This is a genomic window from Pseudomonas sp. P7759 (assembly GCF_013386445.1).
Taxonomy (GTDB): domain Bacteria; phylum Pseudomonadota; class Gammaproteobacteria; order Pseudomonadales; family Pseudomonadaceae; genus Aquipseudomonas; species Aquipseudomonas azotoformans_A.
In genome coordinates this window covers 170595-228265 of record NZ_JACART010000021.1, presented here as the reverse complement: position 1 = coordinate 228265, position 57671 = coordinate 170595, and the positions used below count along the sequence as shown (strand labels likewise).

Here is a 57671-nt window from a genome sequence, read left to right as displayed (position 1 = left end):
AGCATTCTAGCCCCCTGCGCCTGCGCAGCGCAGAGGACTTTGTCGGCGGATTATTTCTTTTTGATCAGGCCGTAGATCACCAGCAGGATGATCGCGCCAACCAGGGCACCGATGAAGCCTGCACCTTGGCCTGCCTGGTAGATACCCAACGCCTGACCACCGTAGGTCGCGGCCAGGGAGCCGGCGATACCCAGCAGGATGGTCATGATCCAACCCATGCTGTCGTCGCCTGGTTTCAGGAAACGCGCCAGCAGGCCGACGATCAAGCCGATAAAGATGGTTCCGATGATACCCATGGCATTTCCCTCTGATTGAAGTGAGCTATGCCAAAGCCTAGTCAGGCTTTGGCATCCTGCAATCAGAGAGACGACGGTGACCAATGGTTCCCGTCGCACTTGCCTTATTGCTCGGCGATCAGCGCTTCAACCTTGAGGATCTGCGCTTCCAATGTCGCGCGGTCCTTGCAGCGCAGGTTGGCGTGGCCGACCTTGCGCCCAGCCTTGAAGGCCTTGCCGTAGTGGTGCAGGTGGCAGTCGTCGATGGCGATGACTTTTTCCACCGCCGGCACCGTGCCGATGAAGTTGAGCATGGCGCTCTCGCCGACCTTGGCGGTGGAGCCCAATGGCAAGCCCGCGACCGCCCGCAGGTGGTTTTCGAACTGGCTGCACTCGGCGCCTTCGGTGGTCCAGTGCCCGGAGTTGTGTACGCGCGGGGCGATTTCGTTGGCCTTGAGGCCGCCGTCGACTTCAAAGAACTCGAATGCCATCACGCCGACGTAATCCAGCTGCTTGAGCACACGGCTGGAATAATCTTCCGCCAGGGCCTGCAACGGGTGGTCGGTGCTGGCCACGGACAGCTTGAGGATGCCGCTGTCATGGGTGTTGTGCACTAACGGGTAGAAGCGGGTTTCGCCATCACGGGCACGCACGGCGATCAGCGAGACTTCGCCGGTGAACGGCACAAAGCCTTCCAGCAGGCAGGCGACACTGCCCAGCTCGGCGAAGGTACCGACCACATCAGCGGCAGTGCGCAGGACTTTCTGGCCCTTGCCGTCGTAACCCAGGGTGCGGGTTTTCAGCACGGCCGGCAGGCCGATGCTGGCGACAGCGGCGTCCAGGTCCGCCTGGGACTGGATGTCGGCGAAGGCCGGGGTGGGAATGCCCAGGTCCTTGAACATGCTTTTCTCGAACCAGCGGTCACGGGCGATGCGCAAGGCTTCGGCGCTCGGGTACACCGGCACGAACTGCGACAGGAAGGCCACGGTTTCGGCCGGGACGCTTTCGAATTCGAAGGTCACCAGGTCGACTTCGTCGGCCAGTTGGCGCAGGTGGTCCGGGTCGCTGTAGTCAGCGCGCAGGTGTTCACCCAACGCGGCCGCGCAGGCGTCCGGCGCCGGGTCCAGGAAAGCGAAGTTCATCCCCAGCGGGGTTCCCGCCAGGGCCAGCATGCGACCCAGTTGGCCGCCACCGATTACACCGATTTTCATCGTCAACAACCTCAGGCAATGCGTGGGTCTGGATTGTCCAGCACGCTGTCTGTCTGCTCAGCACGGAATTTTTTCAGCACCGCGTGGAACTGCGGGTGCTTGGCGCCCAGGATGCTGGCGGAAAGCAGGGCCGCGTTGATCGCGCCGGCCTTGCCGATCGCCAGGGTCGCCACCGGAATGCCAGCCGGCATCTGCACGATGGACAACAGCGAATCCACGCCCGAGAGCATTGCCGACTGCACCGGCACGCCAAGCACCGGCAGGTGGGTCTTGGCCGCACACATGCCTGGCAGGTGCGCTGCACCGCCGGCACCGGCGATGATCACCTCGATGCCACGGGATTCTGCTTCATCGGCATACTGGAACAGCAAATCCGGGGTGCGGTGGGCAGAGACCACTTTCACTTCATACGGAATGCCGAGTTTTTCCAGCATATCGGCGGTGTGGCTAAGGGTGGACCAATCGGACTTGGAGCCCATGATCACGCCAACCAATGCACTCATCGTCGTGCCTCTTCTCTCTGGGCGCCCGCAGGCGCGTCAAAAAACAACAAGCCACGCGGGAAATCCGGCGTGGCTTGTTGTACGAATTAAGGCCGGTTGGACCGGCCGAAGGCCGCGCAGTATACCGTAATAATCGAGATAAACAGCCCCTTGGATGACCATCTGTCTAGCGGGGCAAACCGGCGGTTTTATTGACTCTGAGGTCAGCGATCCCCCGCCGGATTCTGCGCTGCTCCACCTTCCAGTTTTCGCCACAGCAACCGCACATTCGCCTTACGGACCAAGGCGCAGCGATACAGGCGGATTTCCAGCGGCACATGCCATTGCGGCCCGCCGCACACCACCAACTCACCTCGGGCCAACTCCGCCCGCACGCTCAGTTGCGGCACCCAGGCGATACCCAAGCCTTCCAGAGCCATGCTCTTGAGGCTGTCAGCCATGGCGGTTTCATACACCGTGGTAAAGCGCAGTGCACGTTGACGCAACAGCAAGTGCACGGAGCGGCCGAGAAAAGCACCCGCGCTGTAGGCCAAAAGCGGCACACTGCCCTCGCCTTCCAGGTCGAACAGCGGCTTGCCATCGGCATCGGCGGCGCACACCGGGAGCATTTCGGTGTTGCCCAAGTGCAGGGAGGGGAAGATTTCCGCGTCCATCTGCATCGCCGCGTCCGGGTCGTAGAATGCCAGCATCAAGTCGCAACCGCCCTCGCGCAGGGCATGCACCGCGTCGCCGACGTTGGTGGCGACCAGCCGCGTGGCGATGTTCAGGCCTTCGTTGCGCAACTGTGCGATCCAGCGCGGGAAGAAGCCCAGCGCCAGTGAATGCGCCGCAGCCACTTGCATGACCTCGCCCTGCCCGCCTTCCAGGTGATGCAAATGGCGCAGCACTTCACCGAGCTGTTCGACCACCGTGCGCGCAGTCACCAGGAACAACTGCCCCGCCGCCGTCAACTCCACCGGCGTGCGCGAGCGGTTGACCAGGGTCAGGCCCAACGCCGCTTCCAGGCTGCGGATCCGTCGGCTGAACGCCGGCTGGGTCACAAAACGTCGCTCCGCCGCCTGGGAAAAGCTGCGGGTGGCCGCCAGCGCGCTGAAGTCTTCCAGCCATTTGCTCTCAAGGTTCATCACTTCCTCCCACGGGTACGCACCATTTTGGCACACACGCCCGTCATCATAGCCGGGTCACACCTTCATTATGCCGTTTGTGCATAGGCCAGTGTTTAACAGCATTGGCCCAAAAACTTCCACAAGCCTAGCATTCGCAGCGTTCCGGCCAGTTCCGGGTCCCTATCGAGATGATTTCCGTCATGTCCTCTGCTGCATCATTCCGTACCGAAAAAGACCTGCTTGGCGTACTTGAAGTACCGGCTCAAGCGTATTACGGCATCCAGACCCTGCGAGCGGTGAACAACTTCCGTCTCTCGGGCGTTCCGATTTCGCATTACCCGAAATTGGTGGTCGGTCTGGCAATGGTCAAGCAAGCGGCGGCTGACGCCAACCGCGAGCTGGGTCAGCTCAGCGAAGCCAAGCACGCTGCCATCAGCGAAGCCTGTGCCCGTCTGATCCGCGGCGATTTCCACGAAGAGTTCGTGGTGGACATGATTCAAGGCGGCGCTGGCACTTCAACCAACATGAATGCCAACGAAGTCATCGCCAACATCGCGTTGGAGGCCATGGGCCACAACAAGGGCGAGTACCAGTACCTGCACCCGAACAACGACGTGAACATGGCGCAGTCGACCAACGACGCCTACCCGACCGCGATCCGCCTGGGTCTGCTGCTGGGCCATGACGCGCTGCTGGCCAGCCTCGACAGCCTGATCCAGGCCTTCGCCGCCAAAGGCGTCGAGTTCGGCCACGTGCTGAAAATGGGCCGCACCCAATTGCAAGACGCCGTGCCGATGACCCTCGGCCAGGAATTCCGCGCCTTCGCCACCACCCTGAGCGAAGACCTGGCCCGCCTGAAAACCCTGGCGCCAGAGCTGTTGACCGAAGTGAACCTGGGCGGCACCGCCATCGGCACCGGCATCAACGCCGATCCGCGCTACCAGGCCCTGGCCGTGCAACGCCTGGCCACTATCAGCGGTCAGCCGCTGGTGCCAGCAGCCGACCTGATCGAAGCCACCTCCGACATGGGCGCTTTCGTGCTGTTCTCCGGCATGCTCAAGCGTACCGCCGTGAAGCTGTCGAAGATCTGCAATGACCTGCGCCTGCTGTCCAGCGGCCCACGTACCGGGATCAACGAGATCAACCTGCCAGCGCGTCAGCCAGGCAGCTCGATCATGCCTGGCAAGGTCAACCCGGTAATCCCGGAAGCCGTGAACCAGGTGGCATTCCAGGTGATCGGCAACGACCTGGCCCTGACCATGGCAGCCGAAGGCGGCCAACTGCAGCTGAACGTGATGGAGCCGCTGATCGCCTTCAAGATCTTCGACTCGATCCGCTTGTTGCAACGCGCCATGGACATGCTGCGCGAGCACTGCATCGTAGGCATCACCGCCAACGAAGCGCGCTGCCGCGAACTGGTCGAGCACTCCATCGGCCTGGTCACCGCGTTGAACCCGTACATCGGCTATGAAAACGCCACCCGCATCGCGCGTATCGCCCTTGAAAGCGGCCGTGGCGTGCTGGAACTGGTGCGCGAAGAAGGCTTGCTCGACGACGCCATGCTCGACGACATCCTGCGCCCCGAAAACATGATCGCTCCACGCTTGGTCCCGCTGAAGGCCTAAGCGTTTGCTGCACCGCTCACCAGGTTGAGGGACTAGACACCTCTCACCTTTTGAGGGCCTGAAGGCTCGTTCTTCAGGCCCTTTTTTTTGCCTCAAGGTTGTGAAATGACGCCCATAAAAAATCCAATATCGCCCTGCATGCCCACCTCCGTGCTGAAACCTTTAATCGCCTCGGGCAGACGGATCATGTTCGCCTAGGTATAGTGCCGCCCCTCTTCGCGTCAGAGATCGTCGGTAACGAGGTCCTGGACAGCGCGAAACCGCATGAATAACAACCCGCAAAAGGATTGGGGTCGAACTGCCGCGCACTGCCTGGTGCCATGCGGCGTGGTCGGACCGTCCTGCGTTTGCCATTAGAAAAATCAGCGAGGAACACTCCATGCTCGAAGTCATCAACGACTTCCTCTCAGGGAAAGTACTGATCGTGCTCATTGTCGGGCTCGGCGGTTATTTCACGATTCGCTCGCGTTTCGTTCAACTGCGTCACTTTTTCCACATGTTCTCGGTGTTCAAAGACAGCCTGAAGAGCAGCTCCGACCAACTCAGCTCGTTCCAGGCGCTGATGCTCAGCCTGGCTGGCCGCGTGGGTGCCGGTAACATCGCCGGCGTCGGTATTGCCGTGACCCTGGGTGGCCCCGGTGCCGTGTTCTGGATGTGGGTCACCGCGTTGGTGGGCATGTCGTCGAGCTTCATCGAATGCTCCCTCGGCCAGCTGTACAAACGCACTGACGCCGAAGGCACCTACCGCGGTGGCCCGGCCTACTACATCCAGCACGGCCTGCAGAAGCGCTGGCTGGGTATGGTCATGGCGTTCCTGCTGCTGGTGACCTTCGGCTTCGCCTTCAACGGCCTGCAAGCCCACGCCGTGACCCACTCGCTGAACAACGCGTTTGGCCTGGACACCACTTACACCGGCCTTGCACTGGCTGTATTGCTGGGCCTGGTGTTCATCGGTGGGATCAAGCGTATTGCCTCGATTGCCGACCTGCTGGTGCCGGTCAAGACCCTGGTCTACATCGCCGTGACCCTGTACGTGATCGTGCTGCAATTCGACCACGTGCCCGCCATGCTCGCGACCATCGTCAAGAGCGCCTTCGGCCTCGACCAAGCCTTCGGTGGCCTGGTGGGCAGTGCGATCATCATGGGCGTGAAGCGCGGCGTGTTCGCCAACGAAGCAGGTTTAGGCAGTGCGCCTAACGTGGCGGCGGTGGCTTCTGTAGAGCACCCGATTGCCCAGGGCGTGGTCCAGGCGTTCAGCGTGTTCCTCGACACCTTCGTGATCTGCACCTGCACCGCGCTGCTGATCCTGCTCTCCGGCTTCTACACCCCAGGCTTTGAAGGCGACGGCATTGCCCTGACCCAGAACTCCCTGGCGGCCGTGGTCGGCGACTGGGGCCGCATGTTCATCTCCGTGGCCCTGGCGTTGTTCGTGTTCACCTCGATCATGTACAACTACTACCTCGGCGAGAGCAACCTGCGCTTCCTGGTGGGCAACAACCGCAAGGTGCTGATGGGCTACCGCGCGCTGGTACTGGTGTTGATTTTCTGGGGTTCCATCGAGAACCTGAGCACCGTGTTCGCCTTCGCCGACATCACCATGACCATGCTCGCGTTCGTCAACCTGTTCGCCCTGGCGTTCCTGTTCAAGATCGCCATGCGCATCCTGAATGACTACGACAACCAGCGCGCGGCGGGCATCAAGACGCCGGTGTTCGACTCCAGCCAGTTCCCTGACCTGGACCTGGATCGCAACGCCTGGCCAGCCAACCCGGTAAAACCGGAAACGGCGCCATCGGCAGAGCTGAACGCTCAAACGCAACGCTGAAACGCTAAGCAGTGACACGCCGCCCGGCCTTGGGCATGCTCTGGGCCCGGCGGCGTTTTTCGTTCAGGAGAATCTCAATGTCAGCATCCAACAACGTCATGGTGCTCTACACCGGCGGCACCATCGGCATGCAGGCCAGCGCCAATGGCCTGGCCCCTGCGTCCGGCTTTGAAGCCCGCATGCGTGACCAGCTTGCCGGTCAGCCCTTGCCCACCTGGCGCTTCCAGGAAATGGCTCCGCTGATCGACAGCGCCAACATGACCCCTGCGTACTGGCAACGCCTGCACGCGGCGGTGATCGACGCCGTGGACCACGGCTGCGATGGCGTGCTGATCCTGCACGGCACCGACACCCTGGCCTACAGCGCGGCGGCCATGAGCTTCCAACTGTTGGGCCTGCCGGCGCCGGTGGTGTTCACCGGCTCCATGTTGCCGGCCGGCGTGCCGGACAGCGATGCGTGGGAAAACGTCAGTGGCGCGTTGCAGGCGTTGGGTGCAGGTCTGGCACCGGGCGTGCACCTGCACTTCCACGGCGCAATGATGGCACCCACCCGCTGCGCGAAGATCCGCAGCTTCGGCCGCAACCCGTTCGCCGCGCTGAACCGCCAGGGCGGCGCTGACCCTGTCGATGCCATTCCACTCGCCCTGGATTACCGCCAGCCCAAAGCCCTGGCCAACGTCGGCGTACTGCCATTGGTGCCGGGCATCGGCGCGGCCCAACTGGACGCGGTGATCGGCAGCGGCATCCAGGCCCTGATCCTCGAATGCTTCGGCAGCGGCACCGGGCCAAGCGACAACCCGCCATTCCTCGCCAGCCTGCAACAGGCGCATGACAACGGAATTGTGGTCGTGGCCATCACCCAATGCCATGAAGGCGGCGTGGAACTGGATGTCTACGAAGCTGGCAGCCGCCTGCGCGGCGTCGGCGTGTTGTCCGGTGGCGGCATGACCCGCGAAGCGGCGTTCGGCAAGCTCAACGCACTGCTCGGTGCCGGGCTCGACAACAAGGAAGTGCGCCGCCTGGTGGAGCTCGACCTGTGCGGCGAACTGCACTGAACACCCACCTTACATAAGCACCACCGCGCCTGAACCAAGGCTTCCTAGCATGGCAACACCCCAGGTTTCCCCTGAGGTCGTTGCCATTCTTTTGCCTGCCAGGACGCGCCATGCCCCTCCCTCCGTCAACCTATTCCCATCAAAACCTCACCGATACGCTCATCACGCAAATGTCCACCGGGCCTGCGTTCCGCGAAGTCGCCGCCACGCTGCTGCGTGAACAGTTACAAGAGCTATACCCGGCCCTGGACATCGACCCGAACGTGACCATGGTGGGCACTCCGATCTGGGATATTGACGATGGCCACGTCGTGCCCGTCGGCCGCCATTACCAGGCACTCACCGACATCCTCGCCGTCCAGGCCGTGCTGGCGGTGCCGGTGCTGTATATCGAAGGTGAACACTTTCTGACCCAACTGCCGATCGTTGAGCCCGCCGTACACTTGCCGGTGCGCATCCTCGACATCGCCCGCCTGCTCAATGCGCTGGCACCGGTGATGTTGCGCGGTTATCAACAGGCTCAAATGGAGTACTGGAACGCTTCGGAGGCTGACAGCGGCCCGCGCTGGCACGCGCTGGCCAGGACGCTGCGCGACTTCTGGAACCTCGACCAGGCGCCCGGCTTGACCGACGACGATTGCCAGCTGGCACGCCAGCTATATCGCACGCCGGACTTCGCCCTGCGCGGCGTCAATGATCCCCAGGCCGTCAGGGCCTATGTGATTGATATCGACCAGGTCGACGACAAGGGCAAGACCACCCACCTGGATGAGCACCTGATCAGTGTCTTGACCGGTCAACAAAAGGGTCACGAGGTGGTTCTCACCCACACCCTGCTCGGCGGATTCAAGAAATACACCAGCCTGGAACAACTGGGAGAGGATCTGCCGCAGTTGCTGGGCACCGAACTGGGGCCCATAAAAGTGCAGTGGCGCCTGGTGGAGCCCAATGGCGATTTTTTCGACTACCTGGCCTGCGCCTTTATCAGCCTCCAGATCATGGCCATCGGCAGCATCAATTTTTCCAGTTTGCGCGAGCCGGGCGCCTCCCAGCGAAGCCTTATACAACCGCCGGCGCCGCAAGCAACACCCAGTGGCCCGGACTTGCAGCAGTACGTGCAAGCCCTGCCCGACTGGCTGACCGCCGCCTCGGCCTCAGACCAGGACGCCTTCTCGCGCCACCTCAAAGACCTCGCGACCCTGCACAGCTTGAATCGTGGCCGGACTTATCTAGAGGGCATAAGCCCGATCCAGCAATAAGCTCTCGACCAGCTAAACGCCGAGATGCTCAGGGACCACCCCACGGCCTCCACAGGGTGGTTGGGCAACCTCGAGATTGTGGTGCGCAGCCCCGTGATCTGGGGCTTATTCCCGGTACCCGGGCAGTTCGACACGTCTATATTCAGTCTGACCGAGCTGGCCCTGCAGAACCTGATCGCCCTGCCTCTGGGCGTCAAGACGCTGCGCCAGCGCAAGCAGGAACAGTTGCCTGACTGGCTGACCCTTGACTACCTGGAAGACTTGATCAGCCGTGTGGACATCGGCAACACCTACCCGACCCTGGTCAAGGAAACACTGCTGGACGATCCCCTGGAGGCCGCGCGCCGCCAGTTGCTCTACACCCAGCACTTGCGCATCCAACTGCCGATGCTGGCACTGCAATGCAAAATCCGCGACGAGGGTGGAATCAATGAACAGGGCTATCGGTATATCACCGCGTTGATGCAGGCTGCCCCCGCCGACCGCCAGGTGGAGGGCCAGATGATTGTCATCCGCCCGCTGGCCTTTGTGCCGAGCCTGCGGCTGGATACGACCCCGGACGTGGTCGCCAATATGTTCGTGATCGGCCCTCAGGACATGGACGCCGGCCCGTGCTTGCTCTACCGTCCGCTGCTCGATAAACCGCTGTCGCAATTTCCGTCGCCGAACAATCTGCTCTATGCCCTGCAACAGTCAGCGAGCCTACGCGACTCGGTACTGGCCTGGCTGCCCGATGCCAACCGCGATGACTACGCCCAGTTCGTGTTCCCGGGTGATCTGCCTTCGCCCTGGGCGGTGCTCGAATTCGTGGTGGACGCACCCAATGCCTGGGCAATGAGCGGGCCGGTGAAGTTGAGCCAGAACACCGTGGACGGCGATCTGTTCGCCACGTTGTATAACGCCAATGCCAACGCCCTGGTGACACTGGCTGACCGGCAATCGGTGTCCAATGCCGAGGCACGCTGGGCCACCTTCAAGCGCGTCGGCTGGGCAGCCTTCAACGCCGTCCTGCCGTTTCTCGGGCGCACCGTGGGCACGGCGGCCTGGATCTGGCAGATCATGGATCAACTGCAAAACGTGGTCGACGCCCAGTCCCACCCCGAACAGGAGTCGCCCTGGGCCGCCCTCGCGGACCTGCTGCTGAATATCGGCATGGCCATCACCTTGCATTGTGTCACCCACCGTTCGCCAGGCCAGGCACAAAGAGGCAAGGCTTTACCGTTACCGCCCCCCCAACCGCCCACCCAACTGAAACCGGAGATCGTCAGTAAACTCGCGACGATCAGCTCCGACACGCTGGGCTCTCACGAGCGCCCCTTGCATATCAGCGGCGCGGTCAACCGCACGCCAGTGCGCCTGGCCACCGTGCTGGACAGTTTCAAAGTGACCAAACCCAGCGAGCTCGGTGAGATCAACGGCAGGGCAGGACCCCATCAGCATCTGTATCGCGGCGGCGAGCACTGGTACGCCCCCGTGGGCGAGCGCTGGTTTCAGGTGCTGGTGGATGAAAACGACACCGTGTTGATCGTCGACCCCGCTCGCCCCGAGCGCACCGGCCCACCCTTGATCCACAGCCGTAAGGGCGAATGGTTTGTGGATACGCGCCTGCGTCTACGAGGGGGCGGCCCCAAGATCATGAACGGTAAAGCACGCGCGCTTGCGAAAAAGAGGGCTGATGAGCTGCGCAAGGAACTTGATCAATTTGAGAGCGGCAAAGCCACCGCGCAAAAGGCGCTGCAACGTGCTCGCCGTGGATACGACGAAGCCCCTCCTGAAAAGATCGAAGCCTCCCGGAAAATCTACCTCAAGGCCTTGGAGGACCAGTGCAAAGACTACGAGTCGGCGCTACAAAAGCTCAAAGAGTTGAACGTTCACGAACCCAGCACGGGCTACGCGCCAAAGGCCCTCAGCTACATCAAGGCCCAGACCAAACTGACTCAAGAGGCAATGCGCGACATCCTCACCCGCTTCACCCCCAACAGGCAAACCGTACTGGAACAACTGGAACGCCAGACCGAGTCGCCGCAAGAGCGTGATATCAAGGCGTTTCGTGAGACACACGAGTTGACCAACAACTTGCTCACTCAAACTCAATACATGAATGGCCGCTTCGAGGAACTCAAACGCCTGGGTAAAACCGGTTCGCTGCAGCTGGCTGACCAGCAGGCAAAGATGCCCGTCTACTCCATCGACACCCTCAAGGCGTTTCGCGTGACACTCAGCCGCAACCTGTGCCTGCTTGAAGATACCCTCAGCACGGCGCCGGGTGCCTGGACGCAGATTGACGAGATCGTCAACACTGCCGACATCGCGATCCGGTGCCTGTACGACACGCTGGAAGAGATCAGCCAACGGCGCCTGGATGAACGCATTGATAGCCTGAGCAGCCTGATCGAGCAGTTTCAGATACTGGATGAACGCTTGCAGGATTTTCCCGTCGAGTTCCCCACACAAGCCATCACCGAGCCGTTGCTTGAGTTGCGCAAGGAACTCACCGAATTCCAGCAGCGCGCCGCCAGCAACCTCGGTCATCTGAGCCAAGAAAGAACGAACCTGAGAAGCCGCCCCACCCCACCGTCATCCCCGCTGCGTCCCCAAAAGCAATTTATCTACACGCGTTTCAGCGGCCTGTTGATCGGCAAGCCGCGCCTATCCGATGTCGGCCTGGAGACCGGCCTGGTGGATATTCTCTCGCCGCTGACCAATCAAGTCCTCGCGACCTACCATGAGAAAACTGACGGCGTCTGGGTCCGGCGCGAAAAAACCCCGCCCCCCTCGACCGAGTCCATTGCGTTGGACGTACAAACCAGTATCAATCAGGGCCAGGCCTTGCTCGATGAGTTGCCGTTGTTTCTCGCAAAGGCCCGTTCCCATGCCCTGTTCTCCGAACGCGCGCCGTTCGGCATCGAGTACTTGTATCACCAGCATGCTCAGCAACTGGAACACGCCAGCAGCACGATCGAACACGCCCTGACACAACACAACATCACCGAAAGCGATGGGCTGTCCGTCTCCGCCAGTACTGTGACCAAAGACCTCGATACGGCCCTCAAAGACCTCTACCAACAGAGCAATCAGTTGGTACAGCGCAGGCTCAAGCTGCATCCGCCGACCGTGTCCGGCGTCCAATGGCTTGAGCGGCATAAGGTCATCAGCATTAAAAAAGAAACCGTGAAACGTCGCAGGATCTCAAGGGACCCGAACGACTTCCTGGATGAGTACAGCATCACTGACCGCACCAACGGGACCGTATTGTGGTACGCACACTTCCATTACAGCGCCGACTGGACATCGGACAATGCTTATCAATCTGCTCGCCTGATAACCCCGGCAGAACGGTCGGCGGGAAACACAGCCAATCTACCCGCAGAGTTGACCCGCGCGGAAACCGTCGCGTTCTACCGCAGTGAGATCAGCGTGATGCAGGCCGAAAAACTGTTTTTCAATACATCGAAAACCAAATCCGACGATTGATTAATGTCACGGGGCGGCATGCAACTTGCTGCCCCTCTGCCACACCCTGGCGCCGGTTCCCCCATGCTGCATTCACACCTGACCACCCTGAACGCCGTATCCCTGGTCCTGGCCACCTTCAAGGACCAGGGCCTGGCGAGCGATGTATTGCTGGCCGGCAGCGGCATTGGCGTGGCCGATCTGCACCATGCTGACACGCGTATCACCACCTGCCAGGAAATGCGCGTGTGCGCCAATGCCGTGGCCCTGCGCCAAGACATCGGCCTGGAACTGGGCCAGCGCATGCATGTGTCCAGCTACGGTCTGCTCGGTTATGCGCTGCTCACCAGTGCCACCTTAGGTGACGCTTTGCGCCTGGCGCTGCGCTATCCGGCGCTGTTGGGAACACTTTTCGAGCTGAGCCTGGTGGAAGATGGCGATCAGGTCTGGCTGACCGCCGGCGACTATCGGGAAGACCCGGCGCTGGCGGCGTTCAATGTGGAGTTTTGCCTGGTGTCGCTGAAGGTGATCTGCGATGACTTGCTCGGCTGCGCATTACCCCTGCGTGAGGCACGCTTCGACTACTCGGCGCCGGTTTATCACGCCCGTTACGCCGAGCGCTTCGACTGTCCGTTGCGTTTCGACGCCCCGGCCAATGGCTTTGCCTTCGATCAGGAGTGGCTTGCACGCCCCCTGCCCCTGGCCGACGCCATCACCCATCGGGCCATGGCCGAACGCTGCCGCAAACAAAACTCCGAGTTCACCGGACGTCAGGCCTGGCTCAATCGCGTACGCCAATTGCTGGCCGACCAACTGCACGCCGCACCGGGCCTTGATGGCTTGGCGGCGCAGATGAACTGTTCGGCGCGTACATTACGTCGACACTTACAGGCTTTGGGTTGCAGCTATCAGCAATTGCTCGATGAGCTGCGCTTTGAGCAAGCCAAGCTGTGGCTGGCGCAAAACCAGATGCCGATCCATCAGATCGCCGAACAACTGGGCTTCAGCGAAACCGCCAGTTTTCGCCACGCGTTCGTGCGCTGGAGTGGGGTGGCGCCCAGCCTTATGCGCCATTAACGGGCGATTTCCGGTCAAAGCCATTGGCCACATTTATCCCCTTCTGGCCGCTCCTGCCGTTCTCATGAACGCTGCGTGACGCAACACTGCAAGCACAACAACAAGCCTGCGGGAAGTACCCATGCTGACGATCTACTCCGACGATCACCACTTGCACCACGGACGCTGCGAACTGATGGACGGGCAGCTGATGCCCTGCTTCGAAATGCCGTCCCGTGCCGATCATGTACTGCAACGGGTCAAGGACCGCGCTCTCGGCCCGGTGCAAGCGCCGCAGGACTTTGGCCTGGCCCCCTTGCAACGCATCCACAGCCGCGACTATCTCGACTTCTTCAAAGGTGCGTGGGACCGCTGGACCGAGTTCGGCCAGGACGGTGACCTGCTGCCCTACACCTGGCCCGCCCGCACCCTGCGCCGCGTCTTGCCGACCAGCCTTCACGGCCAACTCGGTTACTACAGCTTCGACGGCGGCGCGCCGATCACCGCCGGCACCTGGCAAGCGGCATACAGCGCGGCGCAAGTGGCACTGACCGCACAGCAGGCGATCCTACAAGGCGCCCACAGTGCCTTCGCGTTATGCCGCCCGCCGGGACATCACGCCGCCAGCGACTTGATGGGCGGCTATTGCTACCTCAACAACGCAGCCATCGCAGCTCAGGCGTTTCTCGACCAGGGCCACAAAAAGGTCGCAATCATCGACGTGGATTACCACCACGGCAACGGCACCCAGTCGATTTTCTATGAGCGCAGTGACGTCTTGTTCACATCGATCCATGGCCATCCGGAAGCGGAGTTTCCGTTCTTCCTCGGTTATGCCGATGAGCACGGTGAAGGGGCAGGCGAAGGTTTTAACTTCAACTATCCACTACCCGCCGGATCCGGTTGGGAGCAGTGGAGCGCAGCCCTTGAAGAAGCCTGCCGAGAGACCGAATGCTACGACGCAGACATCATCGTGGTGTCCCTGGGCGTGGACACGTTCAAGGACGACCCTATCTCGCAGTTCAAGCTCGACAGCCCGGACTACCTGGCCATGGGCCGACGCCTCGCGCGCCTGGGCAAGCCAACGCTGTTCGTGATGGAAGGCGGCTACGCCGTCGAAGAAATCGGCATCAACGCCGTCAATGTGCTCGAAGGTTTCGAACAACAAGGAGCGACCCGATGAAGCTGCTCACTACCCTCGCCCTGTGCGCCACCGTCTTGAGCGGTGCCGTCCAGGCTGAAGAAAAAACCCTCAAGGTCTACAACTGGTTCGACTACATCACGCCCAAGGCGCTGGAAGATTTCAAGGCGCAGAACCCGAAGATCAAGCTGGTCTACGACATCTTCGACACCAACGAAGCCCTGGAAGCCAAGCTGCTCACCGGCAACTCCGGCTACGACGTGGTGGTGCCGTCCAACGTGTTCCTCGCCAAGCAGATCGAAGCCGGTGTGTTCCAGCCCCTGGACCGCAGCCAGTTGCCCAACTGGAACCACCTCGACCCCAAGCTGATGAAGTTGATCGAGGCGAACGATCCCGGCAACAAATTCGCTGTGCCCTACATGTACGGCACCATCCTGATCGGCTTCAACCCGGACAAGGTCAAGGCGGTGCTGGGACCAAACGCGCCGGTGGACAGCTGGGACCTGATCTTCAAGGAAGAAAACATCAGCAAGCTCAAGCAATGCGGCGTGGCCTTGCTCGATTCGCCGTCGGAGATCCTGCCGCTGGCCCTGCAGCACCTGGGCCTGGACCCCAACAGCAGCAACCCCAAGGACTACGTCAAGGCTGAAGCCCTGCTGATGAAGATCCGCCCCTACATCACTTACTTCCACTCCTCCAAATACATGGCCGATATCGCCAACGGCGACATCTGCGTGGCCGTGGGGTATTCCGGCAGCTTTTCCCAGGCAGCCAACCGCGCCAAGGACGCCAAGAACGGCGTGACCGTCGACATGCGCCTGCCCAAGGAAGGCGCGCCGATCTGGTTCGACATGCTCGCCATCCCCAAGGGCGCGCAAAACCCGCAAGACGCCTACACCTTTATCAACTACCTGCTGCAACCCCAGGTGATTGCGCCCATCAGCGATTTTGTCGGTTATCCGAACCCAAACAAGGATGCGACCGAGCAAGTCGACCCGTCGATTCGCAACAACCCGAACCTGTACCCGACCGAGGCGGCGATGGCCACGCTGTACACCTTGAAGCCGCTGGGGCGTGACGCAGAGCGGGCCCGGACGCGCGCTTGGACCAAGATCAAATCGGGCACCTGATCAGCATTGCCAGGCCTGGCGCAGCCGCGCCAGCGCCGCAGCAATACCGGCTTCGGGCACGGCGGCAAAGCCCAGTACCAGGCCGGCGCGCTGATCCATCGGCGTGGTGGATTGCGTCAACCAGTAGCCGCTCAAGCCGTTGATCTCGACGTCGGCCGCATGGGCCTGGGCCAGTAGTTGTTGCTCGCGGGCCAGGCTGTCCACACGAACAGTCACATGCAGCCCGGCTGCGACATTGGGCAGCTCGCCAACCCCCTCCAGCCCGCTTGGCCAGCCGGCCAACAACGTATTGCGCCGACTCAGGGCAGCACGGCGCATGCGTCGGATGTGGCGTTGGAAGTGCCCGGCAGCCATGAACTCAGCCATCACCGCCTGGGTGCTGACCTCGGAGTGGCGCATGTCCACCGCGCGACGCCGGGCGAAGGCGTCTACCAGGCCCGGTGGCAATACCAGGTAACCCAGGCGCAATGCCGGAAACGCCACCTTGCCGAAAGTGCCCACATACAGCACTCGACCACTGCGATCCAAGGCTGCCAGCGGCGACAGCGGCGCACCGGTGTAGCGGTACTCGCCGTCGTAATCGTCCTCGATGATCCAGCCCTCCGTGCGTTCGGCCCAGGCCAGCAATTCCAGGCGCCGCGCCAGGCTCATCACCACGCCCATCGGGTACTGGTGCGAAGGCGTGACGTACGCCACGCGACAATCCTGCAAGCGGTTGAGTACCTGGCAATCAATGCCTTCGCCGTCCACCGGCACACCGTGCAATTGCCCGCCAGCCAGGGCGAACGCATGCCCTGCGGCGCGATAGCCGGGGTTTTCCACCGCCACCCCATCGCCGGGCTCCACCAGCAGCTGTGCACAAAGGCTGATCGCTTGCTGTGCGCCACTGGTGATCACTATTTGTTCAGCGGTGCATTGCATGCCCCGTGAGCTACGCAGGTAAGCGGCAATTAATCCGCGTAGGCGGCTGTCACCCGCCGGGTCGCCGTAGCACAGTTGCTCCAGGTCCGGCTTACGCCAGAAAGTCCCGTTCAGCTTGGCCCAGACTTCAAAGGGAAACAGATCGAACGCGGGTACGCCAACCCGGAAGGCCCTCGGAGGCCCCGAGGGCGGCATTGACAAGTGGTTGGTTTTTATCCGTGCCAAACCTGCACTGTGGATAACTTCGTCGTCCAAATCTTCAGGTAAATTTGCCAGCTTTGTGGATAAGGCTGGGGATAAGCCTGTTGAAAACCCTGTGGATACTTTTGTGGATAGTTTTTTGGTACTGGGTAATTGAGCGACATAAGTGCCGTCCCCTACCCGGCTCTCGATAAACCCTTCCGCGTACAGCTGATCGTAGGCACGCACCACACTGTTACGCGAGATCGACAGGGCCGACGCCAGATCGCGGCTGGCGGGCAGGCGCGTCCCACTGACCAATCGCCCATCCAGCACACGCTGGCGTAACGCTTCATACAGCTGGCGCGTCAGCCCCTGACGGCGATCCAGCTCGATACCGGCGGGATTGAACGACAACGGCGGCGTGATGGGCGACATATTGGACCTATGAAATTGGCGTTAGATGGCTCTTACAACAGACCATTAGCCTGCCTAGGATGCAGGCATTCGCCAAGGAATATTTCCATGTACACACCCCGCGCCTTTGCCCTTGAAGATTTGCCCGAATTACAGCAACTGATCCAGCACACCCGCCTGGCGCAGCTGGTGACGGTGGGTGAGCAAGGCCTGCTGGCCAGCCACTTGCCGCTGCTGCTCAATCCCGATGAAGGCGCCCACGGCACGCTCTACGGGCACCTGGCCAAGGCCAATCCACAGTGGAAGGACCTGCAAAACGGCGGCGAAGCCCTGGTGATCTTTGCCGGTGCCGAGGCTTACATCAGCCCGGCGTTTTACCCGGCCAAGGCCGAACACGGCAAAGTCGTGCCCACCTGGAACTACATCGCCGTGCATGCCTACGGCAAGGCAGAGGTGTTCAGCGATGCCGAGCGCCTGCTGGGCGTGGTCACCGCACTGACCGACCGCCATGAAGGCGGGCGTGACCAGCCTTGGAAAGTCAGCGACGCGCCGGCCGACTACATTGACGGCATGCTCAAGGCGATTGTCGGGTTTGCCCTGCCGATCGAGCGCCTGATCGGCAAACGCAAACTCAGCCAGAACCGCAGCCCGGCCGACATGGCCGGTGTCCGCGAAGGATTGGCTGCCAGCCAGGACGTACGCGACCAGACCCTCGCCCGCTTTATTCCCCAAGGAGTCCCAGAATGAGCCCGATCGATATCCGCCAGGTCACCGCCGACGACCACGCCGCGTGGTTGCCGCTGTGGCAGGCGTACCTTAAGTTCTACAACACCGAGCTGCCGGACGCGGTCAGCCAAAGCACCTGGCAGCGCCTGATTGACGCCCATGAGCCGACCCATTCGGCGCTGGCGTGGCAGGATGGCAAGGCGGTGGGCATGGTCAACTTCATCTACCACCGCTCCAACTGGAGCATCGAAAATTCCTGCTACCTGCAGGATCTGCTGGTAGACCCGAGCCAACGCGGCACTGGCGTGGGCCGCAAGCTGATCGAGTTCGTCTACGCCACTGCCAAGGCCGACGGTTGCTGCAAGGTCCACTGGCTGACCCACGAGACCAACGCCACTGCGATCCAGCTGTACGAACGCATCGCCGAACGCCCGGGCTTCATCCAATTTCGCAAAGGTCTTTAAGGAGCACAGCATGTCCACTTCCCTCGCCGACTGGAAAGGCGTCCCGGCGCCGACCGTGCAACTGCTTGAAGGGCGCTTTATCCGCCTGGAAAAACTCGACCCGACGCGCCATGCTGATGACCTGTTCCAGGCTCTCCAGGGCCCCGGCGCCGACCCCAAGCTGTGGGACTACTTGCCTTACGGCCCCTTCCCCGAGCGCCGCGCGTTCAATGACTGGCTGAACAACCACGCAACCCACAGTGACCCGTACTTTTTCAGCGTGATCGACCGCGCGACCGGCCAGGCCCAAGGCATCCTCAGCCTGATGTCTGTCGTTCCCGCCCAGGGCCGTATCGAAATCGGCCACGTCACCTTCGGCGCACCGATGCAACGCTCACCGAAAAGCACCGAGGCAGTGTACTTGCTGGCCAAGCATGCGTTCGACCAGGGTTATCGTCGCCTGGAGTGGAAGTGCAACAACGGCAACGCTCGCTCCAAGTACGCGGCCGAGCGCCTGGGGTTCAGTTTCGAGGGTGTGTTCCGCCAGCACATGGTGGTGAAGGGCAAGAACCGGGACACGGCGTGGTATTCGATCATCGACTCGGAATGGCCACCAATTGGGGCAGGATTTGAAGCCTGGTTGTTGCCAGACAACCTGAACGGTGATCGCCAGTTGAAGACGCTGCTGGAGTGTCGCACCGCGCCTATCTAACTACCACCGGCCCTACACAGGCTTTGCCTTAGGTTCTCCATGCAACGGCGCCTCGCACCGTCCTGACCATGGAGAAACGCATGAATGCCAAAACCTCTGCAGCGCCCTCGCTGCCAAGCCCAAAGCCGCTGTTGGAAAAAGCCCTGCTCACCCGCCTGACCGAGGATGGGCCGACCAGCAATGAAGTGGCCTCCCTCCTGCTGCGCAGCGAACTGAGCATCCTCTACCCCGACCTGAACCCAGACCTCGACCGAACCGTGGTGGGCACCCCCATCTGGACATTCGTCGACAACGAACTGACATGTGTCGATATCCATTACACGCCCCTGACCCACGTCCTGGTGCGGCTGGCCCTGGAAAACACCAAGGCCAACTATTTACAGGGCGAGCACTTCCTCACTCAACAGCCCTCAGCGTCCGAGCCGATTCAATTGCCGGTGGACATCGAGCAGATCGCCACACTGCTCAATGAGTTGGCGTCGGTGTTTTTTGTCGCCTTCAAAGAGCAGCAATTGGCGTTCTGGAACGCCACAGGGGCTGGCCTGCCACGCTGGCAAGAACTGGCTGACGGGCTCGCCGCCGCGCTGAATATCCAGGAGGTCGAGGGCTGGAATGCCGATCACTGCGACATCGCGCGGGGGATCTCGATGTACCCCGACAAGCAGCAACGATTTAGACACCGGCCCGACCTGACGAACATCCAGGTGTGTTTGCTCGACATTGACAGCCCCAACGATAAAAACCTGAAACATCTCATGCTGGCGGGCACAGCCATCGTGCAAGGCACCTTCAAACACACCGACATCCTGATGATGTACACCCTCGAATACGGTTATGAAACCTTCCCCTCTTTTCAAGACTTGGCGACCGCTGCGCAGTCCAGGCTCAGCGCTGCAATGAGCGCCCTGCCCTTGACCATGCGCCTGGTCGAACCTGAGGGTCATTTTTTCGATCACATGGCCTGGGCCCTCATCGCCACCCAGCTCACCGCGATCGACACCGATAGTTTCAACAACCTGGTGAGCACTGCGCCTCAACCGCAGCCACCCTCCAATACCACAGAGCCTTTGGAGCTCAACCCGGATGCAAAACGCCTGAACATGCTAGACGGTGCAATCCCCCACTGGCTGCTCAATGCCTCACCGCACGATTTGAGCGACTACAGCCAGCACATGCTGGACCTGAGCACGCTGTACAACGACGTGCCCGCCGACCTGTTCCAGCTGCAACCCATCAAAGCCTTCGCTCAGGAGAAAATGCGCAACGCCATCCTTGCCGACAACCACCCTGGCGTCGACACACTGCCACTCGATGAGATACAGATCATCCGCACGGAAAGTCTCGCGGTGGGGCCTTTCACCCTGGCTAATCCACTGGAAAGCTACCCGCAGACCCTGGGCGAGTATGCCCTCAGCAACACGCCGCCGTACCTCGCAACCGTGAGCTTCAAAAGCGGGCGAACTGTGCCTGACTGGCTCACGGACAACTACTTGACGAAAATTTCAGAACAGGTCGACATCGGCCAGGTGTATCCAAAACTCATTCAAGACAAACTGATTGACGACCCACTCGAAGCCCCACGGCAACAACGGTTTTACATCCAGCAATTGCGATCGCTGCTGCCACTGCTGGCGCTGGAATGCAAACTCACCCACACCGGCAATGTCGACGAGCAGGGCTGTCGCTTCATCAATGAGCTGGTCACCCCAACGCCCAACACGCCAGACCCTATCGTTATCTGCCCCTTGTCGATACGCCCCAGCCTTCGCATCAGCCAGACTTTCGATGAGGTCCTCAACATCTACATTATCGGCCCCCGCTCGCTACAACACGGCCCGTGCCTGTTGTATCGCCCGTTGCTCGAAAACCCATTGATACAGTTCCCTTCCCTGCAAAACCTCAAGTATGAGTTGCACCAGCCCGGCGAGATCAGAGACTCCATTCTGGCGTGGCTGCCGAACCGGAGTTTGAGCTTCAACTACGCCCATTACGTGTTCCCAACCGGTCTGACCTCAGCCTTCCTGATTTCACAACTGGCGAATACACCGTTGAAGCTATTTGAATGGGGTGGCACCCCTGTGTTTTCCAAAACTGAGCTGACCGGGGATATTTTTGCCGCGTTGTTTGCGGCCAACGCGAAGGCCATGGCGCAGCTGGCGGATCGTGAGTCGCTGTCCAACGCAGAGCGGCGCTGGGCATTGCTGGAAGACAGCGCGTGGGCCATCTTCAATGCCGCTTCAAGCTTCCTGAATGGCTACGTCGCCACGGCGGTGTGGGTCTGGCAAATCTTCAATCAACTCCAGCAAGTGCTCGATACGCCGGCGCAAAGCAATGGTTTGATCAAATGGCAGCGCTTGGGCGACGTGCTGATGGCATTGGCCATCGTGATCACCCACAAGGCCGGGCCACTGCGCAGGGGCAAAGCCCAATCTGCAGGCCTTCGTGGTTCCAGCCCCCCTTTGCCTGCGCCGCCGCAGCTACGTGCCCTTGCTTCAGACAGCCGCGCGTTGCCCCACCACCAGTTCTCGATATTGGCGGTCGAAGGCACCGTGCCGCGCCGCACGCCGACGCAGTGGGGTAGCTACCTGGACGCGTTCAAGGTCGAGGCCCCCGACCTGCGCGACTATGCCCAGCCCCAACAACGCCCGCCGCTCTACGACGTGGGGCAAAACACCTTTGCCCAAGTGGATCAGCGCTGGTTCCAGGTGGTGGGTGATGAAGCTGCCAATATTCACATTCTCGACCCGCACAACCCTGCGCTTACCGGTCCCTGCCTGGCCAAGACGTCGATGGGAACCTGGCGCATCAACACCGACCTGCGCCTGCTGCGCAGCAACGAGAGCTTGAAAAGCAAGTTGAAGGCCTCGCGGATGCTCAGGGCGCAAAAACTCCTGCCACTGGAGCAACAACGGGAAGCGCTGGAGCAACATGAAAAAGTCCTGAAAGGCGAGATGCATACGCTGCTCAAGTCCCCTACCACGCAGACCCTGTTGGAACAGAGTTTGTCCAAGGCCCAGGAGCTGATCGACAATCGCGAGGCGTCGTTGAAGCTGCTCGATCAGTGGAGGAGTGCAGGCGGCACCCTCGGGTATGAAGACAAGCTGCTCCGGCTGTACAAAAGCTTCAACACCTACCTGATGACCTGGACCGCATTCAAACATGTCGCCTATAACACCGCCGTTGAGCGCCTCCTCAAAAACCGCGAATCCGACGACGTGACCACTCGCCAGCAACTCTCGGCAGACATCCACCTGGCGGTGGAAATGGGCCGGCAAATAGACACCAAACTCAACGCTCTGGCGGGCGCTAAACACGCACTGTCCGGCATGGGCTCGGCCGGTGCCATGGACGCCCGGCAAATCGGAATTTCGGAGCGATTTCACACCCGCTGGGAACTGAAAACCAACGAAATCGCCAGCGCCGCCGAACTGTGTATAAGTGAGCAAGCCGCTCAAGACATGGCCCAGGCGCGCAATGCCGTCTACGCGGTAGTGGAGCGCGCTACAGCGGCCAGTAGAAACATGACGCAACTGTTAAAGGACGACCCCCAAGAGGCTCAGTTGGAAACCCTGAGTGACATGGTCGAGGCATTCCAGAGTGTGCGCAATCGAATAGAGGAACTACCCGACGAGTTTCCAGAACGCGTCAACCTCCATGCCCTTGCGGACCTGAAAAGCGTCGTCAACGAATTTCTTCTATTGGCCCAGAGCAATATCGGCACCCGGCTTCAGCAGGCCGCCCCTTCAGCGCGCGCACCTGCCAAGCCCTCGACGTCCAGGCCGCACATAAAAGCCAGGGTCATCAAAAAGCGTCCGCGGGATCAGCCCAAAGAACCGCAGGATGTGCCCAAACAGGCGCCTTTGACGCTGATCCCGCCGTTGAAGAAACAGGCACCAAAACCCACGAACGACTATATCGACATCACCAGCCAAGGGCTCCAACTGACCGGGGAGCTGGACGGTTTTATCAGCGAGACGAAAAGGAGCGCTCTGAAGCCATTTCGGATACCGGCAGACATGCAGGACATCCTCGATCAGCAAGCATTGAAGATGGAGCAGACGCTCCAGACATTCGAACCGCTGCACGCGCTGGCCAAGCAGGCAGGCAACGCCCTCCCGGTCGCCAGCCTGAGTGGAGAGCTGCGTGACGGCGCAGCCCGATTGCGCCGAGAGGGCATCCACATCAGAGCCACGCTGCTCAAGCTGCGCAAACCCCAACAAGGCTACTTTCTATGGCTGCTGGAGAACGATCAGGTCCGGGTCACGCGCAGTCAAGCGGGCAGAATCAAGACCACACAGTTCAACGACTACTTCCAGGAGTACTTCATTCTTGATTCAGCCAACAGCGACCAGCCGTTATGGCTGGCGCACTTTCACTACCCCACCCTCAAGACACCGGCCAATCTGTTCACAGCGGCCCATCTTAAAGTCGACGAAACCTACCTGAGGCAACTGTCAGCCGATAAACAGTCAACGCTCAATACCCGAACCGCGCTGGATAATCTTCTACGCAAGCTCAGCGATCCAGTCGCGCTTGCTGCTTTTTTGCGGCTTGAAGAGCGGCGCCGATGAGAGTCAGTCAATTTCGGCGCACCTTAACCACCCCCATCTGCAAGCCGAAAGGACGCAACACCGCGTTTAAGGCTGACGTATAAACGCAATAAAATGCATATCCGTATTTTAAGCTGAGCTTTATTTCTTCCTCCAACAACGACCACTCCCGCAAATCACGGGCCAATGACCTGACAGTTATCCCCCCGCCAGCTCGATAAATTCCCGGCCTCATCCATAAGAGGTCGGGAAGTCATGCCCATAGCACCCCGCAGAATCGCGCTCTATATCAGCCTTGCCGTTGCCACCAGCCTTCCACTCGCCCAAGCCAGAGGCGACATCGAGTACATGCCGTATTGGTATCAACCCTACGACGCGCTTGATGATGAGTGGTCCTATTTACCCGAGACTGAAGGCGTTCCCATCGATGGCCATTTCACTCGGCAAGCCACCTCCTACAACGGCTTGCAGGTGGCGAATGTGCTGGAGCCCGCACTGACTCGCCTGCTGGAGTCAGGGAAGCTGAGTTCCGAGCAGATCAAGGCCCTGGAAAAACTCAACGCCGAACTCGCGCAGAAACCCGGCGCATTCGGCGCGGCGCTTGAGCAACTGGCCGGCAGCCAGAACGCCAACCTGGCGGCGGCCACCCAAAGCACCACCCAGCAATTGAGCAACCGAGTGCTGTCGACCCTGCGTGAATTGCCCACCAACACTGACAGCCACTTCTGGGTGAAAAACCTCGGCAGCGAAGGTGGCCTCAATAGCCAACGCGGCACTGCCGGCCTGAATACTGCCAACCAGGGCATTCTGATGGGTGCAGATTGGTCGGTCGACCACGCCTGGCGCGTCGGCGTGCTGGGGGCAAAATCCACTAGTCGCTTCGACACGCAGCGCTTCAGCGCAGACCTGGACAGCTGGCACCTGGGCGGTTATGCGGTGCGCCAGGACGGGCCATTGGCGCTGCGCCTGGGGGCGATCTACAGCAGCCATGCCGGAAAGAACCTGCGCGGAATCGAGATCCTGGATTACAAGGACACGCTCAAGGGCCGCTACAACGCCAACAGTCAGAATGTTTTCGGCGAAGCGGGCTATCAACTGGGCAATGACAGCTTCAGCGTCGAACCGTTTGCCGGCCTCGGCTACCAACGCTACAGCCGTGAAAGCTTCAAGGAACAAGGCGGCCCCGCCGCGCTGAACGTCGAGGCGCAAACCCAGCAGAACCTGAGCAGCACCTTTGGCCTGCGCCTGGCTACGGTGTACCGCTTCGATAACCAGATGAGCCTGACGCCCCATTTGAGTACAAGCTGGAAACACCTTTATGGCGACGTCGACAGCCAAGTGCGCCAGTCCTTTCGCCAGCGCGGCATTGACGGCTTCACAATTCAGGGCGCGTCCCTCGATCGCAACACCCTGAGCCTGCAGGCCGGACTCGATCTGGCGCTCTCGACAAACCACATCGTCGGCCTGGCCTACAGCGCAGAAAACGGTTCCAACAGCAGCAACCAGGGCCTGATAGGCCAGTGGCGGATGCAGTTCTGATCAAATCACAGGCGAAAAAAAAGGGGAGCACCTGCCCCCCCGAGGATTAAACGGTCACCTCGAAGGCTGGATCAGCCTTCGATTTCAATCAGGATCTCGCCAGGGTTGACCCGGTCGCCTTTAGCCACATGAACGGCGGTCACCTTGCCGGCAATGGCTGCCTGCACTTCGGTTTCCATCTTCATGGCTTCGGTGATCAGCACGGCTTGGCCGGCCTTGACCACGTCGCCTTCCTTGACCAGCACGTCGACGATGTTGCCCGGCATGGCAGTGCTGACATGACCCGGCGCAGTGGCGTGCTTGCGGTTGCTGCTGCCACCGCTGACAAACTCGTTGAGCGGTTCGAACACCACTTCTTCCGGCATGCCGTCGATGGACAGGTAGAAGTGACGCTTGCCTTCCGCCTTCACGCCGACACCGGTGATGTCCACACGGTAGCTTTCGCCGTGCACGTCGATGACGAACTCGGTCGGCACGCCTTCACCACCGGCACGGGCCACGCCGCCGGCTTCTGGGATGGGCAGCAACACTTCCGGCGCCAGGGTGCCGGCATCGCGTTCTTCGAGGAACTTGCGCCCGATGTCCGGGAACATGGCGTAGGTCAGCACGTCTTCTTCGGACTTGGCCAACGCACCGATTTCGCCGCGCAGCTTGGTCATTTCCGGCTTGAGCAAATCAGCCGGGCGCACGTCGATCACTTCTTCGCTGCCGATGGCCTGGCGACGCAGTTTCTCGTTCACGGTGCCCGGCGCCTTGCCGTAGCCGCCTTGCAGGTAGAGCTTCACTTCGTTGGTGATGGTCTTGTAGCGCTCGCCGGCCAGCACGTTGAAGAACGCCTGGGTGCCGACAATCTGCGAGGTCGGCGTCACCAGCGGTGGGAAGCCGAGGTCTTCACGCACGCGCGGGATTTCGGCCAGCACTTCGCTCATACGGTTGAGGGCGCCCTGCTCTTTCAACTGGTTGGCCAGGTTGGAAATCATCCCGCCCGGCACCTGATTGACTTGCACACGGGTGTCGACAGCGGTGAATTCGCTTTCGAACTGGTGGTATTTCTTACGCACGGCGTAGAAGTACAGGCCGATTTCCTGCAGCAGTTCCAGGCTCAGGCCGGTGTCGAACTCGCTGCCTTTAAGGGCAGCGACCATCGACTCGGTCCCTGGGTGGCTGGTGCCCCAGGCGAAGCTGGAAATGGCGGTGTCGATGTGGTCGGCACCGTTTTCGATGGCCTTGAGTTGGCACATCGCGGCCAAACCAGCGGTGTCATGGGAGTGGATGAAGATCGGCAGCGTCTGCTCGGCTTTCAGCGCCTTGACCAGTTCGCCGGTGGCGTACGGCGTCAGCAGACCGGCCATGTCCTTGATTGCGATCGAGTCGCAACCCATGGCTTCCAGTTGCTTGGCCTGGGCCACGAAGGCTTCGACGGTGTGTACCGGGCTGGTGGTGTAGGCGATGGTGCCTTGGGCATGTTTACCGGCAGCTTTTACCGCTTCGATAGCCACGCGCAGGTTACGCACGTCATTCATGGCATCGAAGATACGGAACACGTCGATACCGTTGACGGCAGCCTTGGCCACGAATGCCCTGACCACGTCGTCGCTGTAGTGGCGGTAGCCCAGCAGGTTCTGACCACGCAGCAGCATTTGCAGGCGCGTGTTGGGCAACGCGGCGCGCAGCTTGCGCAGGCGCTCCCACGGGTCTTCTTTGAGGAAGCGTACGCAGGCGTCGAAGGTCGCGCCGCCCCAGACTTCCAGGGACCAGTAGCCGACTTTGTCGAGCTTGTCGCAGATCGGCAGCATGTCGTCGGTGCGCATGCGAGTCGCCAGCAGCGATTGGTGGGCGTCGCGCAGGATGGTGTCGGTGACAAAGATTTTCTTGGACATTGTTGTATTCCTCACAGGCCTGCGTGGGCGGCGATGGCGGCGGCGATGGCCAGGGCCAGCTCTTCGGGTTTGCGCTTGATCGAGTAGTTGGTCAGCTCAGGGTGGGCTTCAACGAAGCTGGTGTTGAACTGGCCGCTGCGGAATTCCGGGTTGCGCAGGATTTCCTGGTAATAGGCGGCGGTGGTCTTCACGCCTTGCAGGCGCATGTCGTCCAGGGCGCGCAGGCCGCGGTCCATGGCTTCTTCCCAGGTCAACGCCCACACCACCAGTTTCAGGCACATGGAGTCGTAGAACGGCGGGATGGTGTAGCCGGTGTAGATCGCCGTGTCGGTGCGCACGCCGGGGCCGCCGGGTGCGTAGTAACGGGTGATCTTGCCGAAGCTTGGGAGGAAGTTGTTCTTCGGGTCTTCGGCGTTGATGCGGAACTGCAACGCGAAACCACGGTGCTGGATGTCTTCCTGTTTCACCGACAGCGGCAGGCCCGAGGCGATGCGGATCTGCTCACGGACGATGTCGATCCCGGTGATTTCTTCGGTGATGGTGTGTTCCACCTGCACCCGGGTGTTCATCTCCATGAAGTACACCTCGCCCTCGGCGAGCAGGAACTCCACGGTGCCGGCGTTCTCGTAGCCCACCGCCTTGGCGGCGCGCACTGACAGGTCGCCGATGTAGGCGCGCTGTTCCGGCGTCAGTTGCGGGCTTGGAGCGATTTCGATGAGCTTCTGGTTACGACGCTGGATCGAGCAATCGCGCTCGAACAGGTGCACCACGTTGCCAAAGCTGTCACCGAGGATCTGTGCCTCGATGTGCTTGGGATTGACGATGCATTTTTCCAGGAACACTTCCGCCGAACCGAAGGCCTTGGTGGCTTCGGAGATGACGCGGGGGAAGGCTTGTTCGAGTTCTTCGCGGCTGTTGCAACGGCGGATACCGCGACCGCCGCCACCGGAGGTGGCCTTGAGCATCACCGGGTAACCAATGCGGTCGCCTTCGGTGAGGGCCTCGGCAATGTCGGCGACGTTGCCTTCGGTGCCGGGGGTGACCGGCACGCCGGCCTTGATCATGCTGCGGCGCGCTTCGGTCTTGTCGCCCATGCGGCGGATCACTTCAGCGGACGGGCCGATGAATTTGATCCCACGTTCGGCGCAGATGTCCGCCAGTTCGGCGTTTTCCGACAGGAAGCCGTAGCCGGGGTGCAACGCATCACAACCCGTTTCCACCGCCAGGTTCACCAGCTTGCGCGGGTTCAGGTAACCGGCCAGGGGCTCGGCACCAATGCTGTGGGCTTCGTCGGCACGTTTGACGTGCAACGCGTGACGGTCGGCGTCGGAGTAGACCGCGACCGAGCGAATGCCCATCTCGGCGCAGGCACGCACGATTCGTACGGCAATTTCACCACGGTTGGCGATCAGGATCTTTTTTATCACTTGGAAATTCCCTTGAGCCGATTGCTGCGTTCTTCGACCCGCTGGATCCGGGTCGGCGCGTGACCAAATGTTTCATGACAGTCGCGAGACACACACTAAGCCCGCCGAGGGATTAACAAAAATCAATAATTATTGGGTCGTGCATAAGTAAAGACTTATAGTTGAAGCCATCAGGTTTCGGGGAGCGTGCCAAAAAATGCGTAAGTCATTGATGCGTATGACATTGCGTCAATTACAAATCTTCAATGAAGTGTGCGATTTGCGCTCCTACAGCCGTGCCGCCGAGGAAATGTCCCTCACACAACCGGCCGTTAGCCTACAAATTCGCCAGCTGGAAGAGCTGATCGGCCAACCGCTGTTCGATTATGTCGGCAAAAAGCTCTATATGACCGAAGCCGCCGAAGCCCTACAGCGCGCCAGTCGCGATATCTTCGGGCGCCTGGAAAACCTCGATATGCAGCTGTCGGACATGCAGGGTTCGCTGCAAGGCCAGTTGAAGCTGGCGATTGAATCCAGCGCTAAATACTTCGTTCCACACCTGTTTGCCGCCTTCAAGCGCCAACATCCCGAGGTGCAGTTACATCTCACGGTGGTGAACCGCGCCCAGGTGATTCGCCGGCTTTCGGACAACCGCGATGACTTGGTGATCATGTCCATGGTGCCTCAGGACATGGGCCTGGAATTCCTGCCATTCCTCAACAATCCGATCGTCGCGGTGGCACCGCCCGATCACCCGCTGAGCCTGCAAGGGCCGCTGCGGCTGCAGGACCTGGAACCCTACACGCTGCTGCTGCGCGAACCGGGTTCCGGTACGCGACTGGCGTGCGAAGAGTATTTCAAGGAAAAACGCGTGCACTTCACCCAGACGGTGGAAGTGGCCTCGGCCGAGGCGCAGCGCGAGTGTGTCTGCGCGGGGTTGGGCGTGGCACTGCTGACACGTCACGCGGTCAACATGGAACTGGCCACCGGCGGGCTCAAGGAGCTGCCGGTGGAAGAGCTGCCGCTGTACCGCAGTTGGTGCCTGGTGCAGGCCAAAGCCAAGCGCCTGTCACCGGTGGCCCATGCGTTCCTGGGCTTTATCCGCAGCGAACGGGTGCAGATCAGCGCGTTGGCTGAGCGTTTCGCTGGGCAGCCGCGGGTGCCTGCCAGTGGAGTTCCGGGTAGTCACTGATGCTCTGGAGCAATTGGCGCTCCTCGCAACGGTCTTCGATTGCGCGACGGAACGCCATGCGGCGTTGGTCTTCCTGCTGACGACGGGTTTTGACGGAGCTGTTGCTGTCTTCGTAGGGCCGGGCCATTTGGAGTCTCCCAATGCGAGTACGGGGAGTTCAGGATGGCCCTGGGCGATGACGGTTTGGCGGCGCGGGGATTACAAACTGATGAAACTTTGATCAATCATCCAATGCTTTGACGGACTTGGGCGACAACCGCAGGCTGCGCAAGCTGCGCTTCACGCTCTTGAGGTGGTTGACCAGGCTCGGCCCGCGCGCCATGGCCACGCCCATCGCCAGCACGTCGATCACCACCAGGTGGGCGATGCGCGAAGTCAGCGGCGTGTAGATCTCGGTGTCTTCATGCACGTCAATCGCCAGGTTGACCGTGGACAGCTCCGCCAACGGCGTCTGGCTCGGGCACAAGGTGATCAGCGAAGCGCCGCTTTCACGCACCAGGTTGGCGGTGATCAGCAAGTCCTTGGAGCGGCCCGACTGGGAAATGCAGATCGCCACATCCGTAGGCTTCAAGGTCACCGCCGACATGGCCTGCATGTGCGGGTCGCTGTAGGCCGCGGCGGTGAGCAGCAGACGGAAGAATTTGTGCTGGGCGTCGGCCGCCACCGCGCCCGAAGCACCAAAACCATAGAACTCGACACGCTGGGCCTGGGACATGGCGGTCACGGCCTTTTGCAACTCCACCGGGTCGAGCTTCTCGCGCACTTCCATCAGGGTATGCAGGGTGGTGTCGAAGATCTTCAGGCTGTAGTCGGCGACGGAGTCGTCTTCATGGATCGCGAATTGACCGAAGCTGGCACCAGCGGCCAGGCTTTGCGCCAGCTTGAGTTTCAAGTCCTGGAACCCGGAGCAACCGATGGCGCGGCAGAAGCGCACGATGGTCGGCTCGCTGATGCCCACGCTGTGCGCCAGGTCGGCCATGGAACTGTGCATCACAGCCGCAGGGTCAAGCAGCACGTGATCGGCAACCTTGAGTTCCGATTTGCGTAACAGGTGGCGCGACTGGGCGATATGTTGCAACAGGTTCAAAGGGCAGGACTCTTGTTATGGGCAGGGCCAGGGATGTAGCAAGCTTGTAGTTATACTACAAGAATTGTCGTTTTGCCCGTCCGACGCATCACTAAATCGCCCTGCTCCCCTTTGAATCTAAGGGCGGCCAAGTTGTAGCCACAGGGGCGTCCCAGGTATCACTAGGGATAATCTGCATTTTTCCGTAACAATTCTGCCAGCCCTTCGGCCTGCATCGGCCGGCTGATCAAATAACCCTGCACCTCGTCACAACACTCACCACGCAGGAAATCCAGCTGCTGCTGATCTTCCACGCCTTCGGCCACTACCTTGAGCGCCAGCCCATGGGCCATGGCGATAATGGCGCGGGTGATAGCGGCGTCTTCACGCCCCTGGCCCAGCCCACGGATGAAGGTCTGGTCGATCTTCACGTAGTCCACGGGAATGCGCTTGAGATAGCTGAGGGACGAATAACCGGTGCCGAAATCGTCGATCGCCAGCTTCACGCCCAGGTCCCGCAGTTGCTGGAACGTGGCGATGATGTGTTCGACGCTGTCGAGCAATTGGCTTTCGGTCAGCTCCAGCTCCAGGTATTGCGGGTCCAGGCCGGTTTCTTCGAGCACCTGGCGCACCAGGCTGACCAGCTTGCCCTGCCGCAGTTGATGCACCGAAAGGTTCACCGACACCCGGATCGGCGCCAGGCCCTGGCGCTGCCATTCACACGCCTGCCAGCAGGCCTCGCGCAGCACGAATTCGCCGAGCGGCACGATCAGGCCAGTCTCTTCGGCCAGGCCGATAAAGTCCCCCGGCGGCACCATGCCCCACTGTGGATGGTCCCAGCGGATCAGCGCTTCGGCGGCATTCAGCTTGCCGGTGGCTAGGCACAGTTTCGGTTGGTAGAACACCGTGAGCTGGCGCTCTTCGATAGCCTTGCGCAGATGGTTTTCCAGCTGCAAACGCTCCAGGGTGCTGGCTTGCAGGCTGTCGGTGTAGAACTGGAAATTGTTGCCACCCAGGTGCTTGGCATGTTGCATGGCCATGTTGGATTGGCTGACCAATGCAGAAATTTCCCGCGCGTTGTCCGGCAACAAGCTGACGCCCATGGAGGCACTCACCACCAGCTCATGCCCTTCCACCGTCACCGGCACCCGCAATTTCGCCAGCAACCGCGTGGCGACCCGCGCCAGGCTCGACAGGTTGCCGTAGGCGTCGAACAACACGGCAAATTCGTCGCCGGACAGACGCGCGATGGTGTCCGCCTCAGGTAACGCGTTGATCAGGCGGCGCGCCATTTTTTGCAGCAACTGGTCGGCGACTTCATGGCCAAGGCTGTCATTGAGCAGCTTGAAACGGTCGAGATTGATGTGCAGCAACGCCAGGCTGCGACCGCCCTGGCGTACTCGCTGATGGGCCTCGCGCAGCCGTTCGCGGAACAGCGAGCGGTTGGCCAGGCCGGTCAGCTCGTCGTAATGGGTGAGGTAACGCATGCGCTCTTCCGACTCACGCCGCGCCGAAAGATCGGCGAAGAAGCCCACGATATGGCTGACTTTTCCCCGGATATCGCGCACTACATTCAATTGCAGCCACTGCGGGTACAGCTCGCCGTTCTTGCGCGTCTCCACCAGCTCACCCTGCCAGGTGCCGTGGCTGAGCAATGCTTGGCGGATCACCGGGAAGTGCCGGCGAGCATCACGACTGCTGGGCAGTTCGACCACATTGCGGCCGATCATGTCGTCGGTTTCAAAGCCGGTGACACGGCTGAACGCCTGGTTGACGGCAATCAGCTTGTAGTCCGGGTCAAGGATCACGATGCCTTCGCTGGCGGCCTCGAATACCGTCGAGGCCAAACGCTGCTGTTCTTCCAGGGCCTTGCCGGCAGTGATATCGCGGCGTGTACCGAGCATGCGCGTCACCCGTCCACTGGGCGCGCGCTCTACGGCGCGGCCACGGTCTTCGATCCACACCCAGTGCCCATCGCCGTGGCGCACGCGGTATTCCACCAGGTAGTCCTCGCTACGGCCCTTGAGGTGTTCCACCAAGGCACGCTTGAGCAGTGGCAGGTCTTCGGGATGCAGGCGTGGCTTGAGGTGGCTGAGCATCGCCGTGACGTATTCCGGCTCCAGGCCGAACAGTTCCTTGAGCTGGGTGTGATGGACTTCGTCGGTTTGCAGGTTCCAGTCCCACAGGCCCAGTTCACTGGCTTGCAACGCCATGGCCAGGCGCGCTTCGCTTTTATTCAGGGCCAGGCTGGCGGCGTCCAGCTCCTGGCTGCGTTGCGCCACGCGGTCTTGCAGACCGATCTGGGCTTCGCGCAGCTCTTGCTCGACCTGACGACGTTGTTCAACTTCGCGCACCAGCTCCTGATTGAGTTGCTCGCTGCGCTGCTGCGCCTGCTGCAGATGCTCGATCAACGCCTGGTTCTGAAAACGGCGCAGCAGCCCGCGCTGGATCAGGCGATTGACCTGCCACGCCACCAGGCTCAAGGACGCCAACAGGATCAGGCCGAGTACACCCCAACCGCGCTGCTGCGGGTCGCCGGTCCAGAACAGGTAGAGGATGGCCGGCACCAGGCACGGCAAGGCAAACGACAAAAACGCTGGCAGGCTCACGGCATAGGCCACGCTGGCCGACAGCGTCGCTGCGCCGATCAGGCCGAACACCCAGGCTTGTTGCATGAAGCTGTCGACCGGCACCAGCGCGATGGCGGCCGTGGCCAGGGTCAAGCCGCTGACGGCCGAGCCGAGCATGAACATCCGCCGCCACACCGGCTGGGCCTGGCGACTGGGCATGGCCGAATCGAACGCCGCCACCTGGATCACGCGCATCGCCACCAGGGCCAGCAGCCAGACCAGCCAGATGCTGTCCAGCAAGTATTGCTTGGGGTTCCACAACAGCCAGGCGCAGACCAGGCCATTGACCAGCATCAACAGGGTCGGCAGCAGCGAGCCTTGATACAGCAGGCGCGTGCGCTCAACCGCCATCTCCGTGGCGTAGTGTTTGCGAAGAACCTGCGCGGGCGCCGCCGAGGGGCCGAGCAGGTCGGTGCTGAGGGTCATAGGCAGTGTTCTTATAATGGTGAGCCCGAAACGTCGACGGAGCATACACAAGCAAGCGCCTGGGCCAAACTGCTCTGCGTCATAAAAACCGCACGGTCATGCAGCGCAAACTTCCGGGCCAGACGTCTTGAGCGAGACGCTGCGCGGGCTGTGGCCATTGACCGACCGGTCATCACCCTGGCGGTTTTGTGTCGACCACCCGGCATTGGTATTTGCCCCACTCCCCCGGGCACCCTAGAATGCGCCGATGCGCGATGATCTCTCCCTTTTGCTGAACTCCCTCAACGATGCCCAACGCCAGGCCGTAGCAGCCCCCGTTGGCCGTCAGTTGGTCCTGGCCGGTGCTGGCTCCGGTAAAACCCGAGTGCTGGTGCACCGTATCGCCTGGTTGATCCAGGTCGAAAACGCGTCCCCGCATTCCATCCTGTCGGTGACCTTCACCAACAAGGCCGCTGCCGAGATGCGCCACCGCATCGAGCAGTTGATGGGCATCAGCCCGGCCGGCATGTGGGTCGGCACCTTCCACGGCCTGGCGCACCGCCTGTTGCGGGCGCACTGGCAGGAGGCGGGTTTGGCCCAGACCTTCCAGATCCTCGACAGCGATGACCAGCAACGCTTGGTCAAGCGGGTGATACGCGAGCTGGGCCTCGACGAACAACGTTGGCCGGCGCGCCAGGCGCAATGGTTCATCAACGGCCAGAAAGACGAAGGCCTGCGCCCGCAACATATCCAGGCCAGCGGCGATCTGTTCCTGGCGACCATGCGCAGCATCTATGAGGCCTACGAGGCCGCCTGCGCACGCGCCGGGGTCATCGACTTCTCCGAGCTGCTGCTGCGCGCCCTCGACCTGTGGCGCGACAATCCAGGTCTGTTGGCCCATTACCAGAAGCGCTTCCGCCACATCCTGGTGGACGAGTTCCAGGACACCAACGCCGTGCAGTACGCCTGGTTGCGCCTGCTGGCCAAGGGCGGCGACAGCCTGATGGTAGTGGGCGACGACGACCAGTCGATCTACGGCTGGCGTGGCGCGAAAATCGAGAACATCTACCAGTATTCCGAAGACTTCCCGGACGCGGTGACCATCCGCCTGGAACAGAACTACCGCTCCACCGCCGGGATCCTCAAGGCCGCCAACGCCTTGATCGCCAACAACACCGGGCGCCTGGGCAAAGAGCTGTGGACCGACGGCGGCGAAGGCGAGGCGATCAACCTGTACGCCGCGTTCAACGAGCACGATGAAGCACGCTACGTGGTGGAAACCATCGAAAGCGCGCTGAAAACCGGCCTGGCGCGCAGCGACATCGCGATTCTGTACCGCTCCAACGCCCAATCGCGGGTATTGGAAGAAGCCTTGCTGCGCGAACGCATCCCGTACCGCATCTATGGTGGCCAGCGCTTCTTCGAGCGTGCCGAAATCAAGAACGCCATGGCCTACCTGCGTTTGCTGGAAGGTCGCGGCAACGATGCGGCACTGGAGCGGGTGATCAACATCCCGGCGCGTGGCATCGGCGAGAAAACCGTCGAGGCGATTCGCGACCACGCGCGTCATGCCGATGTGTCGATGTGGGAAGCCATGCGCTTGCTCATCGTCAATAAAGGCCTGACTGGCCGCGCAGCCGGTGCTTTGGGCGTGTTTGTCGAGCTGATCGAGAACCTGGCGGCCAAGTGCGCGGAAATGCCATTGCACCTGATGACCCAGACGGTGATCGAACAGTCCGGGCTGATCGCCTACCATGAGGCGGAAAAAGGCGAGAAAGGCCAGGCCCGGGTAGAAAACCTTGAGGAACTGGTGAGCGCCGCCCGTGCGTTCGAAAACACTGAGGAAGACGAAGAGCTGACCCCGCTGGCCGCGTTCCTCGGCCATGCGTCGCTGGAAGCCGGTGACACCCAGGCGGATGAGCATGAAGACAGCATCCAGCTGATGACCTTGCACAGCGCCAAGGGCCTGGAATTCCCGTATGTGTTCCTGGTGGGCATGGAAGAAGGCCTGTTCCCGCACAAGATGAGCCTGGAAGAACCCGGCCGTCTTGAGGAAGAACGCCGTCTGGCCTACGTGGGCATCACGCGCGCCATGCAGAACCTGGTGATGACCTACGCCGAGACCCGACGCCTGTACGGCAGCGAGACCTACAACAAGGTGTCGCGCTTCGTACGTGAAGTACCGAAGGGCCTGATCCAGGAAGTGCGCTTGTCCAACAGCGTCAGTCGCCCGTTCGGCGGCGGGCAGCAGCAGAACTCCAGCAGTATGTTCGCGGGTTCCGAGATTCCGGAAACCCAGTTCAGCCTTGGCCAGCAGGTCAGGCATTCGGTGTTCGGCGAAGGCGTGATCCTCAACTTCGAAGGCGCTGGTGCACAGGCCCGGGTGCAGGTGAACTTCGCCGAAGGCAGCAAGTGGCTGATGATGGGCTACGCGAAGCTTGAAGCCGTCTGAAACATTTCCCAACATGAAGCTTATTGGCCCGCCCTTGTTTTTAACAGGCGCGGGCCAATATCAGTAATAAGTCCTACAGACCATTCTGAATCGGTCCTACGCAAAAGCCCGAAACATTATGTCGCTAGCCACTGCCTCTACACCTGTGCAACATGGCGCGCGTGCAATCCACAAATGGGAATTCCCTTTATGAAACGTTTTCTTAGCATCGCCATGGCGTTGTGCATCGGCCTGACGATGAGCATCGACGCCAACGCCAAACGCTTCGGTGGCGGCAAAAGTTCCGGTGCAGCACCGACTCACCAGACCAGCCAAATGGCTCCATCCGCCGGTGGCATGGGCGGTGCAGCCGCGACCGCAGGCGCAGCCGGTGCTGCTGGCGCCGCTGCCAAGGCCGGCGGTGCTTCGCGCTGGTTGGGCCCTCTGGCCGGTATCGCTGCCGGTGGCCTGCTCGCTTCCATGTTCATGGGCGGCGGCTTCCAAGGCATGCAGATCTTCGACATGCTGATCCTGGCGGTCATCGCCTTTGTGATCTTCCGCTTTATCGCCGCCCGTCGCCGCAAGCAGCAGGAGCACCTGGCTCCAGCCGGCGCGCCGATGCAGCGTGAAGTGTTCGAGCAAAAACCAGCCATGGGCTCGATCTTCGGCGGTTCGGCAGCCCCTGCTGCAGCCCGCCCGGTGATCAACGCGCCAGCCTGGTTCAACGAAGAGCGTTTCGTCGAAGCGGCTCGCAGCCACTTCCAGTCCCTGCAGCAGCACTGGGACGCCAACGAAATGGACAAAATTGCCGAGTTCGTGACCCCGCAACTGCTGGAGTTCCTCAAGCGCGAACGCGCCGAGATTGGCGATGCATTCCAGTCGACTTACATCGACGACCTGCGCGTGCAGTTGGACGGTGTTGATGATCGCGCCGACAAGACCATCGCCACCCTGACCTTCAGCGGTGTGTCGAAGACCTCGCGTTTCGACCAGGGCGAAGTGTTCAGCGAAAGCTGGAACATGGAACGTCCACAAGGCGACAACCAGCCTTGGCTGGTCGCCGGTATCCGCCAGAACGGCTGATCCCTGCACGCTTGAGCAAGCAGTTACAAAAAACCCCGGACTTGTCCGGGGTTTTCTATTTCACGGTTGCACTTATAGCGAGCTACTGTATAAAACGCCCCTATAAACCGCGCCATCTAGCAAGAGGATCCCGGCCGTGGAAGAAATCATCGAACAATTGCGTGAAGCCAACGAACCGGTCCCGGTTCCTTTGGAGCTGCCTGACGAAGACCAACTGGTGGAAATCGAGGAACAACTGTTCATCGATATCCCGTTTGTCTTCCGTGAATTTTTGCTGACCGTCAGCGACGTGGTGTATGGCAGCCTGGAGCCGGTGACCGTCACCGACCCTCAGTCCCATACCTACTTGCCCGACGTGGCTGCCAATGCCTGGGATGCCGGTGTTGATCGCAGCATGATCCCGATCTGCCAGGACGGTGACGACTACTACTGCGTCGAAGAAGACGGCACCGTGGTGCTGTGGTCCGGCGAAGAAGAACTCGTGACCGAAGAAACCTGGGAATCGGTGTGGCACTGGGCGCGGGACGTCTGGCTGGAAAGCTGAGCCCACACCCAGGCGCTTAGTGCTCGGGCGTATCCTTGTGGTTATCCAGCGTCTCCAGCAAGGCGACCTGCATCCGCGTATGCACGCGGATGAACCACCGCCAGAGCACGGCCGCCACTGCAGCCGTGACCACAGCGATCAGCACCAGCAACTTGTTGGTCGGCAGAATACTGGCCGACAAGGCTGCCAATAGCAGGAAGATCACCAGCAGCGACAGGATCGGGATCAGCTCCGCAATCACCCGCCGTACGCGCTGGGTATGCCGCCCGGCCATTTCGGGCTTCACGCTCATCTCCGCCAACAGCATCGACAGCGCCTTGAGCTTGCGATACGCCGCAATCAGGAAGGGCAGCGACAGCAACAACGCCCCGCCCCAGATCAATGCCTTCTGCCAGCTCGGATCGCTGATCCAGCCTTCCAGATACCCACCAATACGCGCCGCGAAAAAGCTGCCGGCGAAGAAGATCGCCACCACTAGCGCCAGGTTCACCCCGACTTGCAGGATGATCTTGCGAATCATCGACGCCAGCATTGCGCCTTCACCTTGAGGCTGGATACTGCGCAGCCATTCGCCGTACATGCCGAACACCCGGCTCATTCGCTTGGGCATGACCGCTGCAATCTTCAAGGACAATGGGTCGGCACCGCGAATCAGATAGGGCGTGAGCAGTGTGGTAATGGCTGAAACCGCCACGGCGACGGGGTAGAGGAAATCACTGGTCACCTGCAACGTCATCCCCAACGCCGCGATGATGAAGGAAAATTCGCCAATCTGTGACAGCCCCATGCCCACGCGCAGTGAGGTACGGCCGTCATTGCCGGCGATAAACGCCCCCAAGCCACAGGACAGCATCTTGCCCAGCACCACCGCCACGGTGATCACCGCAATCGGCCACGCGTATTGCAGCAGGATCTGCGGGTCGATCATCAAGCCGATAGCCACGAAGAAGATGGCGCTGAACATGTCGCGAACCGGCTCGATCAGGCGCTCGATCTTAATCAACTGACGGGATTCGGCCATGATCGCGCCGATCAGGAACGCGCCCAGCACCATGCTGTACTCCAGCTTGACCACCAGCAGGCAGAAACCGAAACACAGGCCCAGTACGGTGATCAGCAGCATCTCGTTGCTTTCGAACTTGGCCACGTAGGCCAGCAAACGTGGCACCAGCAAAATGCCGATGACCAGCGCGACGATCATGAACAACGACAGCTTGCCGACCGTGGAAAACACCTCGCCGGAGCTGACCGTGCCACTGACGGCAATGCTCGACAGCAAGGCGATGATGCCGATGCCGAGGATGTCCTCGACAATCAGCACGCCGAAAATCAGCTGGGCGAAGCGCTGGTTCTTCATCTTCAGGTCATTGAGCGCCTTGACGATGATGGTGGTGGAGGAAATCGCCAGGATCGCGCCGAGGAACAGCGAGTCCATGGTGTTCCAGTCGAACCAGCGGCCGATCTCGTAGCCGATCCAGATCATCAGGATGATTTCCAGGAAGGCCGCGATGAACGCTGTGGCGCCGACCTTGAACAGCTTGCGCAGGCTGAACTCAAGGCCCAGGCAGAACATCAGGAAGATCACCCCCAGCTCGGCGAGGGTCTTGATGGTGTCTTCGTCGTGGATCAGGCCGAACGGCGGGGTGTGTGGGCCGATGATGAACCCGGCGACGATGTAGCCCAGCACCACCGGTTGCTTGAGGCGGTGAAACAGGATGGTGACAACCCCTGCCACCAGCATGATCACGGCCAAGTCCTGGATAAAGCTGATGGCGTGCATGGCGAGGGGCTCCTTGAGGGTACTGGCGCTTTTCCCACTTCCGCCCGCGCCTTTGAAATGTCGCAAAGGGCGAAAGGAAAAGTCTGCCTGGATCGTAAGAAATGCCCTGAGATGGGCTTTTGAAGGTTAACACCGCGACTTCCGGCAGAAAGCCGGTGCAATATATGGAAACAGATCGGTACACGCGTGACGGCAAGCCGACCACCGGCGTCCCGTTAAGGAAGGCGCAGCAAAGATTCCAGCACCCGCAGAGGTGCCCCCCAACCAATGCCTACAACCCGTGAGTGTGCTATGGAACCCGGAAACGCCCAGCTGTCGATGACGGTATTGATGACCCCCGATATGGCCAACTTCTCAGGCAATGTCCACGGCGGCACCCTGCTCAAGTACCTCGACGAAGTGGCCTACGCCTGCGCAAGCCGTTATGCCGGCCGTTATGTCGTGACGCTGTCGGTGGACCAGGTGATTTTCCGCGAGCCGATTCATGTCGGCGAGCTGGTGACCTTCCTCGCGTCGGTCAACTACACCGGCAACACCTCGATGGAGGTGGGCATCAAGGTGGTGACCGAGAACATCCGCGAACGCTCGGTGCGCCACACCAACAGCTGCTTCTTCACCATGGTGGCCGTGGACGACCAGCGCAAACCGGCCGCCGTGCCGCCGCTGCAGCCGCAAAACAGCGAGGACAAGCGCCGGTTCGTGCAGGCACAGCAGCGCCGGCAGATCCGTCAGGAGCTGGAAAAGCGCTATCAGGAAATCAAAGCCGACGCGTAATCACAGGCCGATCGGCGTCGCCTCGAACCGCACGCGGGGATGGGCGATACGGTCCTGAGCACGCACCAGCTCCAGTTCATAACTGGCGCAGGCCTGGGTTTCCAGCAGCACTTCATGCACGGCTGCGGCAGTGAACTCGAACGCTGCCAACAGGCTGTCGCCCAACAGCACCCGCGCCAGGAACAGCCCCGAGGTCAGGTCGCCCACGCCCACGGGCTGACGTGGAAACGCCAGCAGTGGCCGGCGCAGGTGCCAGCTGCCCTCGGCGGTCACCAGCAGCATCTCGAAACCGTCCGGCAGCTTGCCGGGGTAATCCAGGTGCTTGACCAACACCGCCTTCGGCCCGCGTGCCAGCAACGCCTTGGCCATGGCCAGGCAGTCGAATAGCGATTGCGGCTTGCGCCCGGCAAAGCTGTCCAGTTCCAGCTGGTTGGGACACAGGAAGTCAGCCATGGCCGCGGCTTCGTCCAGCAGGAAATCGCTGACTTCCTGGGGCACGATGCAGCCCTTTTCCGGATGGCCCATCACCGGGTCGCACAAATACAGGGCCTTGGGGTTGATGGCCTTGATGCGCGCCACACCGCTGAGAATCGCCCGCCCCTGGTCCGCACTGCCCAGGTAGCCAGACAGCACGGCGTCGCAGTTGCCCAGCTCGCCGATCGCGGCGATGCCTTCCACCAGCGCCGGAATTTGCTGCGGCGCCAACACTTCGCCCGCCCATTGGCCATACTGGGTGTGGTTGGAGAACTGCACCGTGTTCAACGGCCAGACGTTCACCCCGACGCGCTGCATGGGGAAAACGGCGGCGCTGTTTCCGGCGTGGCCAAAGACCACATGAGACTGGATCGCAAGCAGATGAGGTGTGCGTTTCATGCGCGGGATTTCCGTAAAGCCATTGAAATTCTGGCCGCGCAGTATGCGACTAAACGCAGCCTGTACGACAGACCGGCGACACAGTTAAGCTGCTCTCACTTTGTTGGAGTCTTTCGCATGCTGACCCTGGGAAACATCTTCGTGTTGATGCTGCTGGCGACCGGTGCCGCCTGGGTGTGGCACAACCACGGCCTGCGCGAGCGGGCGCTGGAGCGGGTCAAGCAGCATTGCGCCAAGCTCGACATCGAACTGCTGGACGGCGCGGTGGCGCTCAAGCGTATCGGGTTTGTGAAGGATGCCAACGGTCGGCGGCGCTTGGCGCGTATCTACAACTTTGAATTTACCGTGACCGGCGAAACCCGCCATCCGGGAACCATCACCCAATTCGGCACCCACAGTGCGCAGATCGAACTGGCGCCCTACCCGTTCGAGATCAAGACGCCGCTGCCCAGCGCCGAAGTGATCGAGCTGAGCCAGTGGCGCCAGGACCACGCCAAGAACCGTCAGTAGCGACAGGCCTTTAGTGCGGCCTGCAAGGCGGCCACGTCCTGTGGCTCGCTGAAAATCAATTCGATACGTGAATCGCGGCGCCATTCGCTGGCCTGCCAAGCCAGCGCGCTGTTATCCACCGCGTTGGTCGAAACCCACCCTTCGGCGCTGTGGATAACCAGTTTGGCGCGGCGCCATTCAAGGCTCGTCAGCCACTGGTCGACGCGGCGCATATCGAACTGCTGGCTCGGGTGCCAGCGCCATCCGATGCTCCAACCACCTTCTTGGGTCTGACTCAGACAGATCGGTTGAGCCGGATCGCTCCACAACGCCGGCATTTGCGCGAGGCCTTCGGGCACTTCGATGTTATCCACAGCGGCTGAAGCCTGCGCATTCAGGCCGGGCAATTGTTGCAGGGGCAATTGCGCCTGGCGAGTCCAGTAGAGCGGGCATTCGGGCAACTGCCGTTCGATTGCTCGGCGCTGCCCGGCGTCCAACCCTTCATCTTTGTTCAACACCAGCAACCCGGCACTCGTCAGAGCCTCTTGCTGCGCTGGCGGCAATGGTTTTCCTGCTGCCAGTGCCTGGGCATCCAGCACCAGCACACAGGGCTGGACGGCCAGCACGCCCTGCCATGGTGCCTGCCGCAACTGCTTGAGCAACTGCGCCGGATGGCCCAGGCCCGACGGTTCGATGAACAGCCGGTCGGGCTTGGCCTTACGCAACAGACGACCCAGTCCTACCTGGAACGGTGCACCATTCACACAACACAGACAGCCCCCGGCGACTTCGCCCAGGGCAATGCCGTCGTCATCCTGGGTAAGCAAGGCGGCATCCAGGCCGATCTGCCCGAACTCGTTGATCAGCACGGCCCAGCGCTCGTTGGCCGGGCGCTGGGCGAGCAGGTGCTGGATAAGGCTGGTCTTGCCGGCGCCCAAGGGCCCGGCAATCACGTGGGTGGGAATGTTCTGCAGCATGAGGGGCATCGTTCGGACCGTGTAGAGCGTTTGATCCTACGCGGTTATGCGAGCCAATCCAGTGTCAGGATCAAACGGCGCTCATCGGCCTTGAGCGCCGGTGACCGGTGGATCAAACCGTAATTCTCATTACCATGCCATTTGGTGCCCTTGAGCAGGGCGACTTCGCCGCAGTGAATCTGTTCGACACGCTCGGTGGGCTCGGCCTCCGGCTGGCTCAGCCTGTGCCGGTCCATCACGCCTTCGCGCAACCACTGGCTGCCGACCCCCGCATAGGTGGTGATCAGCCGCACTGGCACATGGTCGACGTGAAAACGTGGGCACATCGCCTTATCCAGCAACCGCAAACGCACGCCAATACGCTTGGCGCCCAGCAGGCAGGCGAATGCGCTGACCAGCCACGACACATCCGCGATAAAGCCTTCGTAGCCTTCCAGATCACGGCAGCTGGACGCCAATCCCTGCAAGTTCGGCTCGGCGTCTTCGTTGTTGAGCTCGATCACCATGGCATCGGCCAACGGCTCGTTGAGCGCCACCAGCAAGGCGCCGAACTCGGCGATGTGCAACGGCAACTGCCGCTCCCACACGGCCAGGTTGACGCCATCTTCCAGGATGTCGGACAGCGCCAGCGGGGTTTCGCCACGAGTCTGGCGAATCACAGGACGCAGGGGAATCACCGGGGCCAGCATCAGGCGGCTGCCTCCTCATACCAAGGGCCAAAGGGATCGGCCAGCAGGCGCCAACCGTCGACGCCCTGGGCCATTTCTTCATCGTTGAGCAGGCACGCGTCCAGCTCGGCACGCAGCAGGGTGAAGTCGATGTTCTGCCCGATAAACACCAGTTCCTGGCGGCAATCACCGGTGCTCAGTTGCCAGTTGCCCATGATCGCCGCGATGCTTTCTTCGTCCTGAGGCCACTGGCTTTTTGGCACAAAGCGCCACCAGCGCCCGGCAAAACCATGGCGCATCAAACCGCCGGCCTGGGACCAACTGCCCGCATCCTGGTGTTTGCTGGCCAGCCAGAAAAAACCTTTGGAGCGCAGCAGTTTGCCGTTGACCCACGGGCGGTCGATGAAGTCGAAGAAACGCTGGGGATGGAAGGGACGGCGCGCACGGTAAGCGGTGGAAGCAATGCCGTATTCCTCGGTTTCCGGTACATGTTCACCACGCAATTCCTGCAACCAGCCCGGCGCTTGCGCGGCGCGTTCAAAGTCGAAACGGCCGGTGTTGAGGATCTTGTTCAGCGGCACTTCGCCCATGACCATCGGGATGATTTCCGCCTGGGCATTGAGGCGCTCAAGGATCGCCATCAACTCTTCGCGTTCGCGGCTGCTGATCAGGTCGATCTTGCTGATGAGGATCACGTCGGCAAATTCGATCTGCTCGATCAGCAGGTCGGTGATGGAGCGCTCGTCTTCTTCACCGAGGGTTTCACCCCGCGACGCCAGGCTTTCGGCCGCCTGGTAGTCGAGCAGGAAGTTCATGCCGTCGACCACGGTGACCATGGTGTCCAGGCGCGCGATGTCGGCCAGGCTTTGCTCGTTTTCGTCGCGGAAGGTGAAGGTTTCGGCCACAGGCAAGGGTTCGGAGATGCCGGTGGACTCGATCAGCAGGTAATCGAAACGACCTTCCTTGGCGAGTTTTCCTACTTCCAACAGCAGGTCTTCGCGCAAGGTGCAGCAGATGCAGCCGTTGCTCATCTCCACCAATTTTTCTTCGGCGCGGTTGAGCGTGACGTCGCGCTGGACTTCACTGCCGTCGATGTTGATTTCGCTCATGTCGTTGACGATCACCGCCACCCGCAGGTTTTCGCGGTTGCGCAGGACGTAGTTGAGCAGCGTGCTTTTACCGGCGCCGAGAAAGCCGGACAACACAGTAACGGGGAGACGATTGGGCATCAGGTATTCCTCATCAGGGTTGGCCGGTCAAATCGCCCGTTTATGGCGTTCGCGCAGCTCTTCACGTTCTTTGGCTTCGATACACAGGGTGGCGGTAGGACGCAGCAACAAGCGCTGTAGGCCGATGGGCTCGCCGGTTTCGCGGCACCAGCCGTATTCGCCGCGCGCCAGCAAGTCGAGGGCATCGTCGATCTTGTCCAACAGCTTCTTTTCCCGCTCCAGCAGGCGCAGTTGCCATTGGCGCTGTTCTTCGGCGCTGCCGACATCGGCAGGGTCGCTGTTGGTTTCCTGCTCGCGCAGTACCAGGAACTCGGCGTCGATGCGGGCTTGCAGCTCATTGCGCTGGGCCAGCAGCAACTCACGGAAGAACCCTTGCTGGGCTTCATTCATGTAGTCGGCGCAAGGCTGGGCCAGGAGGTCTTGTTCGGTCATGGGGAGCGGTTCACGGATCAGGCTGTGCTTTAATGTTATAGTATAACAATGCAAATAAGCCAATCCCCTCTTGCTCGCCACGACGAAGGGCGCAATGCTTGAACACTCCCCAGCCTTGAGAAACCCGATGAGATACCTGGTGTGCGCCCTGTTATTGGTTGCCGTGGGACCTGCGTGCGCCCAGGCGCCAAGCCTGCTGGCCAACTGCACGCGCAGCGCCAATCTGCTCGCTTGCGTTGACCCTTCAGGCAACGCCTACAGCGTGGCGACGGTCGGCAGCACCACGTATTTGCGCGGGTACGAGGTGATCGGCAAACGCTATTGGGCACAAACCAACAGCCGCTACGGGCAGCTGACGTTCTTTACCGGGTTGGCGTCGGACGGTGAGGCGTGGGTCGGCTACACGCGGCGCGTGGGCTGGACCACCCTCAACCGGTTTTCCAGTTCGGGTGGCGCCAGCGCCAAATTCACCTGTAGCCGTATAACCGGCTGTTAGACCTGACCGTTCTTCTGTTCCTGCACCCACGCCATGTAACTGTTCATGGGTGGGTTCTTCTGGAAGTATTTTTTCAAGCCTTCGAACAGACCGTCGGCAACCGCCTGTTGATGCCGCGCAGTGACCAGCCGTGCACTGTCCCGCGCGTTGGAAATAAACCCGGTTTCCACGAGGATCGACGGCACGTCCGGTGACTTGAGCACCGCAAATCCGGCTTGTTCCACGCGCTTCTGATGCAGGCTGGTGATGCCTTCCAGGCTGCCCAGGATCGAGCTGCCCAGTTGCAGGCTGGACGCGATGGTGGCGTTCATCGACATATCCAGGATTACCCCGGCGAGCATCGGGTCCTTGTCTTTCAGATTGAGCAGGCTGGTGGCGCCGAGCAGATCGGCGCCGTTTTCCCGTTGCGCCATGAATCGCGCCGTGGCGGAAGTGGCGCCGCCTTCGGACAGGGCATACACCGAGGCGCCCGAAGCGGTGATGCGTGGCGCCGCGTCCGCGTGCACCGAGATAAACATGTCGGCATTGTGTTTGTGGGCGATTTCCACGCGCTTGCGCAGCGGTACGAAGAAATCGTCGTTGCGCACCAACTTCACGTCGAAGCCTTTCTCGCGTTTCAAGCGTTTAGCCAGCAGTTGGGCAATGGACAGCACCACATCTTTTTCGCGCTGGCCTTTGGAACCGACAGCGCCTGGATCCTTGCCGCCATGGCCGGGGTCGACCACCACAATGATGTCGCGCTTGGGGTGAGCCTTGTCCACCAGTGGCTTTGGCTCGGCCGCAATCTGGCGAGGCGCCTGGGTGGCGCTGGTCAGGTCCAGTACCAGTCGATGGCCTTGGCCATCCTGGGGCGGCAATAGAAAGCTGTTGAGCTGCATCGGTGCGGCCAGGTCCAGCACGATGCGCGTGTCGCCTTTGCCGAAATGCCCGGAACGAATCGAGGTGATCCCGCTGTTCTTCAGCGCCAACTGAGAGAAATCACCACTGAGCCCGGCGCCGCTCAAGTCGATGATCAAGCGCTCCGGCGCGCTCAAGGTGAAGGTCTTGTATTGCACCGGACCGCTGAGGTCGAACACCAGGCGCAGCTTGTCGTCCGAGCGCCACAGGCGGGCGTTGCTGATCTGCGTGGCGTGGGCGGCAAACGGCAAGGTGAACAGCGGGCTGGCCAGAAGCAGGTTTAGGAGCTGACGTCTGTGCATGAAAAATACCGCAAATAAAGGAGCGTCCCTACTCGACATGACTGAAAAAAGGCTGGAGCAGAAAAATCATCGTCGACTCAATAGTTATAATATAACATGTCTTTTTATTTCCAACGATGGACCTGCTCATGAATGCGCTGACTCTGCCGGATATCGCCGCGCAGGCTTCACGCCAAGCCTTGCCACTCGACTGGGTGGGCATGTGCGGCATCGCCCTCCCCATCCTCATCGACGGCCAGCGCCTGACCGCCACCGCCGATGCCGGCGTGAGCCTGGACGATGGCGCCGCCCGTGGCATTCATATGTCACGCCTGTACCTGGCCCTGGAGATGCTCGACCAGCAACCGCTTACGCCCGCACTTCTGCGTAATGTACTGCAGCGTTTTCTCGACAGTCATGAAGGTTTATCTAATAACGCCTACCTGCGCATCCACACCGATTTGCTGCTCAAACGCCCGGCGCTGGTCAGCCCGCTGGCCGGCTGGAAAGGCTACCCGGTGAGCATTGAAGCGCGCCTGGAAAACCAGATGTTCCACGTGGAACTAAAAATTGACGTTACTTATTCCTCAACGTGCCCATGCTCCGCTGCCCTCGCCAGGCAGTTGATTCAGCAACAATTTCTCGACGACTTCGCGAACACACCGTTGCAGCATGAAGACGTATTGACCTGGCTCGGCAGCCCCAACGGCATCGTCGCCACGCCTCACAGCCAGCGCAGCAGTGCGCAATTGCATGTCGAGCTGCAAGGCGAGCAACTGCCACTGACAGACTTAATCGACACCGTCGAAGCCGCCCTCGGCACCGCCGTACAAACCGCCGTAAAACGAGCGGACGAACAAGCCTTCGCCCTGGCCAACGGGCAGAACCTGATGTTCTGCGAAGACGCCGCCCGCCGCCTGAACCTCGCCTTGAAACGCTCGGATGCCGTCAAAGCCTTCCACCTGAAAGTGGTCCATGCCGAAAGCCTGCACGCGCACGATGCCGTGGCTGAAAGCCGCTGGACGAGACACCCTGCATGATCACCTGCACCGCTTTACGCTGGGGCGCACCCGGCCAGCCGCTGACGCCCGCCATCGACCTCACCCTGGAAAAAGGCAGCCTCACCGGCATCATCGGCGCCAACGGCACCGGTAAAAGCAGCCTGCTTAAAGTCATCGCCGGCCTGCAGAAACCCCTGGCGGGTAAAGTCACGGTGGATGTTCCACGCCGTGGCGGGCTGTCGTTTCTGCCCCAGCAGCAACACCTGGACCGCCAGTTTCCCATCAGCCTGCAAGAGCTGGTCGCCGCCGGTTTCTGGGGTACGCAACTGTCCCCGCAAGCGCGCAGTCAGCGGCTTGAAGCAGTACTGGAAGACTGGTGCCTCAGCGGCCTTGAGCATCGCCCGTTGATGGCACTGTCCGGTGGCGAGCTGCAACGCGCCCTGCTCGCCCGCATGAGCCTGGCCGAAGCGCCGGTGCTGCTGCTTGACGAGCCCCACGCCGCCCTCGATGAAGAAGGCCAGGCGCTGTGCTGGAAACACATCCACGCCTGGCATGAGCAAGGCCGCACGCTGATCGTGGTCTGCCATGACCTCGCCTCCGTGCGCCACCACACCCAACAGGTGGTGCATATCAAAAGCACCGGCTGCGTGTTCGGCACGAGCAAAGAGCTGATCCGCCCGCAGCCACAGATGCAGGTGGCCTGATGCATTTCGCCGCCCACCTGTGGATGCCCTTCGTCGACTTCGTCTTTATGCGCCGCGCCCTCATCGGCGGATTGGTGCTCGCCTGCAGCACCGCGCCGCTGGGCGTGTTCCTGATCCTGCGGCGCATGAGCCTGATCGGTGACGCTGTCGCCCACGGCATCCTGCCCGGCGCAGCCCTTGGCTTCTGGTTCGCCGGCCTCAGCCTGCCCGCCCTGACCATCGGCGGCCTCGGCGCGGGCCTGAGCATGGCTGGCCTGTCCGCCTGGATCACCCGCCGCACCGGCCTGCGCGAAGACGCCAGCCTCGCCGCCATCTACCCCATCTCCCTGGCCGCGGGCGTGCTGATCCTCGGCATCGCCGGCAAACGCCTCGACCTGCTGCACCTGCTGTTTGGCTCCGCCCTGGCGGTGGACGAAACCACCCTCACCGGCATGCTGTGGGTGTCCAGCTTCAGCCTGATTGCCATGGCCGTGATCTACAAACCGCTGCTGCTGGACACCCTCGACCCGTTGTTCCTGCAAACCGTCAGCCGTCTCGGCCCGCTGGCCCACGGCTTGTTTCTGACCTTGGTGGTGCTGAACCTGGTCATCGGCTTCCAGGCCATCGGCGCCTTGATGGTGGTGGGCCTGATGATGTTGCCGGCCATCGCTTCACGTTTCTGGAGCCGGCGCCTGCCGGTGTTGATCGCGGTATCGGCAGTGCTGGGATGCCTGTCGGTGTGGCTGGGTTTGTTGCTGTCGTTCTACTACTCGTTGCCCAGCGGCCCGGCCATCGTGCTGGTGGCGGGCGCCGGGTATCTGCTGTCCGTGGTCTTTGGTCCGGTGCACGGCTTGCTGCGCCGCCCGCCTTTGCTGTCATCCCAATGAGGTGTTTCCCGATGCGCGCTCTACTCGTGCTGTTCAGTCTCGTCCTGTCGTTGTCGACGGCCCAGGCCGCCGACAAGCTTCAGGTGGTTACCAGCTTCAGCATCCTCGATGACATTACTCACCAGATTGGTGGTGATCACATCCAGATCAGCAACATGGTCGGCCCCGACGCCGACGCCCACACCTACGAGCCTACCCCGGACGATGCCAAGGCCCTGCTCAAGGCCAAGGTGATCATCAAGAACGGCCTGGGCTTCGAACCCTGGCTGGACCGCCTGGTGACCAGCACCGAAACCAAAGCCACGGTGGTGACCGCCAGCAAAGGCGTGATCTCCCACACCATGGAAGAGGATGGCGAAACCATCCCCGACCCGCACGCCTGGCACAACCTGGCCAACGCCGAAATCTACGTGAACAACATCACCAAGGCGCTGATCGCTGCCGACCCGGCCAACAAAGCCGACTACCAGCACAACAGCCAAACCTACCTGAAAGAAATCTATCGCCTGCTGGCCGAAGCCAAGACCAAGTTCGGCGCACTGCCCGCTGGTAACCGCCGCATCGTTACCTCCCACGACGCCTTCGGCTACCTGGGCCAGGCTTATGGCATCGAGTTCCTCGCGCCACAAGGCTTGTCTACCGAACGCGAGCCGTCCGCCGCCGAAGTGGCTGCGCTGATCACTCAGATCCGCAAAGACAAAGTCAAAGCCGTGTTCATGGAAAACATCAAGGATTCGCGCCTGCTCAAGCAGATCGCTGACGAAAGCGGTGCGCAGATCGGCGGCACGCTGTACTCCGACGCCCTTGCCGCAGAAGGCCCGGCCAGCACCTTTACCGGGCTGTTCGAATACAACCTCAACACGCTGTGCGCGGCTCTGGGCAAGCCATGACCCTGAGCATGCTCGATCTGGAAGGGGCTGCCGTCGGCAGCCGCTTTCCACTCGGACCCGTGCTCGATGCCCTGCCATGGAACAGCGATGGCCTGATCGCCGCCATCGCCCAGCAACACGGCAGCGGCGAGGTGTTGATGCTGGCCTGGATGAACCGCCAGGCCCTCAAGGAAACCCTGGGCACCGGGCAGGTCTGCTACTGGTCGCGCTCACGCCAGCGGTTGTGGCGCAAAGGCGAAAGCTCCGGCCACTGGCAACAGTTGGTGGAAGCACGCCTGGATTGCGACGGCGACGCGGTCCTGCTGATCGTCGACCAGCAAGGCCCGGCCTGTCACACCGGACGGCCGACCTGCTTCTACAACGCCATCGACGGCGACTACGTCCACATCATTACGGAGCCCTTAGCATGATCCGCAAAAACCCGTCCGGCGATCTGCCCGTGATTGCCGAATCGGCCTACGTCGACAAGACCGCCATCATCTGCGGCAAAGTCATCATTGGCGAAAACGTGTTCGTCGGCCCCTACGCCGTCATCCGCGCCGACGAAGTCGACGCCAGCGGCGGCATGGACCCGATCATCATCGGCGCCAACTCCAACATCCAGGACGGCGTGGTCATCCACTCCAAATCCGGCGCGGCGGTGACCATCGGAGAATTCACCTCGATTGCGCACCGCTCCATCGTCCATGGCCCCTGCACCGTCGGCGACCGCGTGTTCATCGGCTTCAACAGCGTGCTGTTCAACTGCGCCGTGGGCGATGGCTGCGTGGTGCGCCACAACTCGGTGGTCGATGGCCGCGATTTGCCAGCCGCGTTCTACGTGCCCTCCACCACCCGCATCGGACCGAACACCGACCTTTCGCAATTCCCGCCGGTGAGCGTGAGCGCCTCGGAGTTTTCCGAAGACGTGGCACGCACCAACGTTGACCTGGTGCGCGGCTACAAAGCCCTGCAAAACGAGTTCTGAACCATGAGCCGCCTGCTGATCCGCAACGCCCGCCTGGTGAACGAAGGCCAGGAATTCGACGCTGATGTGTTGGTCGCCAATGGTCGTATCGAAAAGATCGCCAGCAGCATCCAGGACTGCAACACGCCGGTCGCCATCGACGCCCAAGGCCAATGGCTGCTGCCCGGCATGATCGATGACCAAGTGCACTTTCGCGAACCTGGCGCGCCGGACAAAGGCAGCTTCTACAGCGAATCCCGCGCGGCGGTAGCCGGTGGTATCACCAGCTTCATGGACATGCCCAACACCCACCCGGCCACCCTCGACCTGGACGCCCTGGCCGACAAAAAGCGCCGCGCTGCCCTGCACTCGGTGGCCAACTATGGCTTCCACTTCGGCGTGAGCAACGACAACCTCGACACCGTCGCCGCCCTCGACCCACGTGAGGTGGCCGGGGTCAAAGTGTTCATGGGCGCTTCGACCGGCAATATGCTGGTGGACGACCCTCGGATCCTGGAGCGCCTGTTCGCCGAAGTGCCCACGATTTTGCTGGCCCACTGTGAACACACGCCAAGCATCCAGGCCAACGAACAGCGCCTGCGCGGACGCTTCGGCGAGCACATCCCCGCCGTCGCACACCCGCTGATCCGCGATGCCGAGGCGTGCTATCGCTCGTCATCCTTCGCGGTGGAATTGGCCAAGCGTCACGGCACCCGATTGCATGTGCTGCACCTGACCAGCGCCCGCGAACTGGCGCTGTTCGAAGACAAACCCTTGAGCGAAAAACGCATCACCGCCGAGGTCTGCCTGCACCACCTGCTGTTCGATGACCGCGACTATCACCGCCTCGGCCACCAGATCAAATGCAACCCGGCGATCAAGACCCGCGCCGACCGCGACGCCTTGCGCCAAGCCTTGCTGAGTGATCGTCTGGACGTGATTGGCAGTGACCATGCGCCGCATACCTGGGCGCAAAAACAGTTGGGTTATCGCGAGGCGCCGTCGGGGTTGCCCCTGGTGCAGCACGCGCTGCCGGCGTTGTTGGAGTTGGTGGCCGATGGGCTGCTGCCGCTGACCACGCTGGTCGCAAAAACCAGTCACCGCGTGGCCGACCTGTTCGCCATCCCGGATCGAGGTTATCTACGTGAGGGTTATTGGGCCGACCTGGTGCTGATCAAACCGGAGCCCGAAGGCAAGCCCGTCAGCAGCCAGCCGATCCTGGCCCGCTGCGGCTGGACGCCCTTCGCCGAGCGCAGCTTTCGCCACAGCGTCAGCACCACCCTGGTATCCGGCCACTTGGCCTGGCACAACGGCCAAGTGGTGGACAGCTGCCAGGGTTTGCCCCTGCATTTTTTGCGTTAAGCGCGAGGTTTGACCGTACCGCAATCGTTGCCCAGCCACTGGGCATGGCTGTCCAGGCTGCCCTTCTGCTGAATGCCGGTGGCATTGAAGGTGCCGTTGACGGTGGTGGTGAATTCTTTTTGGCTCTGGAAAGTGGCTACACCCGTGCCTTGGGCTTTCGGGCAACTGAAACGGAATTTCCACTGGTTGCCGGTCTTGTCCGTCACTTCCTGCTTGCAGCCCGATTGCGGGTCGGTCAGCGGGATCGAATCGGAGGCGACCTGCGCCGGGGTGAGGCACACCTGCACGCCTTTACCGGCCATGGTGATGCCCTGTTTTTCGAGCATGGCGCGTTGTTCCGGGGTCATCTGTTGCTTGAGCTGACCGAGGATCAGCGACAGGTCCGGCAAGTCCTGGTTATCGACTTTCATATTGCTGGTGGTCAATTCCCACAAGCCCGGCGCCAGCATCTGCGCCTGCGCCGCCACCGGCAGCGACACACCAATCATCATGGCCAAAGACAGCAGACGAGCATTCATCGGGTAACTCCTGGGTAATGTTGGGCGTTAGACGCCGCAAAGGTGCCAGGGTTGCACGGCAAATAAAATAGCGACATTCCTGACCAGACATGGTCTGTTAGGCACTGGATTGCCTGGAGTAACGTCGTTCATGGATTTCTTTGGCCCGCACCTGCTCGCCTACTTCATTGCCACGCTGCATTTTCTCGGGACCCTCGCCGCGATCCACGCGGTGCTGACCGTCAGAACCGCCCAAGGCTCGATCGCCTGGGCCTTGTCGCTGATGTTCATGCCCTACCTCACGCTGATCCCGTACCTGATCTTCGGCCGCAGCACGTTCGACGCGTACATCCAGGCCCGTCGCCAGGCCAACCAGGAAATGCACACCGCCATCACCGAGCTGAACTGGCGCCCGTGGGTCGAAGAAGCCCTGGCCGCGCGCAACTCCAGCGCCTACGCCTCGCTGCGCGCCATGCCCAAGCTGGGCCGCATGCCGTGCCTGGCCAACAATGAAGTGCGTTTACTGATCAATGGCGACGCCACCTTCAGCGCAATCTTCGCGGCGATCCGCAATGCCAGGACGGCGGTGTTGTTCCAGTTCTTCATCATTCATGACGACGAACTCGGCCGCCAACTGCACGCCCTGTTGAAGGAAAAGGCCGCAGAAGGCGTCGCCCTCTACGTGCTGTATGACCGCATCGGCAGCCACGCCCTGCCCCATCGTTATGTGCAATCGCTGCGCGACGCCGGGGTGAACGTCAAAGCCTTCGCCACCCGCAGCGGCTGGCTCAATCGCTTTCAGGTCAACTTTCGCAACCATCGCAAGATCGTGGTGGTGGACGGCATCACCGGGTTTGTCGGCGGGCATAACGTCGGCGATGAATACCTGGGCAAGAAACCGCCGCTGGCGCCGTGGCGCGATACCCATGTGCAGGTGACCGGCCCGGTGGTGGCATGCTTGCAAGAGTCGTTTGCCGAGGACTGGTTCTGGGCCGCGCGCGAACTGCCGCCACTGATCTTGCCGGACGCCTACCCCGAGGACGGCGTGCTCTGCCAATTGCTCGCCAGCGGTCCGGCCGATCCCTATGAGACTTGCTCGCTGTTCTTTGTCGAGGCAATCCATGCAGCCACCGAGCGCGTGTGGATCACCAGCCCCTACTTCGTCCCCGACGAAGCCGTGTTCTCCGCCCTGCGCCTGGCCGTGCTGCGCGGTGTCGACGTGCGCCTGCTGCTGCCCTCGCGGCCCGATCACCGCATCGTCTACGCCGCGTCCAGCCTGTACGCGATCGAGGCCGTGCGCGCCGGCGTGCGCGTGTTCCGCTACACGCCGGGCTTCCTGCATCAGAAGGTGGTGTTGGTGGACAACGAAATCAGCGCCATCGGCAGTGCGAACATGGACAACCGTTCGTTCCGGCTGAATTTCGAAGTGATGTTGCTGACGGTCGACGAGGCCTTCGCCAAGGAAGTCGAGCACATGCTGCTGGACGACTTTGCCCTGGCCCATGAAGTCAGCCAGGAAGAAAGCCGCGAAACCCGCCGCCTTCAGCAACTGGGCATGCGGGTTGCGCGGCTTATTTCACCGATTTTATAGGTTAGGGCGGCAATTTTCCGGGGAAAAGGCTCGACTAGACGAATGGAATTTCTGCCTATTCTCCCTGCTCTAGGCTTACTCCTGTCACTTCCGACAGGACCGTCTTGGTGAAATCATGAAAACTGCAACCAGCAAAACAGCGCCATCGATAGTGGTGGAAATCGGCAGCCCTACCTATATCCTTCACTTGCGCTACAAAGTGCTATACCCGGACAAGCCATTCGATTTAGCCGCGGTTTATCTCTACGACAACGGCATTTACCTGATCCTCTCACCCGGCGAACATCATTGGGGAGTATTCGTGGTGGTCGGTGACTTGGACGATCCCACTTGGGGCATCTCGTTTATTTCCCTGCCATCTACAGACTGGGGCATAAACCTCGCTCGCCATGACCTGACCTTCAACCAAGCCACCAACGAATTCACCCAACAGCTCTACATACAAAACGATCAAAGCGCACCGAAGCAGTACGGTGTTTTCAATCGCTCTAAAAACACCGTCGCGGACCCAACGACGTTGACTTGGGATATCATCCCTCAACCTCGATAGAGGTCATCACGAGTCCACGGCAGTTCATGGCTGCCATCTGCATGGGGCTTGGTTGCAAGAATTTGATGCAGATTTATCCAGCCCCGCGCAAACGCGTACGCACAACCGGCCAGGTACAGCCGCCAGATACGCAACGCTTGCTCCGGTACCATCTTGGCCGCTGCTTCCAGGTTGTCTTCCAGGCGCTCGCTCCAATGGTCCAGGGTGCGCGCGTAGTGCAGACGCAGGCTTTCGACGTCGACCACTTCCAGCCCGACTTCGCTGATCTCGGCCGTCATCATCGCCAAGTGCGGCAGTTCGCCGTTGGGGAACACATAACGCTCGATAAACTCACCCGCGCCGCGCCCCACAGGGCGACCATCGGTGTGCTTGGCGGTAATACCGTGGTTCATCACCAGGCCGCCTTCGCGCACCGCGCCGAACAGGGTCTTGCAGTATTCCGCCAGGTTGGCGTGGCCGACGTGTTCGAACATGCCCACGCTGACCACTTTGTCGAAACGACCGTCTTGCGGCAGGTCGCGGTAGTCAAGCAGTTGCAGGTCCACCTGGTCTTCCAGGCCTTCGGCTTTCACCCGTTCCCGCGCCAGCGCCAACTGCTCCTTGCTCAGGGTGATGCCAAACACTTTGACCCCGAACTCCCGCGCGGCAAACCGCGCCAGCCCACCCCAACCACAGCCGACATCCAGCAGATACTCGCCCGGCTGCAGCCGCAACTTACGGCACAGGTGGCGGAATTTGTCTTGTTGGGCTTGGTCGATGGATTCGCTGCCGGTTTCGAAATACCCGCAGGAGTACGCCATGTCCTGGTCCAGCCACAGCTGGTAGAACTCGTTGGACAGGTCGTAATGGTAGGAAATGGCCGCTGCGTCAGTGGCCTTGTCGTGGATCGAGCGCACCGGACGACTCCCCTCGTCGTCTTCGATCAGGGCGTGACTCAATTCGTCACACACCCGGATGACCTCGGCGATGGAGCCTTCCAGCTCCAATTTGCCCTCGACGAAGGCTTCGCCCAGTGAATCGAGCGTTGGATGAGTCAGCTTGGTCACGACCGTGGGGTCCTTCACCACGATGGTCACACTGGGCTCGGGGCCCAAGTTGAATTCATGGCCGTCCCAGAGTCGAAGACGCAGCGGTAGCTGAAGATTCTGTAAGGCCGGTGGAAGTTGCGCGAGCATGAGTAGTCCCCCCTTGTTTCAGACGTCTGCTGAGAGGTTAGACCATCCGAAGACAAAGTAGGAGGCTATCGATTTGATAGCGCTCCTCTATGGGGCCCGGCGCTCGAGCAACCCGTCCTGGACCCACTGCTTCAGCCACGTAACGGCCTGCAATGGCGCACCCTCTGCATGAGTGACTGCCAACTCGGCGCACAGTTCGGCAAAGCTCCAACCGGTGGTCGCCATCCCAGTCAGGGCAGAGGCCTCGGCGGGTTCCAGGCTGCGGTAATGGCAGACATTCTGATGGCGCCACACCAGGCACGTCTGCGCCGGGGCGAGTGCGTGACTGTCGGGGAAGTCGGATTCGTCCTTGCTGGCGCGCCAGATCGCTACACTGTTGAACTGGCACAGCAGCGCTTGCACCGTCGGCGCCAGGGAAACCTGCAACACCGGCCACGCCTCTGGCGGCAACGACGCCATGTCGCCCAGCGTCAGCGGTTCGCCCTGCGGCGCATCAAATGCCAGGGTGAATGCCCACTCCAATCGCGCCAGCTCCGCCAATGGCGCACTCTGCTCCGCCACCAGATGCTCAAGGATAAAAACCGGGAAACGTTCGCCCAGCCAGCGCAGGCTGTAATGGGCCGAGGGGTAGCGCCGCAGGTAGGCTTCGGTCAACGCGGCAAACTCGTCATCGCCCAGCCAATAAAGGAGGGCGCTGAAGTCATGCCGTAACACTTCCTGCAACCGAGAGAGATAGGCGTTGTGGTAAATCGCCAGGCCCGTGTCCACATCCAGCGTCGGCCCGCCCAGCAACGTGGCGGCGAAACCACTGTTGGCCACTGGCGTTTCGGATAACAGGTGCTGCTCGAAGGCCAGTTGCCAATCCGTCAGGCGCATAGCTGTCTCCTGGCCAGGGCGGTCGCGCCCAGTTCACGGGCCTTGCTCAGTTCGGTGAGCAGTTCTTCAAAGGGTGGGAAATGGTCGTCCCGCTCCAGTAGCGTCGACACGGGCCCCAGATGCTCAAGCGTCTGTTGATAAAGCGCCCACACCGGATCACACACCGGATGGTCATGGGTGTCGACCACGTAGTCGCCGTAGTCCATATGCCCCGCCAGATGCAGCTGGCGGATGCTTTCCGGCGGCAAGTTACGAATAAACGTCCAGGCGTCAAAGCCATGATTGCGCGAGCTGACGTACACGTTGTTGACGTCGAGCAACAGCTGGCAGCCCGACAGGTGGGCCAGGGCATTGAGAAATTCCCACTCGGTGAATTCGTCCGCCTTCGAGCGCACATAACTGGAGACGTTTTCCAGCACCAACGGGCGTTGCAGCACGTCCTGCACTTGGCGCACACGGGCGGCCACGTGGTAGAGGCTTTCTTCGGTGTAAGGCAGCGGCAGCAGGTCATGCAACTGGTGGGCGCTGCCGCGGCTCCAGCATAGGTGATCGG

General features: G+C 61.2%; 50 protein-coding genes (1 of these 50 only partly in view). 29 read left to right on the top strand and 21 right to left on the bottom strand.

Translation table 11 applies throughout. From position 1 onward, the window contains the following. Window positions 1-50: 50 nt before the first annotated feature. The 4 genes from HX823_RS18535 to HX823_RS18520 all read right to left on the bottom strand — a co-directional run bounded on the left by HX823_RS18535 (window position 51) and on the right by HX823_RS18520 (window position 3113). Window positions 51-296, bottom strand: a complete 246-nt coding sequence (locus HX823_RS18535) for a GlsB/YeaQ/YmgE family stress response membrane protein (protein ID WP_016978642.1) — start codon at window positions 294-296, stop codon at window positions 51-53. A 104-nt stretch (window positions 297-400) separates the two neighbouring features. Further along, window positions 401-1486, bottom strand: coding sequence for a 5-(carboxyamino)imidazole ribonucleotide synthase (locus tag HX823_RS18530; protein ID WP_028618517.1), 1086 nt, complete (start codon window positions 1484-1486; stop codon window positions 401-403). 11 nt (window positions 1487-1497) lie between these two features. Beyond that, complete coding sequence (purE, locus tag HX823_RS18525; RefSeq protein ID WP_003176980.1) at window positions 1498-1989, bottom strand: 5-(carboxyamino)imidazole ribonucleotide mutase; 492 nt, start codon at window positions 1987-1989, stop codon at window positions 1498-1500. Window positions 1990-2192: 203 nt separating this feature from the next. Then, window positions 2193-3113: a LysR substrate-binding domain-containing protein gene (locus tag HX823_RS18520; RefSeq protein ID WP_038845510.1), complete on the bottom strand. Its 921-nt coding sequence runs from the start codon at window positions 3111-3113 to the stop codon at window positions 2193-2195. Between the two features lie 182 nt (window positions 3114-3295). Between HX823_RS18520 and aspA the strand changes: the two genes are divergently transcribed. From aspA to HX823_RS18485, 8 genes are all read left to right on the top strand, one after another. Then, window positions 3296-4720: an aspartate ammonia-lyase gene (gene aspA / locus HX823_RS18515; RefSeq protein ID WP_028618519.1), complete on the top strand. Its 1425-nt coding sequence runs from the start codon at window positions 3296-3298 to the stop codon at window positions 4718-4720. 379 nt (window positions 4721-5099) lie between these two features. Continuing rightward, entirely contained in the window at window positions 5100-6545 is a 1446-nt protein-coding gene (locus HX823_RS18510; RefSeq protein ID WP_038845508.1) for a sodium:alanine symporter family protein, read from the top strand. A gap of 77 nt (window positions 6546-6622) precedes the next feature. Further along, on the top strand, window positions 6623-7600 hold the full coding sequence (locus HX823_RS18505) for an asparaginase (protein ID WP_177075903.1): 978 nt from the start codon (window positions 6623-6625) through the stop codon (window positions 7598-7600). 110 nt (window positions 7601-7710) lie between these two features. Next, window positions 7711-8859: a hypothetical protein gene (locus HX823_RS32035; protein WP_256350159.1), complete on the top strand. Its 1149-nt coding sequence runs from the start codon at window positions 7711-7713 to the stop codon at window positions 8857-8859. A gap of 81 nt (window positions 8860-8940) precedes the next feature. Beyond that, complete coding sequence (locus HX823_RS18500; RefSeq protein WP_256350158.1) at window positions 8941-12333, top strand: dermonecrotic toxin domain-containing protein; 3393 nt, start codon at window positions 8941-8943, stop codon at window positions 12331-12333. 63 nt (window positions 12334-12396) lie between these two features. Beyond that, window positions 12397-13389 (top strand): AraC family transcriptional regulator, encoded by a 993-nt coding sequence (locus HX823_RS18495; protein ID WP_177075901.1) that lies wholly within the window; start codon window positions 12397-12399, stop codon window positions 13387-13389. Window positions 13390-13510: 121 nt separating this feature from the next. Further along, window positions 13511-14551 carry a histone deacetylase family protein gene (locus tag HX823_RS18490; protein WP_177075899.1) on the top strand — a complete coding sequence of 347 codons (1041 nt, stop codon included), beginning with the start codon at window positions 13511-13513 and terminating at the stop codon, window positions 14549-14551. Continuing rightward, window positions 14548-15639: a polyamine ABC transporter substrate-binding protein gene (locus tag HX823_RS18485; protein ID WP_177075897.1), complete on the top strand. Its 1092-nt coding sequence runs from the start codon at window positions 14548-14550 to the stop codon at window positions 15637-15639. Before HX823_RS18490 ends, HX823_RS18485 begins: the two co-directional genes overlap by 4 nt. Here the strand turns inward: HX823_RS18485 and HX823_RS18480 are convergent, their stop codons facing one another. Then, window positions 15640-17178: a PLP-dependent aminotransferase family protein gene (locus HX823_RS18480; protein ID WP_177075895.1), complete on the bottom strand. Its 1539-nt coding sequence runs from the start codon at window positions 17176-17178 to the stop codon at window positions 15640-15642. A gap of 87 nt (window positions 17179-17265) precedes the next feature. Between HX823_RS18480 and HX823_RS18475 the strand changes: the two genes are divergently transcribed. The 5 genes from HX823_RS18475 to HX823_RS18455 all read left to right on the top strand — a co-directional run bounded on the left by HX823_RS18475 (window position 17266) and on the right by HX823_RS18455 (window position 25127). Then, window positions 17266-17904, top strand: coding sequence for an FMN-binding negative transcriptional regulator (locus HX823_RS18475; RefSeq protein ID WP_177075892.1), 639 nt, complete (start codon window positions 17266-17268; stop codon window positions 17902-17904). Further along, on the top strand, window positions 17901-18347 hold the full coding sequence (locus tag HX823_RS18470) for a GNAT family N-acetyltransferase (RefSeq protein ID WP_177075890.1): 447 nt from the start codon (window positions 17901-17903) through the stop codon (window positions 18345-18347). Before HX823_RS18475 ends, HX823_RS18470 begins: the two co-directional genes overlap by 4 nt. Window positions 18348-18357: 10 nt before the next feature. After that, on the top strand, window positions 18358-19038 hold the full coding sequence (locus HX823_RS18465) for a GNAT family N-acetyltransferase (protein WP_177075888.1): 681 nt from the start codon (window positions 18358-18360) through the stop codon (window positions 19036-19038). 80 nt (window positions 19039-19118) lie between these two features. After that, window positions 19119-23609, top strand: coding sequence for a dermonecrotic toxin domain-containing protein (locus HX823_RS18460; protein ID WP_177075886.1), 4491 nt, complete (start codon window positions 19119-19121; stop codon window positions 23607-23609). A gap of 234 nt (window positions 23610-23843) precedes the next feature. Further along, complete coding sequence (locus HX823_RS18455; protein WP_177075884.1) at window positions 23844-25127, top strand: autotransporter domain-containing protein; 1284 nt, start codon at window positions 23844-23846, stop codon at window positions 25125-25127. A 71-nt stretch (window positions 25128-25198) separates the two neighbouring features. On the opposite strand, the gene oadA is transcribed toward HX823_RS18455, so the two are convergent. After that, window positions 25199-27007, bottom strand: coding sequence for a sodium-extruding oxaloacetate decarboxylase subunit alpha (gene oadA / locus HX823_RS18450; protein WP_038845482.1), 1809 nt, complete (start codon window positions 27005-27007; stop codon window positions 25199-25201). A gap of 11 nt (window positions 27008-27018) precedes the next feature. Beyond that, a complete protein-coding gene (locus HX823_RS18445; RefSeq protein WP_049710865.1) occupies window positions 27019-28434 on the bottom strand; it encodes an acetyl-CoA carboxylase biotin carboxylase subunit in 1416 nt (471 codons plus the stop codon). A 196-nt stretch (window positions 28435-28630) separates the two neighbouring features. On the opposite strand from HX823_RS18445, the gene HX823_RS18440 reads away from it, so the two are divergent. After that, on the top strand, window positions 28631-29605 hold the full coding sequence (locus HX823_RS18440) for a LysR family transcriptional regulator (RefSeq protein WP_033897252.1): 975 nt from the start codon (window positions 28631-28633) through the stop codon (window positions 29603-29605). On the opposite strand, the gene HX823_RS32030 is transcribed toward HX823_RS18440, so the two are convergent. The 3 genes from HX823_RS32030 to HX823_RS18430 form a co-directional block, all read right to left on the bottom strand. Next, on the bottom strand, window positions 29535-29732 hold the full coding sequence (locus HX823_RS32030) for a PA3496 family putative envelope integrity protein (RefSeq protein WP_016978665.1): 198 nt from the start codon (window positions 29730-29732) through the stop codon (window positions 29535-29537). The two genes, HX823_RS18440 and HX823_RS32030, sit on opposite strands and share 71 nt — an antisense overlap. A 93-nt stretch (window positions 29733-29825) precedes the next feature. Further along, window positions 29826-30692 (bottom strand): transcriptional regulator HexR, encoded by an 867-nt coding sequence (hexR, locus tag HX823_RS18435; RefSeq protein WP_003177007.1) that lies wholly within the window; start codon window positions 30690-30692, stop codon window positions 29826-29828. Window positions 30693-30853: 161 nt separating this feature from the next. After that, the gene (locus tag HX823_RS18430; protein ID WP_177075882.1) at window positions 30854-33727 is read right to left on the bottom strand and encodes an EAL domain-containing protein; all 2874 of its coding nucleotides are present in this window, start codon (window positions 33725-33727) and stop codon (window positions 30854-30856) included. Window positions 33728-33974: 247 nt separating this feature from the next. On the opposite strand from HX823_RS18430, the gene uvrD reads away from it, so the two are divergent. From uvrD to HX823_RS18415, 3 genes are all read left to right on the top strand, one after another. Further along, window positions 33975-36158: a DNA helicase II gene (gene uvrD, locus HX823_RS18425; protein WP_033897250.1), complete on the top strand. Its 2184-nt coding sequence runs from the start codon at window positions 33975-33977 to the stop codon at window positions 36156-36158. A 189-nt stretch (window positions 36159-36347) separates the two neighbouring features. Next, window positions 36348-37220: a Tim44 domain-containing protein gene (locus HX823_RS18420; RefSeq protein WP_033897249.1), complete on the top strand. Its 873-nt coding sequence runs from the start codon at window positions 36348-36350 to the stop codon at window positions 37218-37220. A 136-nt stretch (window positions 37221-37356) separates the two neighbouring features. Further along, on the top strand, window positions 37357-37764 hold the full coding sequence (locus HX823_RS18415; protein WP_017739032.1) for an SMI1/KNR4 family protein: 408 nt from the start codon (window positions 37357-37359) through the stop codon (window positions 37762-37764). 16 nt (window positions 37765-37780) lie between these two features. On the opposite strand, the gene HX823_RS18410 is transcribed toward HX823_RS18415, so the two are convergent. Further along, window positions 37781-39544, bottom strand: coding sequence for a cation:proton antiporter (locus tag HX823_RS18410; protein ID WP_038845475.1), 1764 nt, complete (start codon window positions 39542-39544; stop codon window positions 37781-37783). Between the two features lie 291 nt (window positions 39545-39835). On the opposite strand from HX823_RS18410, the gene HX823_RS18405 reads away from it, so the two are divergent. Next, the gene (locus tag HX823_RS18405; RefSeq protein WP_016978672.1) at window positions 39836-40318 is read left to right on the top strand and encodes an acyl-CoA thioesterase; all 483 of its coding nucleotides are present in this window, start codon (window positions 39836-39838) and stop codon (window positions 40316-40318) included. On the opposite strand, the gene pdxY is transcribed toward HX823_RS18405, so the two are convergent. Further along, a complete protein-coding gene (gene pdxY, locus HX823_RS18400; protein WP_038845473.1) occupies window positions 40319-41191 on the bottom strand; it encodes a pyridoxal kinase PdxY in 873 nt (290 codons plus the stop codon). It abuts the gene before it with no gap. 117 nt (window positions 41192-41308) lie between these two features. Between pdxY and HX823_RS18395 the strand changes: the two genes are divergently transcribed. After that, on the top strand, window positions 41309-41701 hold the full coding sequence (locus HX823_RS18395; RefSeq protein ID WP_038845459.1) for a DUF3301 domain-containing protein: 393 nt from the start codon (window positions 41309-41311) through the stop codon (window positions 41699-41701). Here HX823_RS18395 and HX823_RS18390 read toward each other — a convergent pair. Genes HX823_RS18390 through dksA form a run of 4 tightly spaced genes read right to left on the bottom strand, consistent with a single transcriptional unit; the run spans window position 41695 to window position 44986 of the window. Next, window positions 41695-42657: a GTP-binding protein gene (locus HX823_RS18390; protein WP_177075880.1), complete on the bottom strand. Its 963-nt coding sequence runs from the start codon at window positions 42655-42657 to the stop codon at window positions 41695-41697. The genes HX823_RS18395 and HX823_RS18390 overlap by 7 nt on opposite strands. Before the next feature lie 44 nt (window positions 42658-42701). Then, window positions 42702-43346 (bottom strand): DUF1826 domain-containing protein, encoded by a 645-nt coding sequence (locus HX823_RS18385; RefSeq protein WP_177075878.1) that lies wholly within the window; start codon window positions 43344-43346, stop codon window positions 42702-42704. After that, complete coding sequence (zigA, locus tag HX823_RS18380) at window positions 43346-44554, bottom strand: zinc metallochaperone GTPase ZigA (protein WP_177075876.1); 1209 nt, start codon at window positions 44552-44554, stop codon at window positions 43346-43348. The genes HX823_RS18385 and zigA overlap by 1 nt, the downstream gene beginning before the upstream one ends. Window positions 44555-44581: 27 nt before the next feature. Next, window positions 44582-44986 carry an RNA polymerase-binding protein DksA gene (gene dksA, locus HX823_RS18375; protein ID WP_033897241.1) on the bottom strand — a complete coding sequence of 135 codons (405 nt, stop codon included), beginning with the start codon at window positions 44984-44986 and terminating at the stop codon, window positions 44582-44584. A gap of 127 nt (window positions 44987-45113) precedes the next feature. Here dksA and HX823_RS18370 point away from each other — a divergent pair, with 127 nt between their 5' ends. Further along, window positions 45114-45482: a hypothetical protein gene (locus HX823_RS18370; RefSeq protein WP_016978679.1), complete on the top strand. Its 369-nt coding sequence runs from the start codon at window positions 45114-45116 to the stop codon at window positions 45480-45482. Here the strand turns inward: HX823_RS18370 and HX823_RS18365 are convergent. Beyond that, window positions 45479-46681, bottom strand: a complete 1203-nt coding sequence (locus tag HX823_RS18365) for an N-acetylmuramoyl-L-alanine amidase (RefSeq protein WP_033897240.1) — start codon at window positions 46679-46681, stop codon at window positions 45479-45481. The two genes, HX823_RS18370 and HX823_RS18365, sit on opposite strands and share 4 nt — an antisense overlap. Window positions 46682-46809: 128 nt before the next feature. On the opposite strand from HX823_RS18365, the gene folE2 reads away from it, so the two are divergent. From folE2 to HX823_RS18330, 7 genes are read left to right on the top strand one after another with little or no spacing between them, the layout of a single operon-like run. Further along, entirely contained in the window at window positions 46810-47700 is an 891-nt protein-coding gene (gene folE2 / locus HX823_RS18360; protein ID WP_177075874.1) for a GTP cyclohydrolase FolE2, read from the top strand. After that, window positions 47697-48365, top strand: a complete 669-nt coding sequence (locus HX823_RS18355; RefSeq protein WP_177075872.1) for a metal ABC transporter ATP-binding protein — start codon at window positions 47697-47699, stop codon at window positions 48363-48365. Before folE2 ends, HX823_RS18355 begins: the two co-directional genes overlap by 4 nt. Then, a complete protein-coding gene (locus HX823_RS18350; RefSeq protein WP_038845446.1) occupies window positions 48365-49231 on the top strand; it encodes a metal ABC transporter permease in 867 nt (288 codons plus the stop codon). The genes HX823_RS18355 and HX823_RS18350 overlap by 1 nt, the downstream gene beginning before the upstream one ends. An 11-nt stretch (window positions 49232-49242) precedes the next feature. Next, entirely contained in the window at window positions 49243-50121 is an 879-nt protein-coding gene (locus tag HX823_RS18345; RefSeq protein WP_038845443.1) for a metal ABC transporter substrate-binding protein, read from the top strand. Then, a complete protein-coding gene (gene hisI, locus HX823_RS18340) occupies window positions 50118-50531 on the top strand; it encodes a phosphoribosyl-AMP cyclohydrolase (protein ID WP_177075870.1) in 414 nt (137 codons plus the stop codon). The genes HX823_RS18345 and hisI overlap by 4 nt, the downstream gene beginning before the upstream one ends. After that, the gene (locus HX823_RS18335; protein ID WP_028618554.1) at window positions 50528-51088 is read left to right on the top strand and encodes a DapH/DapD/GlmU-related protein; all 561 of its coding nucleotides are present in this window, start codon (window positions 50528-50530) and stop codon (window positions 51086-51088) included. Before hisI ends, HX823_RS18335 begins: the two co-directional genes overlap by 4 nt. A gap of 3 nt (window positions 51089-51091) precedes the next feature. Beyond that, a complete protein-coding gene (locus HX823_RS18330; protein ID WP_177075868.1) occupies window positions 51092-52429 on the top strand; it encodes a dihydroorotase in 1338 nt (445 codons plus the stop codon). Here the strand turns inward: HX823_RS18330 and HX823_RS18325 are convergent. Beyond that, the gene (locus HX823_RS18325; protein WP_016978689.1) at window positions 52426-52947 is read right to left on the bottom strand and encodes a DUF3617 domain-containing protein; all 522 of its coding nucleotides are present in this window, start codon (window positions 52945-52947) and stop codon (window positions 52426-52428) included. The genes HX823_RS18330 and HX823_RS18325 overlap by 4 nt on opposite strands. Window positions 52948-53077: 130 nt before the next feature. Here HX823_RS18325 and cls point away from each other — a divergent pair, with 130 nt between their 5' ends. Further along, window positions 53078-54517 (top strand): cardiolipin synthase, encoded by a 1440-nt coding sequence (gene cls, locus HX823_RS18320; protein ID WP_177075866.1) that lies wholly within the window; start codon window positions 53078-53080, stop codon window positions 54515-54517. A 115-nt stretch (window positions 54518-54632) separates the two neighbouring features. Beyond that, the gene (locus HX823_RS18315) at window positions 54633-55067 is read left to right on the top strand and encodes a hypothetical protein (protein WP_177075864.1); all 435 of its coding nucleotides are present in this window, start codon (window positions 54633-54635) and stop codon (window positions 55065-55067) included. On the opposite strand, the gene cfaB is transcribed toward HX823_RS18315, so the two are convergent. From cfaB to HX823_RS18300, 3 genes are all read right to left on the bottom strand, one after another. After that, entirely contained in the window at window positions 55055-56242 is a 1188-nt protein-coding gene (gene cfaB, locus HX823_RS18310) for a C17 cyclopropane fatty acid synthase CfaB (RefSeq protein WP_177075862.1), read from the bottom strand. The genes HX823_RS18315 and cfaB overlap by 13 nt on opposite strands. 87 nt (window positions 56243-56329) lie before the next feature. Next, entirely contained in the window at window positions 56330-57118 is a 789-nt protein-coding gene (locus HX823_RS18305; RefSeq protein WP_177075860.1) for a DNA-binding domain-containing protein, read from the bottom strand. After that, window positions 57109-57671, bottom strand: partial view of a DUF692 domain-containing protein gene (locus HX823_RS18300; RefSeq protein ID WP_177075858.1) — the 3' portion only. It continues 283 nt past the right edge of the window; the window shows 563 of its 846 coding nt (coding positions 284-846); the start codon falls outside the window, past its right edge; the stop codon is at window positions 57109-57111. Before HX823_RS18300 ends, HX823_RS18305 begins: the two co-directional genes overlap by 10 nt.

Coding starts and splice junctions, on each gene's coding strand:
- purE (WP_003176980.1), bottom strand. CDS start 1,989: ATGAGTGCATTGGTTGGCGTGATCATGGGCTCCAAGTCCGATTGGTCC.
- HX823_RS18440 (WP_033897252.1), top strand. CDS start 28,631: ATGCGTAAGTCATTGATGCGTATGACATTGCGTCAATTACAAATCTTC.
- HX823_RS18485 (WP_177075897.1), top strand. CDS start 14,548: ATGAAGCTGCTCACTACCCTCGCCCTGTGCGCCACCGTCTTGAGCGGT.
- HX823_RS18335 (WP_028618554.1), top strand. CDS start 50,528: ATGATCCGCAAAAACCCGTCCGGCGATCTGCCCGTGATTGCCGAATCG.
- HX823_RS32035 (WP_256350159.1), top strand. CDS start 7,711: ATGCCCCTCCCTCCGTCAACCTATTCCCATCAAAACCTCACCGATACG.
- HX823_RS18535 (WP_016978642.1), bottom strand. CDS start 296: ATGGGTATCATCGGAACCATCTTTATCGGCTTGATCGTCGGCCTGCTG.
- HX823_RS32030 (WP_016978665.1), bottom strand. CDS start 29,732: ATGGCCCGGCCCTACGAAGACAGCAACAGCTCCGTCAAAACCCGTCGT.
- HX823_RS18530 (WP_028618517.1), bottom strand. CDS start 1,486: ATGAAAATCGGTGTAATCGGTGGCGGCCAACTGGGTCGCATGCTGGCC.
- HX823_RS18430 (WP_177075882.1), bottom strand. CDS start 33,727: ATGACCCTCAGCACCGACCTGCTCGGCCCCTCGGCGGCGCCCGCGCAG.
- HX823_RS18370 (WP_016978679.1), top strand. CDS start 45,114: ATGAGATACCTGGTGTGCGCCCTGTTATTGGTTGCCGTGGGACCTGCG.
- dksA (WP_033897241.1), bottom strand. CDS start 44,986: ATGACCGAACAAGACCTCCTGGCCCAGCCTTGCGCCGACTACATGAAT.
- HX823_RS18390 (WP_177075880.1), bottom strand. CDS start 42,657: ATGCTGCAGAACATTCCCACCCACGTGATTGCCGGGCCCTTGGGCGCC.
- aspA (WP_028618519.1), top strand. CDS start 3,296: ATGTCCTCTGCTGCATCATTCCGTACCGAAAAAGACCTGCTTGGCGTA.
- HX823_RS18510 (WP_038845508.1), top strand. CDS start 5,100: ATGCTCGAAGTCATCAACGACTTCCTCTCAGGGAAAGTACTGATCGTG.
- HX823_RS18365 (WP_033897240.1), bottom strand. CDS start 46,681: ATGCACAGACGTCAGCTCCTAAACCTGCTTCTGGCCAGCCCGCTGTTC.
- uvrD (WP_033897250.1), top strand. CDS start 33,975: ATGCGCGATGATCTCTCCCTTTTGCTGAACTCCCTCAACGATGCCCAA.
- HX823_RS18405 (WP_016978672.1), top strand. CDS start 39,836: ATGGAACCCGGAAACGCCCAGCTGTCGATGACGGTATTGATGACCCCC.
- HX823_RS18480 (WP_177075895.1), bottom strand. CDS start 17,178: ATGTCGCCCATCACGCCGCCGTTGTCGTTCAATCCCGCCGGTATCGAG.
- HX823_RS18475 (WP_177075892.1), top strand. CDS start 17,266: ATGTACACACCCCGCGCCTTTGCCCTTGAAGATTTGCCCGAATTACAG.
- HX823_RS18395 (WP_038845459.1), top strand. CDS start 41,309: ATGCTGACCCTGGGAAACATCTTCGTGTTGATGCTGCTGGCGACCGGT.
- HX823_RS18460 (WP_177075886.1), top strand. CDS start 19,119: ATGAATGCCAAAACCTCTGCAGCGCCCTCGCTGCCAAGCCCAAAGCCG.
- HX823_RS18505 (WP_177075903.1), top strand. CDS start 6,623: ATGTCAGCATCCAACAACGTCATGGTGCTCTACACCGGCGGCACCATC.
- HX823_RS18470 (WP_177075890.1), top strand. CDS start 17,901: ATGAGCCCGATCGATATCCGCCAGGTCACCGCCGACGACCACGCCGCG.
- HX823_RS18465 (WP_177075888.1), top strand. CDS start 18,358: ATGTCCACTTCCCTCGCCGACTGGAAAGGCGTCCCGGCGCCGACCGTG.
- HX823_RS18455 (WP_177075884.1), top strand. CDS start 23,844: ATGCCCATAGCACCCCGCAGAATCGCGCTCTATATCAGCCTTGCCGTT.
- HX823_RS18520 (WP_038845510.1), bottom strand. CDS start 3,113: ATGAACCTTGAGAGCAAATGGCTGGAAGACTTCAGCGCGCTGGCGGCC.
- HX823_RS18325 (WP_016978689.1), bottom strand. CDS start 52,947: ATGAATGCTCGTCTGCTGTCTTTGGCCATGATGATTGGTGTGTCGCTG.
- HX823_RS18490 (WP_177075899.1), top strand. CDS start 13,511: ATGCTGACGATCTACTCCGACGATCACCACTTGCACCACGGACGCTGC.
- HX823_RS18350 (WP_038845446.1), top strand. CDS start 48,365: ATGCATTTCGCCGCCCACCTGTGGATGCCCTTCGTCGACTTCGTCTTT.
- HX823_RS18355 (WP_177075872.1), top strand. CDS start 47,697: ATGATCACCTGCACCGCTTTACGCTGGGGCGCACCCGGCCAGCCGCTG.
- HX823_RS18420 (WP_033897249.1), top strand. CDS start 36,348: ATGAAACGTTTTCTTAGCATCGCCATGGCGTTGTGCATCGGCCTGACG.
- HX823_RS18330 (WP_177075868.1), top strand. CDS start 51,092: ATGAGCCGCCTGCTGATCCGCAACGCCCGCCTGGTGAACGAAGGCCAG.
- HX823_RS18315 (WP_177075864.1), top strand. CDS start 54,633: ATGAAAACTGCAACCAGCAAAACAGCGCCATCGATAGTGGTGGAAATC.
- folE2 (WP_177075874.1), top strand. CDS start 46,810: ATGAATGCGCTGACTCTGCCGGATATCGCCGCGCAGGCTTCACGCCAA.
- HX823_RS18385 (WP_177075878.1), bottom strand. CDS start 43,346: ATGCTGGCCCCGGTGATTCCCCTGCGTCCTGTGATTCGCCAGACTCGT.
- HX823_RS18410 (WP_038845475.1), bottom strand. CDS start 39,544: ATGCACGCCATCAGCTTTATCCAGGACTTGGCCGTGATCATGCTGGTG.
- cls (WP_177075866.1), top strand. CDS start 53,078: ATGGATTTCTTTGGCCCGCACCTGCTCGCCTACTTCATTGCCACGCTG.
- oadA (WP_038845482.1), bottom strand. CDS start 27,007: ATGTCCAAGAAAATCTTTGTCACCGACACCATCCTGCGCGACGCCCAC.
- HX823_RS18305 (WP_177075860.1), bottom strand. CDS start 57,118: ATGCGCCTGACGGATTGGCAACTGGCCTTCGAGCAGCACCTGTTATCC.
- hisI (WP_177075870.1), top strand. CDS start 50,118: ATGACCCTGAGCATGCTCGATCTGGAAGGGGCTGCCGTCGGCAGCCGC.
- zigA (WP_177075876.1), bottom strand. CDS start 44,554: ATGCCCAATCGTCTCCCCGTTACTGTGTTGTCCGGCTTTCTCGGCGCC.
- pdxY (WP_038845473.1), bottom strand. CDS start 41,191: ATGAAACGCACACCTCATCTGCTTGCGATCCAGTCTCATGTGGTCTTT.
- HX823_RS18495 (WP_177075901.1), top strand. CDS start 12,397: ATGCTGCATTCACACCTGACCACCCTGAACGCCGTATCCCTGGTCCTG.
- HX823_RS18345 (WP_038845443.1), top strand. CDS start 49,243: ATGCGCGCTCTACTCGTGCTGTTCAGTCTCGTCCTGTCGTTGTCGACG.
- cfaB (WP_177075862.1), bottom strand. CDS start 56,242: ATGCTCGCGCAACTTCCACCGGCCTTACAGAATCTTCAGCTACCGCTG.